Origin of the sequence: Brevibacterium daeguense (assembly GCF_021729135.1) — a bacterium.
In the GTDB taxonomy this organism is placed as follows: Bacteria; Actinomycetota; Actinomycetes; order Actinomycetales; family Brevibacteriaceae; genus Brevibacterium; species Brevibacterium daeguense.
Genome location: NZ_JAJTWW010000021.1, coordinates 55,214 through 98,434 on the forward strand (window position 1 = coordinate 55,214; position 43,221 = coordinate 98,434).

At 69.4% G+C, this 43,221-nt stretch carries 37 protein-coding genes, 1 pseudogene and 1 riboswitch (1 of these 39 running past the window's edge); of the genes and pseudogenes, 7 read left to right on the forward strand and 31 right to left on the reverse strand.

Annotation, left to right across the window (positions count from 1 at the left end; genetic code table 11):
* The 4 genes from LXN01_RS14520 to LXN01_RS14535 all read right to left on the reverse strand — a co-directional run.
* Positions 1–538 carry the 5' portion of a riboflavin synthase gene (locus tag LXN01_RS14520; RefSeq protein WP_236866257.1) on the reverse strand. 158 nt of this gene lie to the left of the window's left edge, so the window shows 538 of its 696 coding nt (coding positions 1–538); it begins with the start codon at positions 536–538; its stop codon lies off the left edge, out of view.
* Positions 539–560: 22 nt separating this feature from the next.
* Positions 561–1,682 (reverse strand): bifunctional diaminohydroxyphosphoribosylaminopyrimidine deaminase/5-amino-6-(5-phosphoribosylamino)uracil reductase RibD, encoded by a 1,122-nt coding sequence (gene ribD, locus LXN01_RS14525; RefSeq protein WP_236866259.1) that lies wholly within the window; start codon positions 1,680–1,682, stop codon positions 561–563.
* Between the two features lie 150 nt (positions 1,683–1,832).
* Positions 1,833–1,970, reverse strand: a riboswitch (FMN riboswitch).
* Between the two features lie 89 nt (positions 1,971–2,059).
* Positions 2,060–2,887, reverse strand: a complete 828-nt coding sequence (locus LXN01_RS14530) for an aldo/keto reductase (RefSeq protein ID WP_236866261.1) — start codon at positions 2,885–2,887, stop codon at positions 2,060–2,062.
* Positions 2,888–2,938: 51 nt separating this feature from the next.
* Entirely contained in the window at positions 2,939–3,298 is a 360-nt protein-coding gene (locus LXN01_RS14535) for a DUF2218 domain-containing protein (protein ID WP_236866263.1), read from the reverse strand.
* 158 nt (positions 3,299–3,456) lie between these two features.
* On the opposite strand from LXN01_RS14535, the gene LXN01_RS14540 reads away from it, so the two are divergent.
* A complete protein-coding gene (locus tag LXN01_RS14540; RefSeq protein ID WP_425547675.1) occupies positions 3,457–5,565 on the forward strand; it encodes a RecQ family ATP-dependent DNA helicase in 2,109 nt (702 codons plus the stop codon).
* Between the two features lie 64 nt (positions 5,566–5,629).
* Here LXN01_RS14540 and LXN01_RS14545 read toward each other — a convergent pair whose 3' ends face one another.
* Positions 5,630–7,015: an NAD(P)/FAD-dependent oxidoreductase gene (locus tag LXN01_RS14545; RefSeq protein ID WP_236866267.1), complete on the reverse strand. Its 1,386-nt coding sequence runs from the start codon at positions 7,013–7,015 to the stop codon at positions 5,630–5,632.
* A 59-nt stretch (positions 7,016–7,074) separates the two neighbouring features.
* Complete coding sequence (locus LXN01_RS14550) at positions 7,075–8,772, reverse strand: SulP family inorganic anion transporter (protein ID WP_236866269.1); 1,698 nt, start codon at positions 8,770–8,772, stop codon at positions 7,075–7,077.
* Between the two features lie 97 nt (positions 8,773–8,869).
* On the opposite strand from LXN01_RS14550, the gene LXN01_RS14555 reads away from it, so the two are divergent.
* Complete coding sequence (locus LXN01_RS14555) at positions 8,870–9,898, forward strand: universal stress protein (protein WP_236866271.1); 1,029 nt, start codon at positions 8,870–8,872, stop codon at positions 9,896–9,898.
* Here LXN01_RS14555 and LXN01_RS14560 read toward each other — a convergent pair.
* The 11 genes from LXN01_RS14560 to LXN01_RS14610 all read right to left on the reverse strand — a co-directional run bounded on the left by LXN01_RS14560 (position 9,843) and on the right by LXN01_RS14610 (position 21,549).
* Positions 9,843–10,832: an arsenic resistance protein gene (locus LXN01_RS14560; protein ID WP_236866330.1), complete on the reverse strand. Its 990-nt coding sequence runs from the start codon at positions 10,830–10,832 to the stop codon at positions 9,843–9,845. The two genes, LXN01_RS14555 and LXN01_RS14560, sit on opposite strands and share 56 nt — an antisense overlap.
* 23 nt (positions 10,833–10,855) lie before the next feature.
* Complete coding sequence (locus LXN01_RS14565) at positions 10,856–11,890, reverse strand: DUF3152 domain-containing protein (RefSeq protein WP_236866273.1); 1,035 nt, start codon at positions 11,888–11,890, stop codon at positions 10,856–10,858.
* 30 nt (positions 11,891–11,920) lie between these two features.
* Positions 11,921–13,498: an FAD-dependent monooxygenase gene (locus LXN01_RS14570; RefSeq protein ID WP_236866275.1), complete on the reverse strand. Its 1,578-nt coding sequence runs from the start codon at positions 13,496–13,498 to the stop codon at positions 11,921–11,923.
* The gene (locus LXN01_RS14575; protein WP_236866277.1) at positions 13,495–13,926 is read right to left on the reverse strand and encodes a VOC family protein; all 432 of its coding nucleotides are present in this window, start codon (positions 13,924–13,926) and stop codon (positions 13,495–13,497) included. Before LXN01_RS14575 ends, LXN01_RS14570 begins: the two co-directional genes overlap by 4 nt.
* Before the next feature lie 115 nt (positions 13,927–14,041).
* On the reverse strand, positions 14,042–14,821 hold the full coding sequence (locus LXN01_RS14580; protein WP_236866279.1) for a VOC family protein: 780 nt from the start codon (positions 14,819–14,821) through the stop codon (positions 14,042–14,044).
* Between the two features lie 163 nt (positions 14,822–14,984).
* Complete coding sequence (locus LXN01_RS14585) at positions 14,985–15,422, reverse strand: DUF6157 family protein (RefSeq protein WP_236866281.1); 438 nt, start codon at positions 15,420–15,422, stop codon at positions 14,985–14,987.
* A 50-nt stretch (positions 15,423–15,472) separates the two neighbouring features.
* Positions 15,473–16,378: an SDR family oxidoreductase gene (locus tag LXN01_RS14590; RefSeq protein ID WP_236866283.1), complete on the reverse strand. Its 906-nt coding sequence runs from the start codon at positions 16,376–16,378 to the stop codon at positions 15,473–15,475.
* A 77-nt stretch (positions 16,379–16,455) separates the two neighbouring features.
* Entirely contained in the window at positions 16,456–16,740 is a 285-nt protein-coding gene (locus LXN01_RS14595; protein WP_236866285.1) for a DUF6480 family protein, read from the reverse strand.
* A 224-nt stretch (positions 16,741–16,964) separates the two neighbouring features.
* Positions 16,965–18,773 carry a thiamine pyrophosphate-requiring protein gene (locus LXN01_RS14600; RefSeq protein WP_236866287.1) on the reverse strand — a complete coding sequence of 603 codons (1,809 nt, stop codon included), beginning with the start codon at positions 18,771–18,773 and terminating at the stop codon, positions 16,965–16,967.
* 11 nt (positions 18,774–18,784) lie between these two features.
* A complete protein-coding gene (locus LXN01_RS14605; protein WP_236866289.1) occupies positions 18,785–20,374 on the reverse strand; it encodes an FAD-dependent oxidoreductase in 1,590 nt (529 codons plus the stop codon).
* Complete coding sequence (locus LXN01_RS14610) at positions 20,371–21,549, reverse strand: zinc-dependent alcohol dehydrogenase (protein ID WP_236866291.1); 1,179 nt, start codon at positions 21,547–21,549, stop codon at positions 20,371–20,373. The genes LXN01_RS14605 and LXN01_RS14610 overlap by 4 nt, the downstream gene beginning before the upstream one ends.
* Positions 21,550–21,661: 112 nt before the next feature.
* On the opposite strand from LXN01_RS14610, the gene LXN01_RS14615 reads away from it, so the two are divergent.
* Both LXN01_RS14615 and LXN01_RS14620 read left to right on the forward strand, forming a co-directional pair.
* Complete coding sequence (locus LXN01_RS14615) at positions 21,662–22,069, forward strand: hypothetical protein (RefSeq protein WP_236866293.1); 408 nt, start codon at positions 21,662–21,664, stop codon at positions 22,067–22,069.
* Between the two features lie 101 nt (positions 22,070–22,170).
* Entirely contained in the window at positions 22,171–22,965 is a 795-nt protein-coding gene (locus LXN01_RS14620) for a nitroreductase family protein (protein WP_236866301.1), read from the forward strand.
* 123 nt (positions 22,966–23,088) lie between these two features.
* Here the strand turns inward: LXN01_RS14620 and LXN01_RS14625 are convergent, their stop codons facing one another.
* Both LXN01_RS14625 and LXN01_RS14630 read right to left on the reverse strand, forming a co-directional pair.
* Positions 23,089–23,586, reverse strand: a complete 498-nt coding sequence (locus LXN01_RS14625; RefSeq protein WP_236866303.1) for a CinA family protein — start codon at positions 23,584–23,586, stop codon at positions 23,089–23,091.
* Positions 23,587–23,787: 201 nt separating this feature from the next.
* Entirely contained in the window at positions 23,788–25,710 is a 1,923-nt protein-coding gene (locus tag LXN01_RS14630) for an NAD-dependent epimerase/dehydratase family protein (RefSeq protein ID WP_236866305.1), read from the reverse strand.
* A 291-nt stretch (positions 25,711–26,001) separates the two neighbouring features.
* On the opposite strand from LXN01_RS14630, the gene LXN01_RS14635 reads away from it, so the two are divergent.
* Positions 26,002–27,678: a catalase gene (locus LXN01_RS14635; RefSeq protein ID WP_236866307.1), complete on the forward strand. Its 1,677-nt coding sequence runs from the start codon at positions 26,002–26,004 to the stop codon at positions 27,676–27,678.
* A gap of 114 nt (positions 27,679–27,792) precedes the next feature.
* On the opposite strand, the gene LXN01_RS14640 is transcribed toward LXN01_RS14635, so the two are convergent.
* Genes LXN01_RS14640 through LXN01_RS14650 form a run of 3 tightly spaced genes read right to left on the reverse strand, consistent with a single transcriptional unit; the run spans position 27,793 to position 31,641 of the window.
* The gene (locus LXN01_RS14640) at positions 27,793–28,689 is read right to left on the reverse strand and encodes a glycosyltransferase family 2 protein (RefSeq protein ID WP_236866309.1); all 897 of its coding nucleotides are present in this window, start codon (positions 28,687–28,689) and stop codon (positions 27,793–27,795) included.
* Positions 28,676–30,241: a D-glycero-beta-D-manno-heptose 1-phosphate adenylyltransferase gene (gene rfaE2, locus LXN01_RS14645; protein WP_236866311.1), complete on the reverse strand. Its 1,566-nt coding sequence runs from the start codon at positions 30,239–30,241 to the stop codon at positions 28,676–28,678. The genes LXN01_RS14640 and rfaE2 (LXN01_RS14645) overlap by 14 nt, the downstream gene beginning before the upstream one ends.
* On the reverse strand, positions 30,238–31,641 hold the full coding sequence (locus LXN01_RS14650) for an aldehyde dehydrogenase family protein (RefSeq protein ID WP_236866314.1): 1,404 nt from the start codon (positions 31,639–31,641) through the stop codon (positions 30,238–30,240). Before LXN01_RS14650 ends, rfaE2 (LXN01_RS14645) begins: the two co-directional genes overlap by 4 nt.
* Before the next feature lie 35 nt (positions 31,642–31,676).
* On the opposite strand from LXN01_RS14650, the gene LXN01_RS14655 reads away from it, so the two are divergent.
* The gene (locus LXN01_RS14655) at positions 31,677–32,855 is read left to right on the forward strand and encodes a glycosyltransferase family 9 protein (protein WP_236866316.1); all 1,179 of its coding nucleotides are present in this window, start codon (positions 31,677–31,679) and stop codon (positions 32,853–32,855) included.
* 160 nt (positions 32,856–33,015) lie between these two features.
* On the opposite strand, the gene LXN01_RS14660 is transcribed toward LXN01_RS14655, so the two are convergent.
* From LXN01_RS14660 to LXN01_RS14690, 7 genes and pseudogenes are all read right to left on the reverse strand, one after another.
* Positions 33,016–33,708: an SDR family oxidoreductase gene (locus tag LXN01_RS14660; protein ID WP_236866318.1), complete on the reverse strand. Its 693-nt coding sequence runs from the start codon at positions 33,706–33,708 to the stop codon at positions 33,016–33,018.
* Positions 33,709–33,826: 118 nt separating this feature from the next.
* On the reverse strand, positions 33,827–35,182 hold the full coding sequence (gene rfaE2, locus LXN01_RS14665; RefSeq protein WP_236866319.1) for a D-glycero-beta-D-manno-heptose 1-phosphate adenylyltransferase: 1,356 nt from the start codon (positions 35,180–35,182) through the stop codon (positions 33,827–33,829).
* Positions 35,179–36,135 carry a D-sedoheptulose-7-phosphate isomerase gene (locus LXN01_RS16520; RefSeq protein ID WP_236866332.1) on the reverse strand — a complete coding sequence of 319 codons (957 nt, stop codon included), beginning with the start codon at positions 36,133–36,135 and terminating at the stop codon, positions 35,179–35,181. The genes rfaE2 (LXN01_RS14665) and LXN01_RS16520 overlap by 4 nt, the downstream gene beginning before the upstream one ends.
* A gap of 36 nt (positions 36,136–36,171) precedes the next feature.
* A pseudogene (locus LXN01_RS16525) lies at positions 36,172–37,419 on the reverse strand (glycosyltransferase); the annotation flags it as partial.
* A complete protein-coding gene (locus tag LXN01_RS14680; protein ID WP_236866321.1) occupies positions 37,416–38,450 on the reverse strand; it encodes a glycosyltransferase in 1,035 nt (344 codons plus the stop codon). The pseudogene LXN01_RS16525 and the gene LXN01_RS14680, both read right to left, overlap by 4 nt.
* Positions 38,447–39,973, reverse strand: coding sequence for a glycosyltransferase family 9 protein (locus LXN01_RS14685; RefSeq protein ID WP_236866323.1), 1,527 nt, complete (start codon positions 39,971–39,973; stop codon positions 38,447–38,449). The genes LXN01_RS14680 and LXN01_RS14685 overlap by 4 nt, the downstream gene beginning before the upstream one ends.
* Positions 39,970–40,617 carry a D-glycero-alpha-D-manno-heptose-1,7-bisphosphate 7-phosphatase gene (locus tag LXN01_RS14690; protein WP_336885282.1) on the reverse strand — a complete coding sequence of 216 codons (648 nt, stop codon included), beginning with the start codon at positions 40,615–40,617 and terminating at the stop codon, positions 39,970–39,972. The genes LXN01_RS14685 and LXN01_RS14690 overlap by 4 nt, the downstream gene beginning before the upstream one ends.
* Positions 40,618–40,641: 24 nt before the next feature.
* On the opposite strand from LXN01_RS14690, the gene LXN01_RS14695 reads away from it, so the two are divergent.
* Positions 40,642–41,592, forward strand: coding sequence for a glycosyltransferase family 9 protein (locus LXN01_RS14695; protein WP_236866326.1), 951 nt, complete (start codon positions 40,642–40,644; stop codon positions 41,590–41,592).
* A gap of 447 nt (positions 41,593–42,039) precedes the next feature.
* On the opposite strand, the gene LXN01_RS14700 is transcribed toward LXN01_RS14695, so the two are convergent.
* Together LXN01_RS14700 and LXN01_RS14705 are read right to left on the reverse strand one after the other, a co-directional pair.
* Positions 42,040–42,363, reverse strand: a complete 324-nt coding sequence (locus tag LXN01_RS14700) for a DMT family transporter (RefSeq protein WP_236866328.1) — start codon at positions 42,361–42,363, stop codon at positions 42,040–42,042.
* On the reverse strand, positions 42,363–42,818 hold the full coding sequence (locus LXN01_RS14705) for a DMT family transporter (protein WP_336885283.1): 456 nt from the start codon (positions 42,816–42,818) through the stop codon (positions 42,363–42,365). The genes LXN01_RS14700 and LXN01_RS14705 overlap by 1 nt, the downstream gene beginning before the upstream one ends.
* Positions 42,819–43,221 lie beyond the last annotated feature (403 nt).

Here is a 43,221-nt window from a genome sequence, read left to right on the forward strand (position 1 = left end):
GGGTCGCCGGAATCAGCCCGACCTCCACCCAGGCGGGTTGATCGCCGGGAGCGCTCACAGCCGTCAGCGTCAGGCTGGTCCCGTTGAGTGCGATCGAGCCCTTCTCCGCGGTGTAGGGGGCGAGCTCCTGAGGGATGTCGACCCGGAAGCGGACCCAGCCGCCCTCGTCGACGAGTTCGCTGATCGTGCCGACGCCGTCGACGTGGCCCTGCACGACGTGGCCGTCGAACCGGCCGCCTGCCGGCATGCAGCGCTCGAGGTTGACGCGGCTGCCGGCGGTGAGCGAACCCAGATTGGTGCGCTGCAGAGTCTCGCCCATCACATCGGCGGTGAATCGGCCGTCCGTGCCCGCCTGCTGCGCTTCGTCCGCTGTCGCGGGGACGGCCGTCAGGCAGACGCCGTTGACCGCCAGCGACCCGCCCTGCGGGAGGTCCGCGACGATCGGCCCGGCGTCGATGGTGATGCGGGCGAAACCGCCGTCGTCCCTGACGTCGACGTCGGTGACGACGCCCAGGGATTCGATGATTCCGGTGAACATGCTGCTCCTCTTCGGATCTGCCTCAGTCGGCCGTGTCTCGTTCGGATGGGTGCTGGTCGGATGCGCTGCAGTCGGGGTCGGCGTCGGACCGATTCGGGTCGGGCGCCGGGACGAGGCGGAGGAACACGTCCGGCCCGAGCCTGGCGGGCGCCTCGGGGCCGGCGAAGTCCGGGGTGAACCGGTAGGCATCGGACAGGGTGGCGACCTCGAGGCCGCGCACCGCCGGAAGGCCCTCGCCGAGCAGCAGGGGTGCGATGTAGAGCTCGATCTCGTCGACGAGGTCGGCGGCCAGGAAGGCGCCGGCGACGTGAGCTCCGCCCTCGACGAGCAGGTGCTCGATGCCGGCGGCGCCCAGCTGCCGGACAGCCTCCGCCGGATCGTGGGTGTGCAGCCGCAGGGTCGCCGGGTTGCGGCCGAGGTGTGAGTCGGCGGGAATCTCGCGCTCGCCGAGAACGACGGGAACGGGCTGCTCCGCCCGCTCGCGGCCGCCTTCGTCGCGCGCGGTCAGTCGCGGATTGTCGGCGATCGCAGTGCCGGTGCCCACCAGAATCGCGTCGACGCGAGCGCGCAGGGCGTGCACGTGATCCCGGGACTCCTGGGAGCTGATCCACCGGCTGGTGCCGTCCGCGGCGGCGATCCGACCGTCGAGGCTCTGGGCGAGCTTGAGCGTCACGAACGGCCGGTGGGCGGCCTTGGCCGCGAACCAGCGGGCGTTGAGCGCATGCGCGTCGTCGGCGAGCAGACCTCCGACGACCTCGACCCCGAGGTCCCGCAGGCGCTCGGCGCCGCCGGCGGCGGTGTGATGAAGGTCGGGGTACGCGTAGACGACCCGGGGGATCCCGGCGTCGGCGATGAGGTCGGCGCACGGGCCGGTGCGGCCGGTGTGATTGCACGGCTCCAGGCTGACGTACAGGGTGGAGTCCGTCAGGTCGATGCCTTCGGAGCGGGCTCGCAGCAGCGCGTCGACCTCCGCATGCGGGGTGCCCGCGCCGCGGTGCCAGCCGACGGCGAGTGTTCCGTCCGCGCCTCTGACGGCGGCTCCGACCAGCGGGTTCGCTCCGCGCACTCCGTGGCCTGCGGCGTCGAGGGCAACGCGCATCGCCTCCGTGTCGGAGTACGAGAAAACCGTCCGGTCTGCGTCCACGTGCCTCTCCTGGTCTGACCGGGAGAGGGAGGGGCAGTCACCGAACGGTTCGACGAATGCAGGGGAGTGCCGCGGTTGGAAGCTGCGACTCTCCCGGAGCCGGGTGATCAGCTGGTGATGCAGGGCATCCCCGGCGTCTGCTCGGACTCCGTCACGTTCCTCCCATCCAGACTGTACTGTCGGTCTCGGAATTTCACCGAGTCGACCGCAGACTCCTGCCGAAGCAGAGACGCGCGGTTCGCGGACTGTAACCGCCGGCACGGAATCTCACCGTCCCCGGAACATGTGGCACCCACTATACGACTGATCAGGGCAGGTGAGAAACGCGGGCCCGGATAGCGAGACGCAGAGTCCGAGCCCGAGCCCGAGTCCGAGTCTCACCACTCCTCGTGGGTGCGGGAGTCCGCGGCGTCGCTCTCGGGGTGTTCGAGGGTCGTCAGGGCGACCAGGTCCTCGCCGTCCAGGTCGAAGTCGAAGACGTCGGCGTTCACGCGCTGCCGCCGCGGGTCGCCCGACTTCGGGATGGCGACGATGTCCTGCTGCACGATCCACCGCAGGGCCACCTGCTCGGGGGCGACCTCGTGCTTGGCGGCAATGCTGTGGAACACGAACTGCGACATCAGGTCCTGCCGCTTGCCCAGCGGTCCCCAGGCCTGCGTGACGATGGCGTTGTCCCGGTGGAAGGCCACGGTCTCGTGCCGGGGGAGCGCTGCGCTGAGCTGGATCTGGTTGATCGCCGGCCAGACCCCGGTCGCGTCGTGGAGCTCTTCGAGCTGCTCGGGCCGGAAGTTGGAGACGCCGGGAACGCGGACGGTGCCCCGATCGACGAGTTCGAGGACCGCCTTCCACGTGTCCAGGGTGAGCCCGCGCGAGGGATTCGGCCAGTGGATGAGCAGGATGTCGATGCGGTCGAGGCCGAGGCGCCGGAGGGATTCCTGGGCCCCGTTCAGCGTCTCCTGGAAGCCCTGGTCGCCACCGGCGACCTTCGTGGTCACCATGATCTCGTCGCGGTCGATTCCGCTGGACCTGATGCCTTCTCCGACAGCTGCCTCGTTGCCGTACTGCGCCGCGGTGTCGATGAGGCGGTAACCCGACTGGAGTCCCGCTGCGACCGCATCAGCGCCCGGGGGACCCTGCAGGCCGTACGTCCCCAGGCCGATGAGCGGGATGTCGATGGTCTCGTTCAGCGGGATCGTGGGAAACATGCTGCCAGTCTACGGGCGAGTCCGCCGGTGCGGCCAGAGGTGCTCCGGGGCTCAGTCCTCGTAGTCGGAGCTGCGCTGCGTGGTGCCGGGAGACGAGTCGGACCGGCGCCATGCGCATTCGAGGCCCTCGCGGGCTCCGAACCTGACCAGGTGGCGGCCGAGCACGTCCTCGAAGCGCTCGACCTGGTCGGCGGGTGCGGTGAGCTCGAGATCGAGCACTCCGTCACGAGCTGTCAGGGTTGCGGTGACGGCGCCGTCGGAGAAGGCGCCATCGCCCCGCTGGCTGTCCTCGTCCCAGCTGAACGGCACCTTGCGGCCCATGTGGGACGCGAGCTGCTTGCCGTAGCGGCCGGGTCGCTCGGTCTTGACGCTCGCGGACGAGGTCACGGTGGGAGTGGATTCTGCTGTCATGTCTCCAGTCTAACCGCCGCTTAGGTTCTCCTAACTTCGATGGTCGAGATGGTGAATCGGCGGTGCGCGGAGGGAGCGGCGAGGTCCTGCCGGAGGTCACAGCCGACCCGAGGGCGGCCCTCGTGTCCCCGCGGCCTCCTACACTGCAGAGCATGGACATGTCCCCAGCGCCGGCCGTCACCAACCTCCGCGAATCCGCCCTCACCGCTCTCCGGGAGCTCACGGGGAACCCGGACGCCGCATTCCACCCGGGGCAGTTCGAGGCCATCGAATCCCTCGTCGCCGGCAGGCGGCGCACTCTCGTCGTGCAGCGCACCGGCTGGGGCAAGTCGGCCGTGTACTTCGTGGCGGCCCGGCTGCTGCGGCAGGCCGGTCGGGGTCCCTCTCTCATCATCTCCCCGCTGCTGGCGCTCATGCGCGATCAGGTCGGTGCCGCTGAGCGGGCAGGGGTGCGAGCCCACACCCTCAACTCCTCGAACGTCACCGAATGGGACACCGTGCTCGGCGATCTCGGATCGGGCGCGGTCGACGTGCTGCTCATCTCTCCGGAGCGCCTCAACAACCCCAAGTTCCGCGACCACGTGCTGACGCACCTGCTCGGTGAAGTCGGGATGATCGTCGTCGATGAAGCCCACTGCATCTCCGACTGGGGTCACGACTTCCGCCCGGACTACCGGCGGATCGGCGCCCTGCTGGACGGGCTGCCCGCGGACCTTCCGGTGTTGGCGACCACGGCGACGGCCAATGAGCGCGTCGCCGCAGACGTCGCGGAACAGCTCGGGCAGGACACCCTCGTGATCCGCGGTCCGCTGGCCCGGGACTCGCTGCGATTGGGGGTCGCGCCGGTGCGGCCGTCGAGCACCCGCATCGCCTGGCTGGCCGAACACCTCGACGGTTTCGCCGGCTCCGGGATCATCTACACGCTCACGGTCTCTGCCGCCCAGGACACCGCCAGAGCCCTCCGGCAGGCCGGCTGGGACGTCGCCGCGTACACCGGTGGAACGGACCCGCAGGATCGCGAGCAGCTGGAAACCGCACTCAAAGAGAATCGCCTCAAGGCACTGGTGGCCACCTCCGCGCTGGGAATGGGATTCGACAAGCCGGACCTGGGCTTCGTCATCCACCTGGGGGCGCCTTCGTCCCCGGTCGCCTACTACCAGCAGGTCGGTCGAGCCGGCCGCGCCACCGACTCCGCGGATGTCCTGCTGCTGCCCGGGGCGGAGGACCGGGACATCTGGGAGTACTTCGCCACCGCCTCGATGCCGGAGGAGGCCGACGCGGCAGCCGTGCTGTCGGCGCTCGACGAGGCGCGGGGCGAGCCGATCTCCGTCCCGCGCCTCGAGCCGCTGGTCGGGGTCAAGAGGTCACGGCTGGAACTGCTGCTCAAGACGCTGCAGGTCGACGGGGCGGTCGATCGGACGCAGGGCGGGTTCGTCTCGACCGGGACCGGCTGGGTCTACGACGCCGAGCGCTACGCGAAGGTGGCCGAGGCCAGACGTCGCGAAGCCCAGGCGATGCTCGACTACGAGCGCACCTCGGGCTGCCGGATGCGATACCTGGCTGAGCAGCTCGACGACCCGGCCGCCGCGGACTGCGGACGGTGCGACACCTGTGCCGGACAGTGGTGGACCGACGAGGTCTCCGACAGCGGCCAGGAGCAGGCTCGCGCCCTGCTGAGCTCCGTCGGGCTTCCGGTGGAGCCGCGCGCCTCCTGGCCGACCGGACTGCCGTCGATCGGCGTCGACCTCAAGGGCAGGATCCCGCAGGAGGAGCGCTACAGCACCGGGCGCGTCATCGCCCGCCTGACCGACCTGGGGCCCGGCCAGCGGCTGCGCGAGTTCCTCGCCCCGACGGCACCCGACGAGCCGGTGCCGGCCGACATCGGAAAGCTGTGTGTGCGCGTGCTGGCCGACTGGGACTGGGAGCGGCGACCGGAAGCTGTCGTATCGGTGCCGAATCCGCTCCGTCCGACCACGGTGTTCTCGCTGGCCGCGGAGTTGGCTCGGGCGGGGCGGCTGATCGACGCAGGTGCCCTCACCGCGCGCCATCCCACCGGAGACCCTGATGTCAACAGCGCATTCCGGGTGCGCGACGTCTATGACGCATTCGCGGCCGGCCCGGAGCTCGCCGCTGCCATCACCGGCAGGGTGGTGCTGCTCGTGGACGCGGAGATCGTGTCGCGCTGGACGATGACCGCGGCGGCGCGCGTCCTCCTGCAGGCAGGCGCCGCGGACGTGCTGCCGTTCGCGCTGGCCCAGCGCAGCTGACCGTTGGTGCCGGACAGCTGACGTCGGTCGAGGGCAGCTGACCATTGGTGCCGGACAGCTGACGTCAGGAGTCGAAGCCCATCCCCCATGCGTCGAGCGTCTTCAGCAGCGGTCCACGCCGGCCTTCGTTCTCATCGGCCCGGGCGAGCGCGCGGGTGGTCAGTGAGATGCCCGCCCAGGCCAGTGGCTCCGGCGGAAACGGAATCGGCTTGGACCGCACCATCTTCAGCCGGGTGAGCTCGGTCTCCTGACCGGACAGCAGATCGAGCATCACCCTGGCGGCGAACCGGCTGGCACCCACTCCCAGCCCGGTGAAGCCGGCGGTGTAGGCGACCCGGCCGTCATCGGCGCGATCGAAGAACGGGAAGAACCGCGAGCACGTGTCGATCGCCCCACCCCACTTGTGCGTGAAGCGAAGGCCCTGCAGCTGGGGGAAGGTGTCGAAGAACTGGCGGGCCAGGGTCGCGAAGGTCTCCGGGCGCTGATCATAGCGCCCTGAGACGCGCCGTCCGAAGTGGTAGATCGCATCCCAGCCGCCCCACAGGATCCGGTCGTCTGCGGTGAGCCGGAAGTAGTGGAAGCGGTTGGCGGAGCCGGCCAGGCCCTGCCGATTGCGCCAGCCGAGCGCCTCCCGCTGCGGTGCAGTCAGCGGCTCCGTGACCAGGGCATAATCGTAGACCGGGACGGTGTGCCAGCGGACGCGGGGCAGCAGCGCCGGGAACGCGTTCGTCGCCAGCGCCACGCGGGAAGCGGTGACCGAACCGCCATCGGTGCGCAGCTCCATCTTCCCGTCACGGCTGCTCCGCAGCCGGCGGACGACGGAGTCCTCGTGCACCTCGACCCCGAGCTCACGCACCACCCGCAACAGCTCCCAGCACAGCTTCGCCGGGTGGACCAGTGCCGCCGACTCGCGATCCCACAGGCCGCCGAGGAACAGGGGCGAGCGGATGTGCTCGGCCACCTCGTCGCGATCCAGCCACAGCAGCCCCTCGTCGGGGGCGTGTTCCGCGGCGAGCTCCGCCGCCTGGTAGGTTTCGGTCGCGACGGTGATGACCCCGGTGCGCTCGAACTCGCAGTCCAGTCCCCGCTTGCGCACCGTCGCCTCGATCGCATCCAGATTCTCCCGCCCGAGATCGACCAGCCTGTCGTTCTCCTCCGGCAGGTGGCGTGCACCGTTCGCGGTGCCGTGGGTCAGGCTCGCCTCGCAGAACCCGCCGTTGCGGCCCGAGGCGGCCCAGCCGACGGTGCCGCCCTCCAGGATCACGACGCGGCGGTCGGGATCGGCTTCCTTGGCGAGCAGTGCAGTCCACAACCCGGTGAATCCGGCGCCGACGATCGCCAGATCAGCGGAGCGCTCACCGGCCAGTGCCGGCTGCGGTGTCGGGCGCGCCGGATGGTCGAGCCAGAACGGCACGGTCGAGGCGTGAGCGAGAGCAGCGGAGAAGGACATGGCGGCCCCTTCGTTCCCGGCAGGAAGTGATACAGAGCACTCTACTGCCGCCCTGCTCTCTACTGCTGCCCCGCACGCTCCCGCCGGATGTGGTCGCGGGCGTGCTCGATCGCATGAGGGAGGTCGTCGAACAGGTGCTTGTGATGTCGCAGCGAGCGCAGCACTCCCACCGACCGGAACAGGTCGCGATGCGCGGGTTTGACGCCCTTGATGAGCACGGTGATCCCGCGACGCTCCAGACCCTGGACGATCTCGGTGAGGCTGTGGGCGCCGGTCGCGTCGACGAGCTCGAGTTGGGACATCCGCAGGATGACGACGGAGACCTCGTCGATTCCGACGACGCTGTCGAGCATCCGGTCGGCGGCCGCGAAGAACAGGGGCCCGTCGAGGCGCAGCAGCGCGATCCTCTCATCGCCCTCGACGGGAACGCCCGGCAGCGGCTCGCGGGTGACATCGCTGCGCCGGGAGATGCTGCGCAGAACGACGATCGAGGCGATGACCACGCCGATGACGACGGCGACGATGAGGTCGAAGGCCACCGTGATGAACGCCGTGATGACGAAGGCCAGCGCGTCCGAACGCGTCGACCGCAGGATCGACATCATCGCATCCGTATTGACCATCCGCACCGCGGTGACCATGAGCACCCCTGCCAGGGCGGCCAGGGGAATCATGCTGACAGGCCCGGACACCGCACTGATGATGACGAGGAGGACGAGCGCGTGCACGATGGATGCGAACCGGGTGCGGGCGCCGGAGCGGACGTTGACCGCTGTCCGGGCGATCGCCCCGGTCGCCGGCATGCCGCCGAAGAAGCCGGCGCCGACCGAAGCCAGCCCCTGGCCGACGAGCTCGCGGTCGGGCTCGTACCCGCCGACATCGGCCATCGAGGAGGCCACGCGCGCCGACAGCAGCGACTCGATCGCAGCCAGCAGCGCAACCGTGAAGGCCGGGAGGAGGAGCTCGCCCACGAGGTCGAAGTCGATCATCGGCAGGGTCGGGGCGGGCAGGCTGTTCGGGATCTCCCCGATCGGCTGCAGCGGGGTCGGCAGCAGCAGTGCGAGGACCGTCACCAGGATGATCCCGATGAGAGAGCCAGGGAGAGCGTGGTGGATGCGCGGGGACACGACCATGCACACGGCGACGATCGCCACCGCCACCAACGCCCACAGCAGGTAGCCGGGGTCGAGGCTCGTGATCGACTGCCATGCGGCGACCACGACATTGGTGCTGAGCTCCTGCCCGTCGTCACCGCTGGTGACGGAGGGCACCTGCTGCAGGAAGATCGTCGCCGCGATGCCGAGCGTGAACCCCTCGATGACCGGCCAGGGGATCACGGAGACCGCACGCCCCAGCCGGAGGACGCCCATCGCGACCACCATGATCCCCGCCATCAGGGACACCAGGGCGACCGCGCCGACTCCGTGCTGCGCGACGATCGGCGCCAGCACCACGACCATCGCACCGGTCGGGCCGGACACCTGGACATGGGAGCCGCCGAAGACTGCGGCGATGATTCCCGCGATGATCGCGGTGATGAGACCCGCCTCGGCGCCGGCTCCCGAGCTGATTCCGAAGCCCAGGGCCAACGGCAGCGCGACGATGCCGACTGTCAGGCCGGCAAGCAGATCGGACCGCCAGCTGCGGGGCAGCTCCCGGTAGTCGCTGAGGCTGGGGAACAGGCTGCGGAAGGAACTGCGCGGCTTCTCCGAAGAGGCTGACGACTGAGTTATCACGGCGCTCCTTTCCTCGCTCATGGTATCGGGCCGCCGCGCGCGCACTGACGTGCGGTGTCGTCTATCCAGCGCTCCGACTTGTCGGTACTGTAGTGATACAGATCACTGAGGAGGCGTCATGGCTGAAAACCACAGCGTTGTGGTCGGCATCGACGGTTCGCCCAACAGCGAACGTGCATTCGAGGTGGCGCTGTCCGTCGCGGAGAATCGCCAGTGGGCGCTGCGACTGGTCGGAGCCTATGTCTATCCCTTCGTTCCCGAGGACCAGTTCGTGCGGATTGCCGACAGCTACCGCAGGGAAGCCGCGCAGCGGGTCGAAGAGGTGCTCGAGCGGTTCAGCGCTCGCGCACGGGACGCGGGGGTCGAGGTGTCGACACGCACCGCGGAGGGAGACGCCGGAGGACTCCTCGTCGAGGAGAGCCGGTCTGCGGAACTGGCGGTCGTGGGAAAGCGCGGTCGAAACCGGTTCGCCGGTCGTTTCCTGGGCAGCGTCTCCGGCAAGCTCGCCGCGCATGCGCACTGCCCGACGTTGGTCGTCCCGGAGAAGTGGGAGGTCGAAGAGTCCGGCGCCCTCTTCGCTCCGCAGCAGGAACGCCCGGAAGGCCCCCAATCGGAACATGAGCCCTCGACGCTGATGGCCGAATCGGAGCGGTCCCAGCCGCAGCGGCGCCGGTTCGAGAACGTCAAGGAGGAGCACAACTTCGACTCTCAGGTCGTCGCGGGTGTCGACGTGGGCCAGACGTCGACAGAGATCGTGCTGCGGGCAGCCGAAGCTGCGCAGATGACGCGGCTGCCGCTGACTCTCGTGTCCGCGGCGCCGCTCAACACCGACGTGTACTGGTATCCGAATCCGGTGCAGCACAATCTGGAGATCCCGAAGATCCGAGGCAAGTACACCGATCACCTCAAGGAGCTCTCGGAACAGGTGTCCGCCGAACATCCGCAGCTGCAAGTGCACTGGCAGTTCTTCGACAGCACCCCGGCCGGGGTGCTGTCCGAGGCGTCGCGGACGGCTGCCCTCGTCGTCATCGGCACACGTGGTCATGGCGGATTCGCCGGGCTGCTCCTGGGGTCGGTGAGTCAGACGGTGCTCAACCGGGCGGTGGCGCCGGTGCTCGTGGTGCCGACCAAGAAGCACCGCCGCTGAAGGGGACCAGCCGCGGAACGACCTTGACGCAGACCACCATGCAGAGGAGTTCCACCAGGGTCTGCGTGACCACGACCAGGGGGACCAGCTTCAGCGGGGCGGGCAGCGCCAGCGCCAGCGGCAGAACCACCAGCGAGTTGCGGGTGGCGCCGCTGAACACGACGGCCCGAGCGCTGCGCGGATCCAGTCGCGCGACCCGCGATGCGGCGATGCCGAGGGGAATCATGAGCACCAGGAATGCCGCGTAGAGCGGGACGACGGCCAGCAGCGATGCGATCTCCTCGCCGACGCCGCGGAACTGCGAAGCGACGACGACGGCAAGTGTGGTCATCATCAGCGGCACCATCAGCGCCTTCATCACCTCCATGAGCTTCCGGCCGCCTGCCGCGGTCCGCGCCCAGTGCTGCGTCAGCGCAGCGAGGGCCAGCGGCAGGATGATCAGGCCGAGGAGCGCCTCGAGAAAGGGCTCCGGTTCGATCACAGAGGCCAGCTCGGGGCCCACGAAGGCGAACAGGAAGACAGGCAGCATCAGCATCTGGACCAGCATGAGCAGCGGCGCCGCGGCGAGGAGTCGGTCGCTCGCGCCGCCTGCCAGACCGGAGAACACGATCACGTAGTCGATGCACGGCGTCAGGAGCACCAGCAGGATGCCGACGAGCAGCGCCCGCTCGTGTGCGACGAACCGCGACAGCCCGAAGGCCACCACCGGAACCACGGCGAAGTTGAGGATCAGCACGGCGGCCATGAAGCGCATATCGCGGACTGCCCGTCCGAGCGCAGAGAAGGGAATTCCGAGGAACGTGGCGAACAGGAGCAGCCCGAGCACGGGACTGATCGCATGCTCCAGGGGATCACCCGCCGCCGGGACTGCCCAGCCGACGGCCGCGCCGGCGGCGATGGCGAGCAGGTAGAGACCGACCTGCCGGCGCTCCATCGCCGACGCCATTCCCGAACCGCTCATGCCACTGATGGCCACGGGTTCGGCCTGCACCCGTCGAGTCCCTTCGACTGCTGCTGCATGACCGGAGCCGGCTCGTCCCGGCCGGGACAGCTGACATGGCCATGGCCGAGCGCATGCCCCACCTCGTGGTTGATCAGGTACTGGCGGTACACCTCCAGGGAGGTGAAGTCCTCGGTCGCGCTCAGCCATCTCTTGGCATTGAGCACCACGTTCGAGCCGTTCCGACACGACAGCTCCCCGTTCGTGATCAGCGGGGCACACATCCGGTCGACGGTGTCGGGGCTCGCGATGCTGATCACCGCGTCAGCGGGGGAGTCCTCCGTCACGAGCTCGAACGCGACGCCGTCGATGTCCTGCCACCCGCGCGGGTCCTGCAGGGTGGAGATGATGAATTCGGAGGCCTCGGAGACATCGATCGGCATGTTGTCCTCGACGCGCACGACCACCCGGAACGAGGTGCCCTCCTCGGTCGAGGGGCGGATCGGCGCGGAAGGGGATGCCCACTCTCCGCTGCCCTCCCGGGGGACCTCGATCGGGGTCGGAGAGGGCGCAGTCGCGGGCGGGCTCAGAGTCTCCGGGGGAATCGAGGTCGCAGGAGGGGCGCCGTCCTGGGCGTTCGCCTCGCTGGACTCGCTCGGCGCAGCATCACCGGCCTCGGCGGGCGCGGAATCGCTCTGCTGCTGGGTGGCGGAAACGGCGGCCGGATCACCGGAGCCCGCACTCCACGCGCCGGTCAGGATCGGAACTGCGATTCCGGCGGCAACGGCCAAGCCTGCGATCCCGAGCAGCGCATGCCTCCGCCGGAGCGACCTCTGCTGCTGCAGTCGCTGTCTGCGAGACGACCGAGTGAGCAGCTGCTCGGCGTGCGTCGGGTGCTGCTCGGCGTGCGTCGGGTGCTGCTCGGCGTGCGTCGGGTGCTGTTCGATGTGAGTCGGAGGCTGCTCGATGTGAGTCGGAGGCTGCTCGGCGGGTGTCCCGTCGGCGGGACCCGAGCGCTCGTCGTCCTGCTGTCGCGAGCCGCCGGTCTCCATAGCCATCATCGTAGCGAAGCCACCGGCGCCTCACGCGATGTGATGTGCATGCAGAGCCGCGGCGAGCACCGAGACCGAGGCGCGCGAGCGGACGATCGGCACGGCCGCGGCGACGAAGCCGTCGGGACGGATGAGGTACAGGTGGTCGTCGCGCAGGCGACCGCGGGGATCGGCGGGGAACTCGTGAGGGCCGTCGATCCAGTCCGGAACGGTCGGCCGGGGAACCTGCGTGCCATAGGTGTGGAGCTGCCACGCAAAATTGCGGAGCGGAACGTGGTTGTCGCCGACCGGCGGCAGGCGCAGACCCACGACCGCCTCGGCGGCCCAGGCCGGTGGACGACAGAGTACACGTGATGGGGGAGGCCAGGATCTGCCTCCGGCGAAGCGATACCGGATACGGTACTGCCCCAGGTAGCCGCCCAGCCGTGCGCCCAGTCGGGTTCCGGACAGGCGGGCGGCGATGGGGAAGACGGTGAGCACCGCGGCACGGCGCACCAGCGCGACCCGCGAATCGGCACGCCCGATGACCCCGAAGAACCGGTCCGTGACGTTGACGAGTGTGAGCGCGACCGGGCGCCGCTCGGCCTCGTAGCGGTCGAGCGCGGCGGCGCCGACTCGTCCCTGGGTCACATCGGCCAGCAGGCACGCCAGATTGTGAGCGTCCTGCAGTCCGGTGTTCATGCCCTGTCCGCCGACAGGGGAGTGCACGTGTGCGGCATCCCCGGCCAGGAACACTCGGCCGGTCCGGAACTCCGAGGCGACCCGGTGATGAATCCGATAGGTCGAGAACCAGCGCATCGCCTCCAGCTCGATCCCGAACTCGCGGCGCAGGCGATCACGCACCTCAGCGTCGGTGGTCATCTCCGCGGTGCGCAGGCCGACGAGGCGGAAGTCTCCGTCGGAGGACATCGGGAATGCCAGCGTGAGCAGCTTCTTCCCCATTCGGACAGCCGCGATCCCCGGCACGAGTCCTTCGGTGACGCGCGTGTCGGCCACCCAGAAGGCGCCCTCATCGGTGACACCGTCGAAAGCCGCACCGGTCATTCCGCGGACGGCAGAGCGCGAACCGTCAGCCCCGATGCACCAGTCCGCGGCGATCCTGATCAGACCGCTGGGACCGGCGACGAGCGCCTCGGCGCCGGCATCCGCGTCGCGTGTGCCCGACAGGAGCGAGACCAGCTCATGCTTCCACCGGACGGGTGCGCGCTCCGCGACGAGGGTCTCGCTCAGGAGCGCCTCGTTGCGGCTCTGCTCGAAGACGCGCAGGCCGGGGAATTCGGTGTCGGCCTCCTGCATCCGCTCGATCCCCGCCGCCACCGCCGCAGCCGAGGTGCCGGCCTGGAATGACGCGGCCAGCGTGGACTGGTCGACGATGCGCTGCGCCAGGCCGAGCTGGTCGTAGATCTCCATCGATCGGGCCTGGACGGCTACCGCCCGCGATTCCCGGGTGGGCCCCGACTTGCGGTCGATGACTACGGCATCCACGCCTGCCCGGCGCAGGACGAGAGCCGCCATCAGTCCGGTGGGCCCGGCTCCCACGACCAGCACGCGCGTGCTGATCACCGGGATGTCTGCGATCGGGACCGCATCGCGATGCGAATCGGTCATCCGTCGTTCCTGGCTGCCCCGTCGAACAGCCAGCTGATCCCGAAGCGGTCGACGCACATGCCGAAGACATCTCCCCAGGGGGCTTTCTCGAACGGCACCGTGACCTGGCCGCCGTCCGTGGACAGAGCTTCGAACATCCTGCCCAGGCGTTCAGTCTCGGCGGGATCGTCGTCGAAGACCGCGACCGAAACCTGAGCGCCCGTATCGAGCGGCATTCCCGGCGGGGCGTCGGAGGCCATGATCGACAGTTCCGGGCTGACCTGGAGCTGGGAGTGCATGACCTTGTCCCTGTCCTCCGGGTTCTCGGCCATGTCGTAGTCGCCGAAGGTGTCGATCGTCAGTTCACCGCCGAACACCTCGCGGTAGAAGCTCATGGCCTCGCGGGCGCTGCCGGCGAAGTTGAGATAGGGAGAGATTCGGATGGACATGGTGCTCCCTCGCTGGTCATCTGCTGATGTCATCGTCCGCTGGTCGAGTTCATCGGGTGGCTGGGCTCACGCCGCTGAGCTCAAGCGCTCGCCGCCGTCCTCGCGCTCGCCGAGCTCATCCGCCCGCCGAGCGGCCCTGAATGAGCTGGAAGGTCGCGCCCTCGGGGTCGGCGACCGTGGCCAGCCGCCCGAAGGGCGAGTCGACCGGACCGTCGAGCAGGCGCCCGCCGCCGTCCTGGACGCGCCCGACAGCGGCATCCGTGTCCTCGACGGCGACGTAGATCCGCCAGAGGGGAGCGTCGAACCACTCAGAGGCGTCGCACAGGCCGGCGACTGCCGCCTCCCCGGCCCCATGGGTGACATAGGTGGGGGACTCGCCGCTGTCGTTCATGAAGGCGATATCCCATTCGAGGACGTCGCGGTAGAAGGGCAGCGCCGCTCCGAAGTCGGTGGCCATGCACTCGAACCACACCGCGGTGCCGACGCTGCCGGTGATCCGGAACCCGCCGAAGCTGCCGGGCTGCCAGAGCCCGACTGCCGCACCTCCGGGGTCGATGAGCTCGGCCAGCGCTCCCATGTCACCCGCTCGCATCGGCGCGGTGAGGACTCGGGCCGAGGCGGAAGCCGCGGATTCGACAGCCGCCTCGATATCACGGACGTGGAGGAACACGGTCCAGGCGGAGGGGACGTCGGCCGGAGAACCGTCCGGATTCATCGATCGCATCATCCCGCCGACCGTCTCCTCGCCGAGCATGATGAGCTGATAGCCGCCCATGCTCTCCTCCGGCGGTGTGAAGGTCCAGCCGAACAGGTTCGTGTAGAAGCGGCGGGCGGCTTCCACGTCCTGGCAGTTGAGGCTGATCCAGACGGGTGTGCCGTTGCGGATCTCCGGCATCGCCAACTCCTCGATCGACGCTGAGCTGCCTCAAGGGAAGTGTGCCCTCAAGGATGGGTCGGATCCACGGGTGGCTCGGTTCCACGGGTGGGTCTGTGTCACGGGAAGATCTGATTCCAAGGGTAGGCACGGGAGTGCCCGGGGGCCAGAGCTTCCGGCGAATTCAACCGTCGGCAGAGCCGCCCTGCTTACGCCGTGAGCGCATGGCGGGCTTTTTCGTCACGGTGTCATCCGCTGCAAGCTCGTCATAGCGCGGCGAATCCATCGGCACCAGGGCGACCCGCCCGTTGCGGTCGGAGTGAATCCCGAAACCATGGGTCTTGGGAAGCGGAGAGGCGCGCAGGCACGCCTGGCCCTTCGAGAAGAACTGCTGCCGGGCAGCTTCGCGTTCGGGTTCAGCGATCCCTGCGCGATCGGCCCATACGGTGAAGATCACGTCGTCAGAGGTCAGCTGATACGGGTGCTCCGAGATGAGGGCGAACTGCTGGGCGGCCACTGACGGCCCTCCGGCTCCGGTCTTGGGCACGCGAGCAGTGGCGGCGGTCGAATCCGGTGCAACGGTGATCAGCGTGCTGAAGTAATTGGTCGTGTGCTGCGCCATGCTGTCAGGATCACCTCTCCGCGCCGCGCCGTCAACAGTCCAGGAACGGATCACGGCGAGGGCATGCCGCCGTTGACGTTCAGTGTCTCGCCGATGACGTAGCTGGACTCCGGCGAGGTGAGGAACACGTACGCAGGAGCCAGTTCGGTGGGCTGACCGGCGCGGCCCAGCGGCGTGTTCTTGCCGAACTCCGGCAGCTTCTCCTTCGGCTGTCCGTCCGACACCTGGAGCGGAGTCCAGATCGGTCCGGGGGCGACAGCGTTCACGCGGATGCCCTGCGGTGCGAGCATCTGTGCGAGCCCCTTGGAGAAGTTGTTGATCGCGGCCTTGGTGGACGCGTAGTCCAGCAGTGTGGTCGAGGGCATGTACGCCTGGATCGACGTCGAATTCACGATGGTGGACCCGGCCGGCATGTGCTTGAGCGCGGCCCGCGAGATTCGGTAGATCGCGTGGATGTTGGTGTCGAACGTCGCTACCCACTGCTCATCGGGCAGGTCCGCGATGTCCTCGACCGCGATCTGCCGGCCGGCGTTGTTGACGAGCGCGTCCAGCCCGCCCAGCGCCTCCGCTGCGCTGTCGACGAGCTCGGTGCAGAATGCGGGTTCGGAGATGTCGCCGGGGAACAGGAAGGCGCGCTGCCCGGAGTCCTCGATGCAGGACTTGATCTCCTGTGCATCCTCTTCCTCGACCGGCAGGTAGGAGAGCGCGACGTCAGCACCCTCGCGCGCGAAGGCGATCGCCACGGCAGCGCCGATCCCCGAGTCCGCTCCGGTGATGAGGGCTCTGCGGCCTTTGAGCCGGCCGGTGCCGCGGTACGAATGCTGCCCGCGGTCGGTCTGCGGGGTGAGCTCCTGGTCGAGCCCGGGCTCGGGCTGATCCTGCTTGGGCGGAGTGATCTCCGGGAATCGTGTCACCGGATTCTGGAACGTCAGCTGGTCGGTCGAATCTTCAGCCATGGAACAGCTCCTTCAGTCGGAAAGTGCAGGGGTGCCGTGGGGCAAGCGCGCGCTCGGTGACGCCGCCGCGGAGGGGGTCAGGCGAACAGGCCGACGGCGTAGGCGACGAACACGAAGGCGACGATGACGACGAGTACGATCAGCGCGATGATGCCGCCCTTCGACTTCGGCGGCTTGCGCGCCGGCGGATGGGCCGGCGAGGCGGTCGCCTGGTTCGATTCGGGAGGGGTGCTGCCCGGTCGGACTCCGCCGCCGGCATCGAGGTCGGCGTCCCCGCTCGCGTTCGGATCGAGGTTGGGGTTCCCGGTGCCGTTTTCGGCGGTGGTCGGGTCGAAGTCCTTGTCGCGGTCGTTCGTACTCACGAAAGCTCACGTCCTTTGCCTGGCTTCACCGTGTGCCCCGGAGCGGGGCGCGGTGCGTGCGGTCTTCTCCAGCCTAGCGATGCCACCGGCGGCTGACAACGAAATGACGGCAAGGAGTCTTGGTTCATTCGGGAGCAAGGAACCTTGTCATTCGCATGACACCGTCAGGACGAGAGGGCCGACGGTGGGACGAGCATCCTCCTCTCGCGCATCCGGGCGTGGTCCTACTGGTGCTCCTCCTCGATCCGGGCGTAGACGCTGAGCAGCTCGCGAGCGTGAGCGCCCGCGTCGCCTTCGGCCTCGAGCCCCGCGCGCATCGCGTCGAGCTTCGCTCGGCCGTGCGGGAACGGCGGCAGCAGGGGAACGTCCCGGTCCGTGAGCGCCTCGATGACCACCGGCTTGCCGGCGCCGAAGGCCCGATCGAGCACCTCGGGAGCGGTCGCCGGATCGGAGACCCGCAGCCCGGTGAGCCCGAGGAGTTCCGCATACCCGGCGAAATCGAACCGCGGGATGTCCTGGGAGTCCGCGTAGCGCGGCTGAGCCTGCATCTCGCGCTGCTCCCAGCTCACCTCGGCGAGGTCGCGATTGTGGAGCACGAGCACGATGAACCTCGGGTCCTGCCAGCGCGGCCACCGGTCGGCGACAGTGATGAGCTCATTGATCCCCAGCATCTGCATCGCCCCGTCTCCGGCCAGCACCACCACCGGCCGTTCGGGTGCCGACTCCTTGGCGCTGAGACCGTACGGGATGCCGCAGCCCATGCTCGCCAGCGTGCTCGACAGGTGCGCCGGCACCGAGGTCGGCAGGTTCATCTGCCGGACGTAGTGGTACACCGAGCTGCCCACGTCGACGGCGAGCTGCGCATCGGCCGGGATGCGTTCGGCGAACCGTCGGACCACGAGCTCCGGATTGAGCGGATCGGCCGGCACCTCCGCCCGCAGCCGCGAGATCTCGTGCCAGTTCGTGATCCGGCGCTCCACCTCGGTCCGCCAAGCAGTCTGGCCGCGGGGCTGGACGCGCTCCAGCAGAGCGGTGATGCTCGCGGCGCTGTCGCCCGCCAATCCCACCTCCACCGGATACCGGTTGCCCAGCATGGCCGGATCGACGTCGATCTGCACTGCCCGCGCCTGACCCGGCGGCGGGTAGAACTCGGTCCACGGATCGTTCGACCCGATGATCAGCAGGGTGTCGCACTCCTGCAGCACCTGGTTGGCTGCCGTGGTTCCCAGGTGACCCATGGTCCCCGCTGCGAGCGGGTGGGATTCGTCGACGTAGGGCTTGCCGAGCAGGCTGGTGGTGATGCCGGCGCCGAGGCGTTCCGCAAGTGCGCTGACCTCCTCCTGTGCGCTCTTCACGCCTCGGCCGGACAGGATCGCGATCTTCTCGCCCGCTTCGATCAGCTCGGCTGCGGCCGCCAGGTCCTCGTCCCGTGGCAGCGTCAGCCCGGTGGTCCAGCGGGGACTGGTGACGACCTCGCCGTGGGCCTGGCCGAGTTCGGGCGCGGGTGCCTGCTGGACGTCGTGCGGCAGGATGATGACCGCCGGCTGGGCGTTGGCCAGCGCGGAGCGGAATGCCCGGTCGAGCACCATCGGCAGCTGGTCCGGGGAGGCCACCAGCTGCACGAAGGGCGAGGCGACGTCGTGGAACAGATTCTGCAGGTCGATCTCCTGCTGGTAGTCGGATCCGAGCACGCTGGTGTGCTGCTGGGCGACGAGCGCGACGACGGGAGCGCTGTCGAGCTTCGCGTCGTAGAGGCCGTTGAGGAGGTGGACTGCGCCGGGTCCCTGGGTCGAGGTGACGACGCCGACGCCCCCGGTGTACTTCGCCTCGCCGACGGCCATGAAGGCGGCGCTCTCCTCGTGCTTGGCCTGGATGAACGCCGGGGCATCCGCGGAAGCGCCCTGCGCTCGGCGGAGAGCGCCGAGCAGCGGATTGTTGCCGTCCCCTGGATAGCCGTAGAGCCGCTTCACTCCCCAGACGGTGAGCCGCTCGATGATGAGGTCTGCGCTCTGCTTCTGGTTGCTGTCCGACATGAGGTCATTCCTCAGAGACGCGTGAGGTCCGAGGTCGCGGGTCCCTCGAGCAGGGTGCCGTCGGCGTCGAACCGGGAGCCGTGGAGCGGGCAGTCCCACGACTCCTCGGAGTCGTTCCACGCCAGGATGCCGCCCAGGTGCGGACAGACGAGGCTGACGCGGCAGACCCGCCCGTCGACGATCGCCTCTCCCGCGGGGGTGGCGCCGTCCCTGCCGGTTTCGGCGGTTCCGCCCTCCATCACGGTCGCACTCGCGTCGGCTGCCGCCGGTCCCTCGGGAACCGCGGTGACGCCCTCGTCGGAGACGGAATCGGCCGCGGGACCCGGCTTCGACTCGCCTTCCGGGCCGGACTTCGCATCGAGGCTTCCGGATCCGGCGCGGAGCAGGTTGCCGACGATCGGCCCCGGTGCATCGATGTTCGACTTGACCGCGTTCTTCGCGGTGCCCAGGAGACTCGGATCGCCGAAGGTCACGGATTCCGGACGGCCGAGCACTCGGTCGGCGACCTGGCGGGCGGCGGCGGGAGCCGCGGCGAGGCCCCACTTGCTGTATCCGCCGGCGAAGTGGATGCGATCGGCGCCCCAGCCCAGGGTCGTCACCATCGGCACCATGCCCACCGGGTGGAAGTCCTGCGCGGACCAGGCGTGGGTGGTCCGCGCGCCGGGGAAGTGCACCCCGGTCCAGTGCTCGATGTCCTGCAGCTGCGCCCGGGTGCTGCGTGACTGGCCGGTCCGGTGGCCATTGCCGCCCACGAGGAGGCGGCGACGGCCGCCGACCACCGCGGTGCGCAGGGATCGTGACGGTGTCTCGACGGAGATGAGCATGCCCTCGGGCATCGTTCCGTCGAAGTCGAACGAGCACAGGTAGGAGCGCTGCGGCGTCAGCTTCGAGCTCAGCGGACCCTTCTCCAGGATCGGAGTGGCCGTGGCCAGGACGACCTGGTCGGCGCTGAGCTGCCCGGCCGATGTCTCGATCGAGATCCGATCGCGTGCCTTCGTCGGCTGCAAGCCGGTCACCCGGCAGTGGTCGACGACGATCCCGCCGGCGGCGGTGAGTGCTGCCGTCAGTGCGCGGAGCAGGTCGGTCGGATCCATCTGCAGCTGGTTCGGAAGCTCCACCGCGGCGTAGGTGGGGAAGGGAACGTCGAGTGCATCGTGCAGGCGGGTGGGCAGCCCGAGCTCCTGGGCCAGCCGGTGCTCGTCCTCGACGGTGCCGACTCCCGATTCCGCGGCGGCGAAGGTGAACGCGCTCGGATGCTCCACCGGCACCCGGTGTGCATCGCAGAACTCGTCCAGCCATTCCAACCCGTACTCATTGGCTCTGAGGTACTCACCGGCGAGGTCAGCATTGTGGGTTTTCGCAATCTGGCTGAGTCGATTGCTCTGGAGCAGCGACGCCTTCGCGGTGGTGGCACCGCTGGCGCCGGCTCCCACCGTCCGCGACTCGAGGACGGCGACCCTGCCGCCGGTCTCCGCCAGCATCAGCCCGGCGACCAGCCCCGTGAGCCCGGCGCCGACGACGACTGCGTCCAGGTGCTCGCCGGCCGGCAGCGCGGACGTCGGGTAGGGGGTCTCGTGCTCTTTCCACAAGGGAGTTCTCATGATTGCGGCTCCAATACGACTTTGATGCAGCCATCGGTCTTCTTCTGGAACATCTCGTATGCCTGCGGGGCGGCGTTGAGCGGGACGCGGTGAGTGACCAGGTCCTCGGTGCCGAGGGGGTCGCCCGGATCCTCGACCAGCGGCATCAGCTCATCGATCCAGGGCTTGACGTTGCACTGCCCCATGCGCAGCTGGATCTGCTTGTCGAAGAGGGTGAGCATCGGCATCGGGTCGGCCTGGCCGCCGTAGATGCCGCTGAGGGACACGGTCCCGCCGCGTCGGACGAGGTCGATCGAGGAGTGGAGGGCCGCGAGCCGGTCCAATCCGCCGGTCTCCATCATCTTCCGGCCGAGCGCGTCCGGCAGCAGACTCACGGCCTGGTGGGCGAACTTGCCGATCGGCGAACCGTGGGCCTCCATCCCGACTGCGTCGATCACAGCATCCGGCCCGCGCCCTCCCGTCTCCTCGCGGATCGCCTCGTTGACGTCCTTGTCGAGGTCGTAGACCCGAACTCCGTGGCGGGCCGCCATCTCCCGGCGCTCCTGAACCGGCTCGATCGCGAAGACCTCGGCGCCCAGGTGCACGCCGATCCGCGCCGCGAACTGCCCGACGGGACCGAGTCCGAAGACTGCCAGGGTGTCGCCCTCGCCGACGTCCGCGTACCGCACGGCCTGCCAGGCTGTCGGGAGGATGTCGCTGAGGAAGAGATAGCGGTTGTCGGGCAGCTCGGATCCGACCCTGATCGGGTTGAAGTCCGCGTGCGGAACACGCAGGTACTGCGCCTGCCCGCCCGGGACCGAGCCGTACAGTCGGGAGTAGCCCAGCAGCGCGGCGCCGGAGTCGTACTCCCGCACCTGCGTGATCTCGCACTGCGTGGTCAGCCCGCGGGCGCACATCCAGCAGCTGCCGCACGAGATCGTGAACGGCACGACGACCCGGTCCCCGACTGCGAGATTCGATGCGGGACCGGCCTCGACCACGCGGCCCATCGGCTCGTGCCCGATGATGTCGCCCTTGTCCATGAATGGCGCGAGGACTTCGTAGAGGTGAAGATCGGAACCGCAGATGGCTGTCGACGTCACCTCGATGATCGCGTCATTCGGCTTCTCCAGCACGGGATCGGGCACCGTCTCCACGCTCACGCTTCGCTTGCCTTGCCAGGTCAGTGCCCTCACAGCATCTCCTCCTGTCGCAGGTGGCGTTCAGTTCCTGCTCCATCTTTCCCGCCGAACGGAATCCGCACAAGGGCCCTTGTTCTCACGGTGCGATCGGATGATGGATGTCACAATGAAGGCAGGAAGAGGGGTGTCGATGGTCGGTCTGTCTCTGGCTGCGCTGTTCGGAGTCGTCTCGTGGCTGATCAGCGTGGTGCCGTGGACCGTGCTGGCAGTCCTGGCCTACCTCGCCAACGTCTCCGTGGGAACCGCCAGTGCCCGCGGCCGGCGGGTCGGACGAGCGTGGCACAGCCGACTCTTCATCGTGACCTGCGTGCTGACGGCGTTCGCTGCCGTGTTCTCCTTCCCCGGCGACTGGGGCCGAGGGCTGTGGCTGCTGGTGGCGCTCGTACCGCTCGCGCTGCTGCCGCACTTCGGAACCGGCGCAGCGCGGCGACCTCGCCGTCATGCGCTGCTCGCGCTCACGGCCGCGCCCTGCTACCTCGCCGCGCTGATCCTGTGGGCGGCAGATCTGGGATGATGAGCTCCTCCGCCCAGCGACGATCACCCAATGACGATCACTCCGCCCCCGACCCCGCCGATGCCCCCGAGCCTCGCCGACGCCCCCGGACAAGGATGCACATGGAATTCCTCGACGTGCTCTTCAACCGCCGCACCACGAACGGCCCGTTCCTTGCGGATCCCGTGAGCGAGGAGCATCAGCAGCTCCTCATCAGGGCAGCCGCATCCGCGCCCTCCCAATTCAACAGCCAGCCCTGGCGCTTCCTCATCATCGAGGACCGCTCGACGATCGACACGATCGCCCGGATCAGCGGCGAGTCGATGACCGCGGTGATCTCCGAGGGGTCGTTCTTCGAGCGGTACAAGCGGCACTTCCGGTTCAGCGCCGAGGAGATGGCTGAGCACCGCTCCGGCATGTACTTCGACAAGATGCCGGCCGCTCTTCGTCCCTTCACCCGGACGGTCTTCACCTCAGTGGGTCTGAAGACGATGCGGATGCTGCGGGTCCCGCAGACCCTGGGGGAGGAGAACCGGAAGCTGGTGGCCGGCGCACCGCTGATCCTGGGCGTGATGCTCGACCGCAGGGAGCGGTATGCGCACCCGCTCGCCGACTTCTACTGCCAGTTCAGCATGGGGGCGGCCATGGAGAACGTATGGCTGACCGCGGTGGAGCTCGGCATGGGAATCCAGTTCATCTCCTTCCCGATGGAGCTCCCCGAGCAGTGGCAGCGGCTCAGCGCCATGCTCGAGGTGCCCGACGACCTCGAGCTCATGGCGCTGTACCGGCTCGGCTACGTGCCCGAGGCGTCGCAGCGGCCGGCCATCGACTGGTCCAGTCGCGAACGCAGACCGCCGTCCCGGTTCGTGTTCCGGGAGAGCTGCCGGACCCCGCAGGAAGGATGGGACGAGAGCTGAGCTCCGTCCCGGCGACTCGTCCTCAGGAGGTCCCACTCAGTCCTGGCCCGCCCCGCGCGGCCGGCTCAGTCCTGGCTCGCCCCGCGCGGCCGGCTCAGTCCTGGCTCGCCCCGCGCGGCCGGCTCAGTCCTGGACCGCCTCGCGCATCGCGTCGCGCAGCATCGGCAGGACGCGGTCCTGCGTCTTGGCGAGGACTTCCAGCGGGTCACCGGAGAAGTGGTGGAGCTCGGTGTGCATGATCCCGCGCACCAGCACTGCCAGCCAGGTGGTGCCGGGCTCGTTGCCCTCCTGCTTCTCGGGACCGCCGGACCCGGACGCCGCGATGACCGCGTCGGCATTCATCATCTCGGCGACGCCGGTGGCCATGGTCTTCACCGCCTCCTCGGAGATCACCGGCCCGCGGGGAACGCCGAGCGCGCTGTGCTTGACCTCGGTCTGATAGGCGACGACTCCGCCGGCGAACCAGTCCGAGGAGTGCTCCGCGGCCGAGAACTGCTGGGCGATCTTGCCGCCCGTCAGCGATTCCGCGACCGCCACGGTGAATCCGTGCTCATCGGCCAGCTTCGAGATCTCACCGGCCACTTCGGCCGCTTCGGACTCGTACTCTTCTGCGCTCGGCATCTCGCTCCTTGCCTGCTGTGTGAATAGGTCGTCGGAAGTGTCCCGTGAGAGAGATCGAGCCCGGCCCTGTCGGACCGGGCTCAGCGCCGCGCTGATGGCGCATGGCCTGCGCGGTGGCGCCGCCTGCCGCAGGTTCTGCCACAGATTGCCTGCGGCAGATTCTGCTGCCGTGACGCTCTCCTCAGCGGGACGATCGGCGCATCAGTAGTGCGACGGCGGATCGCTGGTCGGGAAGGAGTCGTCGACCCACTCGTCGACGAGTTCGTCCTGCTCCTGCTTGGACACGTTGCTCGCGCCCGGGCGCTCCGCCTTGTCCTTGGGGGTTTCCGGAGCGCTCTTCGCGCTCTCGTCCGCCGCCTCGGTTGCGATATCCGGTGGCTCTGCAGTCATCATCTTCCTTTCCTCGGTCTGCTCCTCAGCCGACTGTTCGCTCCGGCTGTCGGGAGAGTGTGGGGTGAACGTCTCGCGGTCCTCGCGGAACGCTCGCTTCCGAGCGTACTCGTGGACCTCGTCGAGGACTTCCGCCTGCCGCCGTGTCCTGTCGGCCAGGTCGACGAACACCTGCGGGTCCAGGCTCAGCAGCTCGGAATTGGCCTCCAGGGTCTGCCAGACCCCGAGCTTGCCCATCACGGCGCTGCGCATGAGCTCGGCTTCCAGGACCATGGTCATGGGGGAGCGGCTGAACAGTCGGCCGTTGCTCTTGAGCCGGCCCACTCGCTCGCCCACCCAGGACACCGCCTGTCGGTAGGGCATCTGCTTCAAGCCCAGGTCGTGGATGAGCTTCTGCAGGAAGGCCCGCTCGAGGCGGACCTCCTCCGCGAGCTCGGAGAGCTGGGCGAACATCGGGGTGTCGATGTAGGCCTCGGCCATGCGTTCGATCCGCTCGCTTCCGGCGGTGGCGCCGGTCAGGTGGTCGGACAGGTAGAGGCTGAGCAGATCGCGCGAGATCTCCTCGGAGATGCCGTGATCACCATCGGCTTCCACCCCGGTGCCCGCGCCGCCCGAACGGTCCTCGACGCGCGGGGCATCACCGGCGGCGGCTCCACTGGCGGCCGGTCCGCGGGCCGCCGGCATGTTCGCCTCGCCGGGGTCCCGCGGGCGCAGCGGCACCGATTCGACGCCCTGGCCGTCGATCATGCCGCTGATCAGGCTCTTCAGTGCTTCTGCGGCGGTATGGCGCGGCTCCCAGCCGAGTTCGGACTTGGCTTTGGCGTTGTCCATCATCGGAACGCCCAGGGCCATATCGATCCAGCCCTCGTCGGCGGCGATGAGCTTGGCCTTGTGGCCGCCGAACAGGAAGGCCCGCACCAGACGAGCCGGGAGCTCGAGGTAGCGCCCGTGGTCGATGATGTCGGCGAGCTCCTGCTTGCCGAGGATGTCGTCGGCGCAGATGTTGAAGGCTCCCGGCGCCCGCCTGACCACGGCGGCGGCGTAGGCTCGGCCGATGTCATCTGCGTGCACGGCCTGCACTCCGCGCAGCCCCCTGGGCAGAGGCAGCATCGGCGGCTTGGCGAAGTCGAGGGCCTTCACCGGCAGCCAGCTGTTGAGGAAATAGCGCTGGATCTCATAGGCCGCATCTGCCTGGAAGATCAGCGCCGGGCGCAGCCGCGTCACGACCACGTCCGGGTGGGCGGCGGAGAACTCGTCGAGCACCTTCTCCTGGGCGACCTTGTCGACGCTGTAGTGCGAGGATTCGATGCCGCCGATCGGCCAGGTCTCATCGCGCAGCCGCTGGGTCTTGTCCTGCGCATAGGCGGCCCACGAGGATGCGACGACCAGGTGGCGGACCCCGGCGGCGGCTGCGGCGCGCGCGACGCGTGCGGTGCCCTCGACGTTGACGCGCCGCAGCAGCTCGCGGTCGGAGTTGGGCTGGATCAGCCAGGCGAGGTGGATGACGGCGTCCACGCCGGCGAAGGCGTCCTCGAGCTGGGACTCGGCCTCCGCCTCGGAGGTGGACGCCGCGATGTCGATCGAGGCCCACTCGCACCCGGCGTAGGGTTCGACGTCGGTGTCGGGCAGGCGACGGGCGATCCCCAGCACCGAATCGACCTCGGCGGTCTCCCGGAGTGCCCTGAGCACTGCGGTGCCTGCGTTCCCGGTGGCGCCGACGACTGCTGCACGCATACGAGCTCTCCCAGACGGTTGCGGTGACCCGACGGGCGCCGAGTCATACGCTTCACACTAGCCAGACGAAGGCCGGTTGTCGACGGAATAACCGACAAGTGTCCCTGTTGCACCGACTTGCGGTGAGCGTTGCACGGACCTGCGGTGAGCGGAGGTTCGGGGCGGATGGGCATTCCATCAATTCATCCCGCCGTGTCTTGACCGATTCCGCAAAGGTGACAAGGCTGGTTGATGTCGCACGAGGCCCCGGGCTCGCCCCGAGGCCGACGCTCACAAAGGAGAACAGCAGCCATGACTGATCATCGCCCGCCGGCAGGAGACCCCTCGCAGGCACCCATGACGGACCGTCAGGGCCACCCTGTCCACGACAACCAGAACATGCGCACTGTCGGCTCGCGTGGCCCCGCCACGATGGAGAACTACCAGTTCCTCGAGAAGATGAGCCACTTCGACCGGGAGCGGGTCCCGGAGCGGGTGGTCCACGCCCGAGGCGCCACGGCCTTCGGCTATTTCGAGGCGACCGGCACGTGGGGTGACGAGCCGATCTCGAAGTACACCCGCGCGAAGCTGTTCCAGGAGAAGGGCAAGCGCACCGACGTCGCCGTCCGCTTCTCGACGGTGGCGGGCGGGCGGGATTCCTCGGAGATGGCACGCGATCCCCGCGGCTTCGCCGTCAAGTTCTACACCGAGGACGGCAACTGGGACCTGGTCGGCAACAACATCGGCATCTTCTTCATCCGCGACGCCATCAAGTTCCCGGACTTCATCCATTCGCAGAAGCCGGATCCGGTGACCTTCGAGGGATCCGTCGCCAACCGCGCCTTCGACTTCTTCAGCCAGTCGCCGGAGGCCATGCACATGATCATGGTGCTGTTCAGCCCCCGCGGCATTCCGGCGAGCTTCCGGAAGCAGCAGGGCTTCGGCGTCAACACCTACAAGTGGGTCAACGCCGACGGCGACACCGTGCTGGTCAAGTACCACTGGTCGCCCAAGCTCGGCGTCTCCTCGCTGACCCAGGAGGACGCGGACAAGATCCAGGCCAAGGAGCTCGGCTACCACACCAAGGATCTGTATGACGCGATCGCGGCCGGCGACTACCCGGAGTGGGAGCTGCAGGTTCAGATGATGTCCGACGACGAGCACCCGGAGCTCGACTTCGATCCGCTCGACGACACCAAGGTGTGGCCGGAGGAGATCTTCCCGCCCAAACCGGTCGGACGCATGGTGCTCAACCGCGCGCCCGAGAACTTCTTCGCCGAGAGCGAGCAGATCGCCTTCGGCACCGGTGTGCTGGTCGACGGACTCGACTTCTCCGACGACAAGATGCTCATCGGGCGCACGTTCTCCTACTCGGACACCCAGCGCCACCGCGTGGGCCCGAACTACCTGCAGCTGCCGGTCAACTCGCCGAAGGTGCGCGTGGCGACCAACCAGCGCGACGGCCAGATGACCTACCACGTCGACACCGACCCGGACCAGAACCCGAGTGTCAACTACGAGCCGACGATCACCGGCGGACTCCGGGAGCACGAGCGCGATTCCGGATACCGCGCCGCGGTCGGCCCCGAGGTGTCCGGCCAGCTGACGCGTGAGCCGCTGGAGCGGACGAACGACTACAAGCAGGCCGGCGAGCGATTCCAGCTGCAGGAGGACTGGGAGAAGGAGGAGCTGATCTCCAACTTCATCGACAAGCTCTCGCAGTGCGACCGTCCGATCCAGGAGCGCATGGTCTGGCACTTCTACCTGATCGAGGACGAGCTGGGTCAGCGCGTCGGCGACGCGATCGGGGTGTCCCTCGACGACGTGAAGGACATGAAGCCGCTCGTCACCCAGCAGCTGACGGAGGAGGAGCAGGAGCGCCTGCGCAACCTCGGCCACAACGGTCCGCGCAACGTCGAAGGCCTCGTCATGACCCACTGCGTGCCGAATGAGCGCATGCAGGTCGACGAGGAGATGGCCAACGCCTGATTCCGCTGCGGCCACCGTCGGCGGCGGCCCGGTGGACCGCAAGGACACGCCACAGGCACCGACGGGCTCACGACACCGGTCCGGCCTTCCGAGGAGTCGGAAGGCCGGACCGGTTCAGCGGACGCCGGAATCCTGATCCAGGAGTTCTGCCGCCTCGGTGCTGCGCTCGGTGACCGTCGTCGGGGTCTCGAGGTGCACCGCCCCGCTCGGCAGGAGCGCTCCGCCGCCGTAGCGGCGCATCACCTGCCACTGGGCCAGCACGTCCTCGCCGGCGTGCTCGGCCGGCAGTCGGTCCCAGAACTCGAATCCTCCGCACTCGACCAGCCGCCGGCGGTCGTACATGACGCAGGCACCCACCCAGGCCACCTTGTAGACGAGGAAGCCCCTGTCGTCGAAATCGGTCCGGGCTGCGATGTGGCAGAGGTTGGCCGCGTTGTGGAGCTTCCAGCGCTCATGCGCCGGACCCGATCGCGGCATCGGCTCCGGTTCGATCGTGCCCTCCCAGAGCTCGAACCTCTGCCATTCCTCCGGTCGCCGATCGTCGAGGTAGGACAGGCCCTGGACCGCCGAGCCGATGAACCCGCCGCCGTACTCCATGAGTGCGCGCCGCAGCCGGGTGATCACCCCGGGCTCCAGCCACACGTCGGAGTCGAGGAACAGGACGAACGGAGCGGAACTGTGTTCCAGCAGGAACTGCCGCTGCTGGGCGAGACCCCGTCGAGGAAGGTTCCGCTCGCAGCGGACCCGGCGCCCCTGCGCTCGCAGCACCCGGATCATCGCAAGGACCGAAGGCTCCTCCCAGATCGGCTGCTCCGACTGGTCGCTGAGGACGACATCGAAGTCGGCGTCGACCTGGGCGGCCAGACCCGAGAGCGTGACTGCCAGCTCCGCCGGTCGCTCGTAGCACGGAATGAGCACCTCGACCGGCATGCTGGGGGAGCTGTCCTGCCTGCCGCTGACCGCCTCGGCTGCGGCGCGGCTGCCCCACTGATCGGATCTACGCGCGGGCATCGTGGTCTCCCAGGGCAGGTGAGGCATGCGACGGCCCGACCGGAGCGCCCGCAGCGTCCGGAGCGGCCGATGCGCGGGCCTGCATCCGCTGCACCACCGAGGTCGTCGAGTGATCGGACACGTACTCCATGATCCGGACCTGGCCGCCGCAGGCCTCCACCGCCGCGGTCTCCTCGAGCATCTCCGGGGTGTAGTCGCCGCCCTTGACGTAGATGTCGGGCCTGAGCGCCGAGATCAGGGGAATCGGCGTGTCCGTCGAGAAGGCCGTCACATAGTCGACGCAGCTCAGCGCGGCGAGCACCCCGGCGCGATCCTGCAGAGGGTTGATGGGTCGGTCCGGTCCCTTGAGGCGGCGCGCGGAGTCATCGTCGTTGACCGCGACGATGAGCACATCGCCCAGCTGCTTGGCCTTGTTGAGGTAGGAGGTGTGCCCGCGGTGCAGGACATCGAAGCAGCCATTGGTGAGCACGATCCGCTGCCCCGCGGCGCGGCGCTCCGCGACCGCGGCAAGCAGCTGCTCGGTGGGGACGAGGGCGTCGTAGAAGCCGCTGAGGTGGTCGACGAGGTCCTGGGTCGTGCACAGGGAGGTGCCGAGGCGGTGCACCACGACATCGGCCGCCGACTGCGCGAAGTCAGCGGCCGTGGTCAGGGGCAGGGACGCCGCCCTCGCCAGCGTCAGCGCGGCCACGAAGGTGTCGCCGGCTCCCGAGGCCTGCTTCTCCGTCGCCGGATTCGCCCACGTCCGATGCGCCACGCCGGTCTCATCGAGCAGCACCGAGCCGTCCCGGTCGAGGGTGATGATCGGATGAGCGGCGCCGGTGCTCTCCCGGAGGGTCTGCGCGTGCTCCGCGACCGCGGTGACCCGGTCGGCGCCGGCGCCCAGGTTCCGCCCGAGGAGCCGTTCGGCCTCCCCGGCGTTCGGTGTCGCGAGATCGGGCCGGACGGCGGCCCAGTGGTGGGGGTCGTGGGCGTCGACGACGGTCAGCGGGCGGTTCCGACGAGCGGCCAGCCGGGCGGGCAGGTCCGTGAAGTGCAGGGCCCCGCCGTAGTCGCACACGATGAGCGCAGCGCTGCCGGCGACCGCCTCGAGCGCGGTGGCGGCGAACTGCTCGAGCACCTCGGGAGCGTGGTCCGCGGCAGCCCGGTCGAGGCGGAACATCACCTGGTCGCCGACGACGATCCGGGACTTGACGGTGGTCGTGGCAGCCGGGTGGGCGAACAGGAACCGGGTGTCGACGCCGGCGTCGGTGAGCAGCCCGCGCAGCCGCTCGCCCGGTTCGTCGCAGCCGACCGGCCCGACGATGCGCACTCGGGCGCCGAGGGCCGCGAGGTTCATGGCAGTGTTCGCCGCACCGCCGGGCACGAACACCTCGTGCGTCTGGTCGATGACGGGGGCGGGCGCCTCCCTGGCGAGCCGTTCGCTGGTGCCGTAGATCCAGGAGTCGAGGATGACGTCGCCGATCACGGTCACGACCGGCGCCAGCTCGGCCAGCCGCACCGGCAGCTCGGGCTGCAGTCCCTCGGCCGATGACAGGCTCTCGGGGGCGGTCATGCCCGCTCCCGGGAGAGCTGCGGGAACTCCAGGTGCACCACCGAGGTGGTCGTCATCTCGTCGAGCAGCTCCGGACCGTAGCCGAAGCCCTGCCCGCTGTCCTTGTGCGGCTGTGCCGAGCCGCCCGGCGCGCCGCCGAAGACGTTGTTGACCTTCACCGTGCCGACACCCAGCTCCGCGACGGCGGACAGCGCCCGGTCGATGCGCGGAGTGAGGACCGTGGCGGCCAGACCGTAGCGGTCGGCGGCAGCGTGCTCCAGGCCCTCCTCGAAGGAGCCGACGACCTGCACCGGTGCGACGGGACCGAAGGTCTCCTCGCTCATGATGGTCATGTCGCCGGTGCAGTCCACGAGCACCGTGGCCGGATAGTGGGCGCCGGGACCGTCGGGGACGGCACCGCCCACGAGCGACTGCGCTCCGGCGGCGACCGCGCCGACGACCTGCTGGTGAACGAGATCGCGGTGCGCGTGATCGACCAGGGGCTGAGAGGACTCGGAGGCGTTGAGCCGCTCGGCCTCCGCCTTCAGCGCTGTCACGAAGTCATCCGCGACGGCGCGGTGGACGTAGATCCGCTCCACCGAGGTGCAGATCTGCCCCGCATTCGCGAAGCTGCCCAGTGCCGCCTGCGCGGCCGCCCAGGTCGGGTCGACGCCCTCATCGACGATGAGCGCGTCGTTGCCGCCGTTCTCTCGGATCACGTGCGCCCCGGTCATTGCGGCCGCCTGAGCGATGTCCTTGCCCGTCGCGGTCGACCCCACGTGCGCGAACACGTCGATCCGCGGTTCGGCGGTGAGCATCCGACCGGTCTCCCCGGCACCGGTCAGGGTCTGGAGCACACCGTCCGGCAGGGCCGCTGACAGCACCTCGCCGAGGCGGATGCCCAGATGCGGGTTGCGCTCGCTCGGCTTGTGGATGACGGCATTTCCGGTGACGAGCGCGGCGCCGATCAGACCCATGGCCACCGCGACCGGGTCGTTCCACGGGGTGAGCGCGGCGACCACGCCCCGGGGGCGGGTGACGGTGTAATCGGCCGCCAGCGCATCCCCGCGGAGGCTGTGACCGCGGTGCAGCGGTCCCAGCTCGGCGTACTGCCGCAGAGTGCCGATCCCCGCCTCGATCCCGCCGCGCGAGTCCTCGAGTGTCTTGCCGGTCTCCCGGTGGTTGAGCTCGGCGAGCTCCTCGGCGGCACCGGCCAGGGCATCGGCCATGGCGTGGAGGCGGGTCCCGCGCTCCTCGGCGGGAGTCCTCGCCCACTCGGGCTGTGCGGCGAGCGCGGAGCTGACCGCGGTGGTGACGTCACGGGCCTGTGCAGCGCGTACCGTTCCCACTGCCTGGCCCGTGTTCGGGTCCAGTACAGTGATCTCGGTCGGATGAGCGCCGGTCTGTTGAACTGCAGTCATGGAAGTCCTCCTCGAAAAGGTGCTGGGAAGGTGCGATGGTCGAAACGTTCGTGGGTGAAGCCGGAGAGAAGTTCTCCGACGTCAGGCGGATCGCGGTGCTGCGCGGCGGAGGCCTGGGCGACCTGATGTTCGCGATGCCGGCGGTGGCCGCGCTGGCCGCGGCCTATCCGGAGGCGTCGATCACGCTGCTCGGCAACCCCTCGCACCGGGCGCTGCTCGGGAACCGGCCGGGTCCGGTGTCGGAGGTCGTCGTGCTGCCGTGTGCCGAGGGTGTGCGCCCGGGTCCGGAGGATCCCGAGGCGCTGGAGCGGTTCTTCACCCAGATGCGCAGCCGCGAGTTCGACCTGGCGGTGCAGGTGCATGGCGGCGGTCGCTTCTCCAACCCGTTCCTGCTCCGCCTGGGGGCTCGGCACACGGTCGGCACGAAGACCGAGGACGCGCAGCCGCTGGAGCGGAACCTGCCCTACCTCTATTACCAGCACGAGATGCTGCGCGCCCTCGAAGTGGTGGGACTGGCAGGTGCGCCGGTGCAGAACCTGGAGGCGCGGCTGGAAGTCACCGCCGAGGAGCGCGCCGCCGCCGCACAGCTGCGGGATCCGCAGGCGGCTCGACTGCTCACGATCCACCCCGGCGCCACCGACCCCCGTCGCCGCTGGCCGGCCGAGCGATTCGGCGAAGTCGCCGCTCGTGCCCTGGCCGAAGGCTGGCAGGTCCTCGTGGTCGGGGACGAGTCCGACGCCGCGGCCGCCGAGGTGATCGTGGAGAGGGCCCGGCGCGGCGCCTCGGTGGGTGTCGGAGCGGCGTCCGGTGACAGCGCCTCGACCGGTGACAGCGCCTCGACCGGTGCGGGCGCCTCGGCGGCGGGCCTGGTGCGCTCCGTCGCCGGGAAGCTGGCCCTGCCCGAGCTGCTGGGCGTGCTCGCCGCCAGCGACGTCGTGCTGGGCAACGACAGCGGTCCGCGGCATCTGGCGATGGCCGTCGGGGCGAAGACGGTCGGGCTCTACTGGCTGGGCAACCACATCAATGCGGGACCGCTCGGCCGGGGGCGTCACCGGAGCCACCTGTCGTGGGTCACGCGCTGCCCCGAGTGCGGTGCAGACGTCACGCAGGTGGGATGGACCGCTGAACGCTGTGAACACGATCCCTCCTTCCTGACGGACATCCACGTCGAACCGGTGTTTGCAGATGTGAAGTCGCTCGTCTCCGGCGGCTGACCTGGCCGGCGGTCGCCCTGGCCGGGCGGCTGACGCGACCGGGCGGCTGACCTGATCGGCAGGTGACCTGACCGGCGACCGCGGCCCGGCCGATCCTCGGGCAACCGCGGCCCGACACGGCCGGCCCGGTCGCTGAGCGCCGGCCGGCCGGCTCAGCCGATCAGGGCCATGAGTCCTCGCCCTCGTGGGCGATCAGCATCTCGCGGACCTCGACGTTCTGCGGCTGGGTGAGCGCGAAGACGATGGCCTCGGCGACGCGTGCCGGCTCGTTGAGGCGCGAATCGTCCTGCGGCTTGTACTGCTCGGTGCGGCCGTCGAAGAACTTGGTCTTCATCCCGCCGGGGATGAGGTTGGTGACCCCGACCGTGCCCGCGGTCTCGGCTGCCAGCGCCTGGCTGAAGCCGCGGACGCCGAACTTGGACGCCGAGTACGCGGTCGCGCCCGATGCGCCCTTGAGCGCCAAGGTCGAGGAGACGGTGACCACGCGGCCGTGCGACTCCTTGAGATAGGGGAGTGCCGCACGGACGGCGGACACGGTGCCGAGCAGATTGACGGCCAGCACCTGCTCCCACTGCTCCGCCGAGATCTCGTCGAGCTCGCCGGGCGTGTCCATGCCCGCGGCGGTGACGATCGCGTCGAGGCCGCCCAGGTCCTCGGCGACGTCGGTGATGGTGCGCTGCACCGCCGCCCTGTCGGTCACGTCGAGCTCGTGGGCGCGATAGGCGCCGGCGTTGCTGATGTCCTTGTCGAGGACGACAGGCGTGCCCCCCGCCCGGCTCACGGCTTCGGCACAGGCCAGGCCCAGTCCCGAGCCTCCGCCGGTGATGACCACTCTGCGCGAGTCCATGTTCATGCAATCAGTCCTTTCGGGGTGATGGTTCGTGGTGTGCGTGGCAGCACTGCTGTCCGCGCGCTTCCTGCGTCGTCTTCTACTCGGAGCCGGCCGGGACCGTGCCCACGCTCCCCGCCGGTCACCCGACCGCCTGGAGCGCCTCGGCCAGCAGGCTCGTGGAACGGGCCGGATGGAACGGGACGGTGACGGCCTGTCCGCCCCAGCTGCGCATCAGCTGCGCCTCGGGCAGCGTCTCGATGTCGTAGTCGCCGCCCTTGACCCAGAGGTCGGGCCGCAGGCTGCTGAGGATCGCCTCCGGCGTGTCCTCGCCGAAGACCGCCACCGCGTCGACACATTCGAGCGCTTCGAGCAGCTCGACGCGATCCTCCTGCTGCATGATCGGGCGGGTCTCGCCCTTCAGGCGACGCACGGAGTCGTCCGAGTTCAGGCAGACGACGAGGAAGTCGCCGAGGCGCCTCGCCGCTGCCAGCGTCCGCGCGTGGCCTGCGTGGAGCAGGTCGAAGCAGCCGCCGGTCGCGACCACTGTGCCGCCCTCGGCCTGAATCGCCGTGATCCGGTCGCGCAGGCTCGGCTCGGATTCCGCGGCCGCCGGCTTGCGGCCCAGAGTCGCCACCCCACCGGCGGCGATGAACTGACTGGCCTCCGCCACGGCGGCCTCTGCCGCCTCGGCGATCGACTGCGACTGCGCCAGGTGTGCGGCCAGGCTGCCGGCGAACCGGTCGCCGGCCCCGCACGTGTCTCCCGAGGCGGACGAGCTCACCGGGATGAACTGCGGCAGGCCGGTGTCGCGGTCGAGGACGGCAGCGCCGCCGTGACCCAGGGTCACGACCGCCGCCTGCACCGGCCACCGGCTCAGGAGCTCCTCGGCGGCCCGCGCGGCCTGACGGCTGCTGCGCTCCGGGAGGCCGGCGATCGCGCACGCCTCTCCGACGTTCGGGGTGACCGCGGCGGTGCCGGCTACAGGAGCGGCGCCCTTGGGATGCGGGTCCCAGACCACCGGCACAGTCGCGGCGACCGCGCTGAGGGCCTCCCGCAGTTCCGCGTTCGCGCTCAGTCCGCGGCCGTAGTCGGACACGACGATCGCGTCGGCGCTCCGCAGGGCTTCGAGCATCTCCGAGGTGACCGGTGGAACCCCGTCCACCTCGCAGTGCTCATCCATCCGGGCGACGACGTGATCGTCGGCGAACAGCCGCTTCTTCACGGGGGTGGGGCGACCGGACGGTCCCGCGACGAGCCGCACTCCCTGGAGTCCGCTGCGCAGTCGCGAGCCGCCGTCGTCGTCGCCGAGCACGGTGACGAGCGTGGTGTCGCAGCCGGCGTCTGCCAGCAGGAGCGCCGTCAGGCCGGCCCCACCCGGGCGGTACGACGTCTCCGCGACGTCGATGACGGGCACCGGACCATCGGGCGACAGCCGGTCAGCGGTGCCGTGAACGTCGGCGTCGAGCAGTACGTCTCCGACAACGATGAGCTTCACAGCCGCACCTCCCGGACTCGTCCGACCTGTCGCCTGCTGTGGGTCGTGGTGTTCTGCGTGCGGGTGATCGCCGGGCCTGGCTCGTCCTGCCCGCGCTCGGTGCGGCGCGCTGACTGCCGCTCTCCACGGCGCGCGATCTCCGCGTCGAAGGCCTTGCAGATGCTGTGGATGGCCATCAGGTGCGCCTCCTGCACATTCGGCGAGGCGGCTTCCACCGTGATCGCCTCCTGACAGATCTCGGTGAGCGGGTTCGGGCCCGGACCGGTCAGCGCCCAGGTGCTCACACCCAGTCGATGAGCGGTCTCGGCGGCCTTGAGGAGATTGGGGCTCTTGCCGCTCGTGGTCATGAGGACGAGGACGTCGCCGGGGCGGCCGTGGGCCTCCAGCTGGCGGGCGAACACGTTCTCATAGCCGTAGTCGTTGCTGATCGCGGTCACTGCGGAGGAGTCGGTGTTCAGCGCGATCGAGGCGAATGCCGGTCGATCCTGCGCGAACCGGCCCACCAGCTCCGAGCTCAGGTGCTGCGCCTCCGCTGCCGACCCGCCGTTGCCCGCGGTGAATAGGCAGCGGCCGTCCGACAGCCGGTCGGCCAGCTCCAGGGCCCAGCGGCGCAGGGTCGGCGCGTGGCTGCGCAGCGACCCGACCGCCAGCGCGACGCCGTCGAGGTGTTCCTCGATGCCGTCGTCGCCGGGGCAGTCGGCGAGATCGGTCGTCTCGGTGCCGGTCCGGTTGGTGCCGTTGGTTGCGGCTGTGCTGGAGATGGAGCTGGTGCCGGTGCCGTTGGTCGCGGCCGTGCTGCGGAATGTGCTGGTGCCGTTGGTGGCGGCTGCGCTGCGGAATGTGCCGGTGCCGTTGGTGCTGGGATGGGCCGCCAGCTCCGAGCGCCGTCCGCCGGTGCTCAGACCCAGCGGCAGGTGGAGGACATCGGCCGAGGTGCCCGCCGGCTCCAGCACCTCGCGCGATTCCAGCGCACCAGCAGGATCGAGAGCAGTCAGTGAGTCGGAGGTGCTGCGGGAGCGGGAGCCGAGCAGCTCTTCGTAGACCTTCTCGGTCGAGGCTGCCACGACCGGCCAGGCATAGCGCTCACGGGCACGGCTGACGCCGTTCCTGCCGAGCTCGGCGGCCAGTGCCGGGTCGGCGAGCAGTCGGGCCCCGGCGTCGGCGACCGCCTCGGGGTCACGGGGCGGAACGTGCAGCCCGGTGACACCGTGGACGACGGTGTCCGCCAGCCCGCCCACTTCCGCGGCGACCACGGGGACGCCGCAGGCCATCGCCTCGAGCGGAACGATTCCGAAGGGCTCGTACCAGGGCGTGCACGCGACGAACGCTGCGCTGCGCAGGATCGACGGCACGTCGTCGCGGGGGACCTGCCCGCGCAGCACGAGACGGTCGGCGACTCCCAGCTCCTCGGCCAGCCGGAGCAGACGGACAGCCTCCGGATCCTCGTGCAGGTCCGACTGCGAGGCGCCGCCGCCGATGATGTGCAGCTCGACATCGCGGTATCCGCGCTCGGCCAGCTCCGCCAGCGCCGTGACCGCGAGGTCCATGCCCTTGCGGGCCACCAGCCGGCCGACGCAGACGATGCGGCGCATGCCTGCGGTGTCCTCCACGGCCTGATCTGCGCGGAAGAGGTGCAGGTCCACCCCGCAGGGGACGATCGAGACCCCGTCCGGGCTGATGCCGAACGCCCGCAGCTCGGACACTTCGTCGCTGCAGGTCGCGATGATCCGGTCAGCGTCACGACCGACCTGTGGCTCGAGCACAGCGCGCTCGGGCGGGCTCGTGTCGAGCTCACCCTGGTGGCGGCGCTTCACCGTGCCGAGGGCGTGGAAGGTGTGGGCGAGCGGCACCCCGGTCAGCCCAGCGGAGTCGAGCGCGACGCGGGCCGCCAGTCCCGACATCCAGAAGTGCGAGTGGACGATGTCGGGCCGGGTGTCGGGATATGTGGTCCAGTGTTCGGCGATGCCGCGGCCGAGCTCGTCCATGAACGGCAGGAACTCGTCCTTCGGAACATAGGCCGCCGGGCCGGCGGTGATGTTGACGACTGTCACGCCCTCGCCCAGATCGACCAGGTCGGGCAGTGCCGGGTCGTCGCGGCGGGTGAACACCGTGACGGAGTGGCCGCGGTCGGCCAGCGCCTGGGAGAGCGCCGCGACGTGCACATTCTGTCCGCCGGCGTCGACGCCGCCGAGAGCGGCGAGCGGGCTCGCATGCTCGGATATCATCGAGATCTTCATGACTCTCTGCCTTTCTCGGAGGGTGCCCGGTGTCCTGCGCCCGCCGGTGCTGTGTGCAGTGCGGCTGATGGTGGGGCGAACTGCTCGATGAGCGCATCCCAGTCGGTGAGGAACCGGCCCAGCCCGTATTTCTCCAACACGTGCTGGCGGGCCGCGACGCCCATCCGGGTGGCCTGCTCGGGCTCGGCCAGCAGCTGTGCGGCCGCCTCGTGCAGTTCGGTGACGTTCGTGGAGATCACGCCGGCCTCCGGCGGGATCGCTCGCAGCGCCTCGGTGGTGGCCAGCGCAACGACGGGCATGCCCAGATGCATCGCCTCGAGCAGCGACAGGCCGAGCGAGGTCCACCGGATCGGATGCAGATAGACCCTGCGGCGTGCCATCTCCCGGTGGAGGTGATCGCGCTTGAGGTCGCCGAGGATGGTCAGTCGGTCCGGTCCCAGGCCGATGGCTTCGGCGAGGTTGTCCGCACCCATTCCGAAGACATCGAGAGGGCCGGCCTGGGCGAATCCGGGCAGGAGGTCCGTGCCGGTGACCCGCCAGCGGCGGACCGGCTCATTGCTGACGATCGCCAGGTGAGGCAGCTCGCCGGTGTACTGGTAGCCGGGGTCGCGGATGCCGTGCTCGATCACCGTCGTCGGCGCGCTGCCGTTGTCCCACATCAGCTCGTTGAAGTGGGTGACATGGGCGATCGGGATGATGTTCTGGTGCGCGAGGGGATGCACGGTCCCCGGCACCTCGCCCTTGGGAGTATTGTGCTCGACGAAGATCGCCGGAAGCTCCTCTCCCAGGCGGCGGCCGAGCAGCCGCTCCGCCTCCGCGAGCTCCTCGGGCCGCTGCAGGATCACCAGGTCGATGTCCTCCGACGCGAGGGCATCCGGGTGGACGTCGCGCACCGAATCCGGCCAGTCGCGGTCGGCCCGCCCCAGGCCCCACGGACCGCCTTCCGGCAGTGCGGGCAGCAGGTACTCGTGGCGTCCGTGGACGAAGGCGTCGGTCCAGGACCCGTGGACATGCCACAGCAGGATTCTCATCGGGCGGTCCCTTCGGTCGGGGCGGTATCGGTCGGTGCGGTATCGGTCTGTGCGGATTCGGTCCGTGCGGAATCGGTCGGGGCGATATCGGGTGATGAAAAGGGAGGGCTGGACGCCGGGTGGGCATCCGTCGGGCTGGAGGCGGCGGGCACGAAGCCAGGTGTCGGTGCGGAAGCTGTGGGTACGGATTCGGTCATCGCTGATGCTGCCGGCGATGGGCCAGGTGTCGGTGCGGCACCTGCCGCCGCGGATGCTGCCGGCGCTGATGCCGCAGCGAGCAGCCGCTCGACGGCCGCGAGGACGTCTTCAGCAATCACCGAGGCGAGACACGGGTGACCCGGAACGGGGCAGTCACGGGCCCGGGAGTTCCGACAGGGCGCATCCTGGTCGCCGAGCAGCTCGACCGGCACGCCGTAGGGGGCCCAGCGAACAGCGGGCACGACGGGGGAGAAGAGGCTCACCACCGGGGTGCCCACGGCAGCTGATAGGTGGGCCGGGCCGGTGTTGCCGCAGATCACGACACCGGCGCGGGAGAGCACCTCGGCGGTGCCGCGGAGATCGGTGGCCCCGCCCAGGTCGATTCCCGAGGCGCCCGCCACGTAGGAGGTCAGCGCCGTTTCGTTCGGCCCGCCGGTGACGACGACTCGGTGCCCGTGCGCGCTCAGCAGCTCCACGGCCTCCGCGCTGCGCTCGGGCGGCCACATGCGGGCGGGCACGGCTGCCCCGGGATGGACGACGACGTAGGGCTCGTCCGGGTCCAGGACCCGGCTCGCGCGATCACCGGCGGGTGCGCTCAGTGGGCCGGCGGCGTCGCGCGGGGCGGTAGGTGCATTCAGTGGACCGGCGGCGTCGGGCGCGGCGGCAGGCGCGCTCAGTGGGCCGGCGGCGTCGCGCGGGGCGGCCGGTGCGTCCAGCCGGCTGCTCGCACTCATCGTGCCGCTCGCGGCTGCCGAGCTTCCGGAGCGCGCCGCTGGTCGGAGGTGCGCCGGTGTGCCGAAGAAGGCGCCGGTCGGGTCGACGATGTGCATCCTGCCGTCGTCGCCTGCGGGAAGCTCGTAACCCGCCGCGGCTGCGATGCCGAGTGCGCGCTCCACCTCGGGCTGGTCCTCGGGGAAGTCCTCGCCGGGTTTGAGCCGGACGTCGAGCAGCGAGCCGGCGAAGTCGGTCGAGGCGCCCGAGATCCGCTTGATTCCGGCCAGCCGCAGCACGAGGGCCAGCGGCAGGGGGGACTGGTGGAACGAGGTGAATATGACGGCCTCGTCGAAGCGGGCATGCCGAACATAGTCGCGCAGCGCCCCGATGTGCTCATCGTCGACCGGTGGCGCGGGCACGATGGTCCACGGACTGGCCCAGGTGAACAGCTCGGTGGGTTCGGGGAGCAGCTCCGCGGCGGCGCGGCCCTGCGGTCCGCACAGCAGGGCTACTTCGCTGACCTCCGGGTGGGAGGCGATGGCGCGGATCGCGGGGCCGGTGACGAGCACGTCACCGGCGCTGTCGAGGCGGGCTGCCAGGACCTTCGTCATCGGCGGCCTCCCGAGCGGGTTTCCGCCGACGCGAGATCAGCCGACGCGAGATCAGACGTCGCTTCGGAGGGGACGACCGGAGTCGCGCCGAGCCCGGATTCCAGGTTCACATCGGGGGCGACGTCGATGGCCGCATCCGATGCGGGATGCTCACCCAGGCAGATGGAGACCGCTCGGGTGATGTCGGCAGCGACCACCTCGGCGGCTGCCACCTCTTCGCGCAGCGTGATGTCCGTGGGCACCAGGATGCCCCGACAGCCGGCCGCCGCGGCGGCTCCCATGTCGGCGCCGATGTCGCCGATGAAGACCATGTCCTCGGGGTCGATCCCGAGGAAGCGGGCGGCGGACAGCAGCATGCCCGGTCGGGGCTTCCGGCACTCGCAGCCGTCGGCGGCGACGTGCGGGCAGATCTCCCACACATCGAACGGACCGAGCAGCTCGGCAACGCGGGCATTCACAGCGTCCACCTGATCACGGGTAATGAGGCCGCGGCCGATCCCCGACTGGTTGCTGACGACCCCCACGGGGATGCCGTGAGCACGCAGCCGGGCAAGCGCCTCGACGGCGCCGGGCATGGGTTCGACGAGGGCGGGATCTCCGTTGTACGGCACGTCGACGACGAGGGTATTGTCGCGATCGAACATGACGGCGGTCGGGAGGGGACGAAGATGGACAGACCCACAGTGCTGGCATTGCGGGCGCTCAAGCTCGGTGATCTGCTGGTGGCCGTGCCCGCTCTGCGTGGGCTGCGCGCCGGCTTCCCCGACCACCGCCTGGTGCTGGCCTGCGCGGAATGGCTGCGGCCCCTCGTCGATCTCATCGGCGGGATCGATGAGCTGCTGCCGACTCCCGGTCTGGATGACCCGCTCGGCATGCCGCCCGGTGTGGCGGACGTCGTCGTCAATCTGCACGGCAGCGGAGCCGAGAGCAGGGACCGGCTGGAGGCGCTCGAGGCGCCGCGCCGGATCGGTCACATGGCGCCGGGCTGGGACGGCCCCGAGTGGCGTGACGACATCCACGAGCGCGAGCGGTGGGTGCGGCTGATCAACGCGCACGGCGTGACCGGCGATGCGCTGGACTACAGGCTGGATCCGCCGGATGTCGACGTCTCCGGCTTCGGCGCCGGCCCCGGGTCCGCGATCGTGCACGTGGGAGCCTTCTACGCGAGCCGACATTGGCCGGTCGATCGATTCGCCGCAGTGGTCGAGGACCTGGTCCGCCGCGGCAAGCGGGTGCTGCTGACCGGCGACAAGCGGGAGCGGGAGCGAGCCGAACAGGTCGCGGCACTCGTCGGCGAGGAGTTCCGGGGCGATGGTCGCGTCTGCAACATCGCCGGGACTATGTCGCTGACGGAGTTCTTCGCGGTGATCGCCGGAGCCGACATCGTGGTGTCCGCAGATACGGGAGCGGCCCATCTGGCCAGCGCCTTCGGACGGCCGTCCGTGGTGCTGTTCGGGCCTGCCGAGCCGCTGCATTGGGGTCCACCGCCGGGACCGCATCGAGTTCTCACCGACGAGAGTCTGCGCAGGGGCGATGTCTTCGCCGACAGTCCGGATCCAGCCCTGTTGGCCGTCGGCGTCGCCGACGTCGTTCGAGAGGTCGATGGTCTGCTGCGGTGACCCGGTGCGGAGACTCCCCTTGATCATGGCCTCCTGAACTCCTCGTGATGACAAACTTCTGCTTCTCATGAATACAAGTTGATTTGTCCTCGAAAAACAAGCCGATGAGGGGTAGAAGTTGAGATCAGAGCATGTGTCTCCAGGTCAGAGGAGTAGCTGAAAGACTACTGAGTACGCCTCGAAATATGACAAGGCATCCTTTCTTCAAACTGATGTGAGCCGGTCAGCGCGAACTGAGGCGCGATTCGATCAGCGGCGATCGAGCTGGGTGGCGGAGTCGTCGTGGAACCGAGGCCAAAGTCGGCGAGCCCGCGGGGTCGTCGAGCACCGTCCCTGGTGAGCGGGCGAACGGCGAGTGCTGGTCAACTGCCGAGCGGGTGGGGTCAGCTCGTGTGAGCGGGTGGCCGGTGGTGAGCGGGTGGGGCCAGCTCCTGTGAGCGGGTGGGGTCAGCCTTTCGAGCCGCCGACCTCGATCAGGAGCACGCCGCCGACGATGAGCGCGACACCCAGCCCCATGACCCAGGTGAAGGGCTCCTTGAAGATCAGTCGACCGGCGATCGCCGTGAGTGCGACGCCGGCCGCAGACCAGATTCCGTAGGCGACGCCGATGGTCATCCCCAGATGCAGCGTGACGGCCAGCATCGAGAAAGCGATCCCGTAGCCGATGACCACGGGAATGAGCCAGAGTCGGCTGCCCTGGGATGCCATGCGAAGGCACAGGGTGGCGGTGACCTCGGTCAGGATCGCAATGATGAGCGCGAGCCAGACCATTATTCGAGGCTTCCTTCACGCTCGTGCAGGTGCTGCTCATGGTGCTCGCCCGGCTCATACTGGCCCGGCTCATGCTCGCCCGGCTCATGCTGCTTATGCCGGTCGTACTGCTCGCGAGCGGCGGACTGTTTGGCTGCCTGACCCGAGCCGAGCTCGACCGCTAGGACACCGGCGATTACGAGGACAATTCCGATGAGCATCGTGTCGGTGAGGGGATCGCCGAAGAGAACTGCGCCCATGATCGCTGTCAGGGTGACGCCCAGGGCGCCCCAGATTCCGTATGCAACGCCAATAGGCGTGCCCTCGCGCATCGTCAGCGCCAGGAAGAAGAACGCGATCAGATAGGCGACAACGACGAGACCATAGAAGATCGGGAAGTCGACGGCAGCGCTGAGCGAAAGCGAGCCAGTCACCTCTGCAACGATCGCGATCGTCAGGAACAGCCACCGTCTCATGGTTGCGGCCTCCCGGTACTCCAACCCCAACCCCACGTACCCATTGCCACCGGGGAACCGTATCACCCGTGCGTGATACCGGCTGCAGAAACCAGAAGCACGGGAAATGAGGTCGACGGCGGAACCGCCCGACGCGGTTCCCAGGGGGCCGCCCGGCGTTGCCCGATCACCTCGCCTTGTGCTTCTGATGGTTTCAGAAGGGTGGGATGTCGTTGGGGTTGTTGAAGGGTGGGGTCGGGGGTGGTGCTGTGCTGAGCCAGGTGTCGTCGTCGTGGTACCAGTCTTCACCGTGGTCTCGATCCGGCGTTGGGGGCGCGTCAGGGGGTGCGTCAGGGGGTGCGTCAGGGGGTGCGTCAGCGTGACGGGTGTGGGCAGGGGCTGGTTGCCGGGTGAGGAGGTCGGT

What these genes read in the sequence shown, in the direction of transcription:
- LXN01_RS14680 (WP_236866321.1), bottom strand. Translation starts at nt 38,450, where the DNA reads ATGAGAATCCTGCTGTGGCATGTCCACGGGTCCTGGACCGACGCCTTC.
- LXN01_RS14690 (WP_336885282.1), bottom strand. Translation starts at nt 40,617, where the DNA reads ATGTTCGATCGCGACAATACCCTCGTCGTCGACGTGCCGTACAACGGA.
- LXN01_RS14685 (WP_236866323.1), bottom strand. Translation starts at nt 39,973, where the DNA reads ATGACGAAGGTCCTGGCAGCCCGCCTCGACAGCGCCGGTGACGTGCTC.
- LXN01_RS14575 (WP_236866277.1), bottom strand. Translation starts at nt 13,926, where the DNA reads ATGTCCATCCGAATCTCTCCCTATCTCAACTTCGCCGGCAGCGCCCGC.
- LXN01_RS14540 (WP_425547675.1), top strand. Translation starts at nt 3,457, where the DNA reads ATGTCCCCAGCGCCGGCCGTCACCAACCTCCGCGAATCCGCCCTCACC.
- LXN01_RS14695 (WP_236866326.1), top strand. Translation starts at nt 40,642, where the DNA reads ATGGACAGACCCACAGTGCTGGCATTGCGGGCGCTCAAGCTCGGTGAT.
- LXN01_RS14635 (WP_236866307.1), top strand. Translation starts at nt 26,002, where the DNA reads ATGACTGATCATCGCCCGCCGGCAGGAGACCCCTCGCAGGCACCCATG.
- LXN01_RS14565 (WP_236866273.1), bottom strand. Translation starts at nt 11,890, where the DNA reads ATGGAGACCGGCGGCTCGCGACAGCAGGACGACGAGCGCTCGGGTCCC.
- LXN01_RS14620 (WP_236866301.1), top strand. Translation starts at nt 22,171, where the DNA reads ATGGAATTCCTCGACGTGCTCTTCAACCGCCGCACCACGAACGGCCCG.
- LXN01_RS14535 (WP_236866263.1), bottom strand. Translation starts at nt 3,298, where the DNA reads ATGACAGCAGAATCCACTCCCACCGTGACCTCGTCCGCGAGCGTCAAG.
- LXN01_RS14585 (WP_236866281.1), bottom strand. Translation starts at nt 15,422, where the DNA reads ATGGCGCAGCACACGACCAATTACTTCAGCACGCTGATCACCGTTGCA.
- LXN01_RS14625 (WP_236866303.1), bottom strand. Translation starts at nt 23,586, where the DNA reads ATGCCGAGCGCAGAAGAGTACGAGTCCGAAGCGGCCGAAGTGGCCGGT.
- rfaE2 (WP_236866311.1), bottom strand. Translation starts at nt 30,241, where the DNA reads ATGACCGCCCCCGAGAGCCTGTCATCGGCCGAGGGACTGCAGCCCGAG.
- LXN01_RS14655 (WP_236866316.1), top strand. Translation starts at nt 31,677, where the DNA reads ATGGTCGAAACGTTCGTGGGTGAAGCCGGAGAGAAGTTCTCCGACGTC.
- LXN01_RS14530 (WP_236866261.1), bottom strand. Translation starts at nt 2,887, where the DNA reads ATGTTTCCCACGATCCCGCTGAACGAGACCATCGACATCCCGCTCATC.
- LXN01_RS14650 (WP_236866314.1), bottom strand. Translation starts at nt 31,641, where the DNA reads ATGACTGCAGTTCAACAGACCGGCGCTCATCCGACCGAGATCACTGTA.
- LXN01_RS14705 (WP_336885283.1), bottom strand. Translation starts at nt 42,818, where the DNA reads ATGAGACGGTGGCTGTTCCTGACGATCGCGATCGTTGCAGAGGTGACT.
- LXN01_RS14605 (WP_236866289.1), bottom strand. Translation starts at nt 20,374, where the DNA reads ATGAGAACTCCCTTGTGGAAAGAGCACGAGACCCCCTACCCGACGTCC.
- LXN01_RS14640 (WP_236866309.1), bottom strand. Translation starts at nt 28,689, where the DNA reads ATGCCCGCGCGTAGATCCGATCAGTGGGGCAGCCGCGCCGCAGCCGAG.
- LXN01_RS14660 (WP_236866318.1), bottom strand. Translation starts at nt 33,708, where the DNA reads ATGAACATGGACTCGCGCAGAGTGGTCATCACCGGCGGAGGCTCGGGA.
- LXN01_RS14545 (WP_236866267.1), bottom strand. Translation starts at nt 7,015, where the DNA reads ATGTCCTTCTCCGCTGCTCTCGCTCACGCCTCGACCGTGCCGTTCTGG.
- LXN01_RS14630 (WP_236866305.1), bottom strand. Translation starts at nt 25,710, where the DNA reads ATGCGTGCAGCAGTCGTCGGCGCCACCGGGAACGCAGGCACCGCAGTG.
- LXN01_RS14570 (WP_236866275.1), bottom strand. Translation starts at nt 13,498, where the DNA reads ATGACCGATTCGCATCGCGATGCGGTCCCGATCGCAGACATCCCGGTG.
- LXN01_RS14580 (WP_236866279.1), bottom strand. Translation starts at nt 14,821, where the DNA reads ATGCCGGAGATCCGCAACGGCACACCCGTCTGGATCAGCCTCAACTGC.
- LXN01_RS14555 (WP_236866271.1), top strand. Translation starts at nt 8,870, where the DNA reads ATGGCTGAAAACCACAGCGTTGTGGTCGGCATCGACGGTTCGCCCAAC.
- LXN01_RS14615 (WP_236866293.1), top strand. Translation starts at nt 21,662, where the DNA reads ATGAAGGCAGGAAGAGGGGTGTCGATGGTCGGTCTGTCTCTGGCTGCG.
- LXN01_RS14550 (WP_236866269.1), bottom strand. Translation starts at nt 8,772, where the DNA reads ATGAGCGAGGAAAGGAGCGCCGTGATAACTCAGTCGTCAGCCTCTTCG.
- LXN01_RS14590 (WP_236866283.1), bottom strand. Translation starts at nt 16,378, where the DNA reads ATGGCTGAAGATTCGACCGACCAGCTGACGTTCCAGAATCCGGTGACA.
- LXN01_RS14600 (WP_236866287.1), bottom strand. Translation starts at nt 18,773, where the DNA reads ATGTCGGACAGCAACCAGAAGCAGAGCGCAGACCTCATCATCGAGCGG.
- LXN01_RS14700 (WP_236866328.1), bottom strand. Translation starts at nt 42,363, where the DNA reads ATGGTCTGGCTCGCGCTCATCATTGCGATCCTGACCGAGGTCACCGCC.
- LXN01_RS14560 (WP_236866330.1), bottom strand. Translation starts at nt 10,832, where the DNA reads ATGGAGCGCCGGCAGGTCGGTCTCTACCTGCTCGCCATCGCCGCCGGC.